Below are 41018 nucleotides of genomic sequence, written 5' to 3'. Positions count from 1 at the left end.
AGATGTGTATAAGAGACAGGATGGGGACGGTGGGGGAGACGAGGGAGAATTAATGCAGGATGGTATGGTAGGCGGTTTCCAGGCGATCGGCGATTTTCTGCCAGGTCAATTGGGCGGCGACTTTTTGCTGTCCAGCGATTCCCATTGTGGTGGCCTGGGTAGGGTTGAGTAAAAGTTGCAGGATACGATCGGCGATCGCGGTGGGTTCCTGGGCGACCAGAAAGCCGTTGACTCCATCTTGGATCACTTCGGCGACGGCGGGAATCGGGCACCCAATCACAGGTTTGGCAAAACTCCAGGCTTCGGTGTAGACACCACCAAAACTTTCTTGAGTTGAGGGTACACAAAGGAGGGTGCAAGCGGCGATCGCGTCGGTTTTTGTCTGTAGATCGACATGCCCCAGACGATGAATCCGGCGATCGGTGAATTCGGCAAAAGCGGTTTCTGAGTCGGCTACGGGAGGACCAATGAAAACGAACTGAGTTTCTGGAATCTGCTGCCACACCAAGGCAGTGGCTTGGAGTAATTGGCGATAGCCTTTGTAGGGATAATGTTGTCCTAAAAATAAGACGATCGGGGCTGATAGCGCATATCGTCGCAAAAATCCGGTTGGCTCGGCGCGATCAGCTAATACAGGCCCAATCCCCGTAACAAAGATGTGATCCGCTTTTACTCCCAATGAGATCAAAGTGTGTTTTTCTGCCTGGGTCAGGGCGATCACTCCCTCGGCTCGACGATAAAGTTCCAGGTAAGCGCGATACCGCCAACCGACCCAACGGGGATGATGCACCGGAGTAAACACAAAGGGGATGTCGTGCTGTTGTGCTGCTTGCCAGGAGGCATGACTGAGGATTTCTCGCCCAATCCGAATGTTGTGGATCAGGTCAGCCTTGGCGGCATAAGGTATCAGATGTTGGGCAGTAATCGGCGCGATCGCGGACAACGCCACAGGCATAAAGGGATAGTAGAGGAGGAGCCAGGGAGCAATGCGTAGTTTTTCGGGGATGGACAAGCCCAGGCGGTGAACGGGAATCTCGTCGATCGTGTAATCCCGACTGGTTGCAGGCGCTTTCAATGTTGTTCCGAGTAACCAATCCGTCCGGTTACGATCCCAATGGCTAACCACTTGAATGCGATGGCGAGACTTTAAGTGTTGCGCGAGTTGATGTTGATGAATTTGAGCGCCACCCACACTGGGAGGATAGGTGGTTAATGTATACAGTAGGCGCATAAATAATCAGAAGTGCGACTAATTTTCAGCCAATGGCTGCGATCGGGGTTGAGTCAAGTGGCATTTTATTAATTGAATGAACCACCAGCCGCATTTCATTCCAAACATGGGAATTCCCTGCCATAAACCATACTTTTCCAGATAGTAGAAAAACTGCGTGGGTAAAAAATAGAAAGATTTTTTATGCAGAAATAAGGTCTGGAAATCACCTATCAACGATCGCGGTTCCGGGCTGAGAAAATCCTGAATTTGAGATTTAATCACACCCGCATGACTGATTTTGGCATCCCCTAAAATACAGGCGGTAAACCCCGATCGTGTGGCTCGTAAAAGATACATACTATCGCCATGATAGTGGGGAAATCGGTGCCAATTCGGTAGACCAATTTGCTGAATTACAGTCGTGGGCAGACAAACACAGTGACCGCTCATTTCATCCACTGTCACCCCTTCCCCCGGTTTTGCCGCAACCCGTTGACGACCTTTTGCCCCCGAAACATGGAGGGTATTGGTATCGGTTAAATAGCAGGCAGCCCCGGTAATTGTCTGGGGATATTGCCGACAATAGTTCACCATTGTAGACAGCGTATTAGCCGTAGGAACACAATCATCATTTAACCAAATAATATAGTCTGCTCCCTGTTCAACGGCATAGTTCATCCCTTTGACCATCGCGCCTGTCCACCACAAATTACCGTCTCCAGTGAGGATAATCACGTCAGGGAAACGATCGCGAATAGCGGTGGCACTGCCATCCGTGGAGCCATCATCTACCACAATCACCCTATAGCGATCGAGATCACCTGTTTGCTGAAGAGTTGCCAAACAATCTAAGGTAATTTGTCGGCGATTGTAGACTGGAATAATGATAAAAACAGATTCTTTTTGTACCATTATGAATTAACCTGATTGTAGAAAATTAAAGCAGTGATTGATAGATTAATTCGGTTGCTTCAGCACATTTTTCCCACGAGAATTGTGCCGCTCGGAGTTTACCCGCCCTACTTAATTCCTGCGATCGGTCTGAGTTGTATAGGACATTAGCGATCGCCGCCGCGATGCTTTCTGGCTCAGTTGGATCGAAAAACTCAGCCGCATCACCTACCACTTCTGGAATGGAAGCCATTTGGCTACAGGCAACCGGACAACCACAGGTCATCGCTTCTAAGGGAGGGATACCAAATCCTTCATATAAGGAGGGATAAACCAGAATAGAAGCATTCGTATACCAACTAGCCAAAGTTATTTCGTTGCCTGGAATATGGTGGATTTGTTCCTGGGCAAGCTGAAGCTTAGCCATTGTGTTTAATTCAAATTGAGTAAAGGGTGAAGCTCCAAAACAAACTAAATCAAATTCTCGATTTAACTTATCCGAGTGAGCATAAGCCAGTAAAAATTGAGCGAAATTTTTATAGCCATCGCGTTTCCCGACATAGAGAAGATAAGGGCGCGATCGTTGCTCCGGTTGAATATTTGATGGCTGATTTGTTACTAATGAACAGCCTAAATAAGTGACAGAGACTTTACTTGGATCAATTGGGAATCGATTCAAGAGATCAGTACGAGTGTTGTTAGATACACAGATAATCTGATCGGCACGAGCGATCGCGGCGGCTTTCATGGCGGCAGTTTGGTCGGAAGCCGCGAAGTATTGGGGGAATTTTTCATGAATTAGATCATGAATGGTTAGAACAATTTTGCTCCGTTTGGGGGCAGTGCGGTCATAGGCGTAATAGGTTTCATGGACAATATCAGGAGAATACTGCTTCAAGTAAAGTTGAGTGATGGGGTGATTAATTAAAGATCTGACCCGTTGGGTTTTAGGGATAAATGGAATAGCCATTCCCCGCAAGCCCGCGATCGGCTGTTGTTTGAGATACTGATTAATATAAATTGGAGCAAAAATAGTGGTCTGGAATTCTGGCTTGTTCGCAAACCGAGTCGCTAATTCATAGACATACCGTGATACTCCTCCATATTCCTGGAAAGAAGCACTCTGGTAATCATAAACTAGCTTGATTGGCGACATTTACGGTTTTCCAGCAACGAGTTGTTTGAGCTTCAGACGATAGGAGTACGGTAGCAACATCACTAAGATAGAGATAAGGGAAAACTTAATGATCAGTTGATAAATATACAGCCAGATGCCGATCAAACCCATGAATTCCCAATAACAAATCAGGTGAGCTTTCCAGTAGTGGGGAGATTTAATCTGTAACCGCTCTTGCCAAATCGAGATCGGTGATGTTTGCATCATCATCCATGAGATCGGCGGATGATCATCCTGACAGGTTGCGATCGCGGTATGAATAATGCGGAGTTGATAACCATAAGTTTTCGCCCGGTGGGTATAGACCACATCCTCATAATAATGGGGACAACGTTGGGGATTCGGATAGCCAATGCTGTCAACCACCGATTTAGGAATGCAGACAAAATTACCCGCTAAACCATCACACACTAAATCACGATCGTGACCAGCATGAACATGGACAAATTGATAGTTGGGACAAATGACACCCCCATAACTCGGCTGCCCGGTATCTGGATCGAACGACTGTCCCCCAGCAATTAAATTCGGCTGCGATCGACAGGCTGCAACTAATTGTTCAACAGCATTCGGTTGCGGTAAACAGTCATCATTCAGCCAAATGACATACTCGGCTTCCTGACTGACGGCATATTGCATGCCCAGCGCGATCGCCCCTGTCCACCACAAGTTACCATCTCCAGTTAACACGGTTACAGACGGATATAACGCTTGAATGGCTGTCTTTGTGCCATCCGTTGACCCATCATCCACAACAATCACCTGATAACGGTGTAAATCTCCTTGTTGCTGCAAATGCTGCAAACAAGCCAGCGTCGTTGCCTTCCGATTATGTACCGGAATCACTACAGAGGTTTTGGCTGGAGCCTTCGTCATACTGGATTTACAGCGGTTTTACCGTGGTCGATCGTTCACATAACTCTGCAAATAACGTCAGGTATCGCTGGGCTTGTAAGGTTAAAGGGAAGTTGGTTTCTGCCCGGTGTCGGGCGGCGATCGCTAATCTCTGCTGCCGTTCTGGATGTGCCAATATCCAATGAATACCTCGGGCTAAATCTACTGGATCAAACGGTTGTGCCAGATAGCCAGTCTGTTCATGCTCGATTAAATCTGGCATACCACCAATCTTGAAAGCAACGCTGGGAACGCCACACGCCAAGGCTTCCAGAACGGTATTGGGCAGATTGTCTTGCAAGGAAGGAGCCACAAACACATTGGCAGCGGAATACGCCAGCACGAGCGACAGGTCATCCTTTAGCGTACCCAGATAATGAATCGGCATCCCCAGATCCGGGATACTGCGATCGTCCTGGGGGCGAGATGCACCATACACAAGGAGTTCTGCCGACTCATACCCTGGGAACTCTTGGAGATGATGTAGTGCTGGTTGCAACAGGTGGAAACCCTTGCGGCGATCGCCACTGAAATTAACGGCTCCAGCTAGAATCAGGGGTTTATCCTGGGGTAGGTTCAGCAAGTGGCGGGCAGTCCGGCGATCGCGGGGACAATACAAATCCGTATCGATGCCATAGGGAATGATTTCCAGGCGCTTTTCCCCTAACAAACTGCTGGCTCTTACACAACTCGCTAACCAGTGGCTAGGAGTCACTACAGTCAGATTTAAATGTTGCCAACTTTGCGCTTTACGCCGCCAGATCCAGCGCGATAAATCCCAGTTTTTGGTACTGCCTAATTGCGGGCAAGAGCCGCAGGATTGAGTATAGCGATCGCACTCCTGGCTGTAGTGACACCCCCCCGTAAATGCCCACATATCATGGAGCGTCAGAACGATCGGGGATGGCAATTTCGCCAGCGTTTCAATCTGGAGATAACCGCTACCAATCCAGTGCAGATTGATCACATCGGGGGAGAGGGCTTTGATTCGAGGGACAAGTCTATCCGGCAACCATTGGCACGAAAAGGGGCTTCCTTGTCGCTGGGGATAAAACTTTAAGGGTAAGAAATCAAATGACGGGCGAGACTTGGCAAAATCCCGCCGAAAATTAGGGGGTGGATCGAGTACCGTTGGGTCATCACTGGATTTCACCTGCACCAACATCTGGGTCGTAATCCCACACCGTTGTAGTCCCTGATGCAAGCGATATGCCGATCGGGCAGCACCTCCTTCAATATCCGATGTACTTAACAGGAGAGGCTTCACAATTTCACTCCTTCCATAAATAAGGAGTCTGGTTTATAAATTGTGCCATCTGGTTCTGTATCAAGGTTCCACTTTGACCAATCAGGCGTGAGGCTGGCAGTAGCCGTTTGCAAAGTAATATCGGTAAACCCACACTGGTTCAGTAATCGCTTTAACGAATAGCGATCGTACATCCAGTAATGAACTTCACCACTTAAGCGAAACCGACCAATTTCCAACGCCTGATATTCCTGCCCTAACACCAACTTCAGGAAAAGATTGCGCCGATCGCTAGAGTTACGCAATAGTTTGTAAAAGCGACGAAACCTAGTAACCAGGCGGGCATAGAGTCTTGGTAATGGTTGAGAGTTTACTTGTTGATGCAACAATTGAATCATTGTTTCCGCTTCAATCCCCCATCGTTGCAAGATAAACTCCTGATTAGGAAGGTCATGCCTCGATAGATAGTTCACCATTTCTCCACCAGATTGATTTCTAGCAACCTGATCATACATTTCCAGTAAGATCCAGTTGTAGTTAGCGTCCCACTCTGGCTGACCTGAACTTGCCATTTCCAAGGCCGTTAAATAGGTGCGAGCAATTTGTTCTAAATCAGGAACAACGATGCGCAAAATACCTGGCGATCGCAGCACCCGATAGCATTCCTTGATAAAATGTGGGGCTATTGCTCCGGGTAGATGTTCTAAAAGGTGAGAATGATACACTAAATCAAAGCTATTATCGGGAAAAGGAATTCCTGTGCTTAGATCATAAGTAATCACTCCTTGATCTACAGAACTAAAATCTACGTTTGTCCAATCACGATGGAAACGTCTACCACATCCAAGATTTAAGCATTTCATTGTATTTTGCGGAATTTAACATACAAACTCTGACCCCTGAAATATTGTCTAAACCCCAGGTCTAAGATTGCCTGAGATAGGGAAAGGGTATATCGATTCAGTAGTAGTCTCAGCAAAGGTCTTTCAGCCCGAAAATGATTGAAATAAGTGCTTAGATAACCTGTCGTGTGATATTTGGCTAGAGGTTCAAAAATTATCTTCTCTAGTTGGACTGGAAAGATTTCTTCTAACGATCGAAATGATAGATCAGACCATTGAGTCAGATGATGCGGTGGCATATCCAGCAAATTATACTGATACTTCAAAAAGCTTTCGGCATTAGGAACACAAAAGATTAATATTCCTCCTGGCTTCAACATGTTTACTGCCCACTGAATAAACTGCTTGGGATCAGGAACATGTTCCAATACTTGAAAACTGCAAACGCCATCTAGCGATCGCTCATACAATGTTGCAGCCTCCTTGAGATCAAGATAGGTTACGGGTAATCCTGCTGTTTGTGCAGTTGCCACAGCAGCCTGGTTCAATTCAATTCCGCGCATATCTAGGCCCGCCGCGATCGCAGTACGCACAAAATAACCTGATGCTGCCCCAATTTCCAATGCAGCTTTACACCCGAATAAATCCTGTAAGGCTAATTGATGTTCCCAGCGATCGGGGAGGTAATACTGGTCAATATTTTGTAGTTGTGCATATAGCTTTCCCGAACCTGTAATTGGAGGATCAAAGAATCTTAATTTTGTTTGATTACACTGATAAAGCTTGATCTCTTCACATGTATCAAATTCTTTAGAAATATCGATCTGGAATGCTTGCTGCCAATCTGCAATGAGTTGAGCTGTTCTAATAGCTTTTACAAACGTGACATCCGGCGAGTTTGTCAGTGGGCTAACAGGTTGCATGGGATGAAAACTTGTATAAAAACAAAAATTAGGGCGTAGTCGAAAGTGTTTCTGTCCAGGGCAGGTTAATCATCACGACTCCGCTTTGGCGGTGATGACCATATTTTGCTAGTTTTGTCCCTGTCTCATTAACTCGAAAGTGCAGCACATTCGCATGAAGATCATAAACCTGCACCATCGGTTCATGGGCACCTACCGTTAGCATATAATTCCCTGGCATTAAAAACATTGCCGGAATTTGGATAGAAATGCTATAGCAGCCTGGTTGACGACTGATCACTGAATCCGGTGTGCAATCCGATTGATGGGACGTAAACACCGCTCTACCATCATCAGTTTCAATCCGCATAGAAAGCTCAACATTCCTCAGCGGCTTGATACTTTCATACTTCAAATAAACGCTAAACGGAAAACGAATATCAATTTCTGAAGCAAGTTCATCTGCTTGAAAAATCCCAATTTCTCGAAAAAATAAAGTTGCGTCTGGAGGTGTAACGTGAGCGGGATAGAGAATTTTCAGTACTTCACTATTTGCGCCTGAAGCAAGATAGGTAGAAACAACAGAATTAATATCGCCAACCGCTGAAATTTTTCCTTGATTTAAATAGATGCCCCGAGAGCAAAGTTGGGTGATGGTTCCCATATTGTGGCTCACAAAAAGCAGCGTCCTGCCTGATTTACTCACATCTTCCATTTTGCCTAAACATTTCTTCTGGAATTGAGCATCGCCCACGGCTAAAACTTCATCAACAATCAGAATCTCGGGTTCTAAGTGAGCCGCGACCGCAAAGGCTAATCGCACATACATGCCGGAGGAATAATGTTTAACCGGAGTATCAAGGAATTTTTCTACCTCAGCAAAAGCCACGATTTCATCAAACTTACGCTTGATTTCGACTTTGCTCATGCCCAGAATTGCCCCGTTCAAATAAATATTTTCCCGCCCAGTTAATTCGGGATGAAACCCTGTGCCAACTTCTAATAAGCTGGCAACTCGACCATTTAAAGTAATCTGACCAGTCGTGGGTTCAGTAATGCGGCTGAGGAGTTTGAGTAAGGTCGATTTTCCGGCACCATTCCGTCCAATAATTCCCACCCGATCGCCCTGATTTACTTCAAAAGAAACATCCTGAAGTGCCCAAAATTCTTCCCGATCAGGGGCGGGATGCGATCGTCCGGGTTGTAAGATGCGTCGAGCGATCGACTTAGCACCATTGCTAATCACATCGCGTAACGCCACATAGTGCTGCGGTTGTTGATGGCGCAACAGATATTTTTTACCAAGATGCTGCACTTGAATCACCGGATCAGACATCTGCCTGCACTCCGTTAAATCACATCGGCAAAGGTACGTTCCATGCGGCGGAAGTACCAAATGCCACTGGCGAGAATCATCATAACTAGCGCGATCGATAACAGCAAACCTGTCCAATAAATCGAGGTATTACCGCCTAAAATTGCCCAACGAAACCCATCAATTACTCCTACCATGGGGTTAAGGGAATAGAGGAATCGCCATTGCTCGGGCACAATATTACTGCTAAAACCAACTGGAGAAATATACAACCCAAATTGGACAATGAACGGCACGATGTAGCGAAAGTCCCGATATTGTACGTTTAAAGCGGCTAGCCACAGCCCTACTCCCATTGCCGCCGCAAACGCCAGGAGGATAAACATAGGTAAGGTTAAAATCCGCCAACTGGGAATAAAGTTATAAACTGCCATTAATCCCAATAGGATCATGCCGGAAATTAAAAAGTCTACAAAGCTAACAATAACGGCACTGATTGGAATAATCAGACGGGGAAAATAAATTTTAGCAATCAAATTTGAGTTAACAATCAGACTATTGCTACATTCAGATAGGGCATTAGCAAAAAATTGCCAGGGTAGCATGGCGGCAAACACCAGGATCGGATAAGGTACGCCCTCTGAGGGTAGTTTTGCCAAATTACTAAAGACGATCGTAAACACAATCATCGTCAGCAGCGGTCGAATTAATGCCCAGATAATGCCGATCGCGGTTTGCTTATAGCGCACCAAAATGTCCCGCCAGGACAGGAAATAAAATAATTCTCGATACCGCCACAGATCTTGCCAATACTGACGTTCAGTGCGACCTGCTTGAATAACTAATTTAGTCCGAGCCGAGGGGTGCATGGGCAAGCGAGATCAGAGGGAGCTATGTTGAGAGTGCCCCGGATGTTGACCGGAGCGATCACCGGGATGAGCCGCTCTGATGGAAAATCCCCCCAATCAAGGGCAGAATAGAAGCCATGTTCGCGATCGGCCTCTGACGTTGTTGGTCAGGAACTTTCTGAGGCATTCTTGTATTCCCTAAATGAAGGAGTCCTGTCAGCCCACATCGACAGGTGCATCTGGCTCGAAATTATGTTTACCTCACCCCTTTTTTTCCGCACCTGTGAGCGCTCGACTTCTGGTTGACTACCTTTGTAAGACTTATTCCAGGGTGACAACGGCATCGGCGGCTGTCACAACTACCCTCTGTATTGGCATTACCAGCGTGGCGGTGACTGGATTGCTGGTAGGTGTCCGCCAGTTGGGATGGATACAACCACCAGAACTATTGGCGTATGACCAAATGATGCGGCTGCGCCCCGATCAACCACCTGACCCCCGTTTGTTAATTGTCACGATTACCGAGGCAGACATTCATGCCCAACAACGCTGGCCCTTTGCCGATCGCACGATCGCCCAGGCACTAGCACAACTCCAAAAACATCAGCCCCGCGTGATTGGCTTAGACCTATACCGCGATCTGCCGCACGAACCCGGTCATCAGGAACTGCTTCAGCAACTCCAACAGCCCAATGTCATTGCCATCATGCAAATGCCCGATGACGAGGATATTGGTGTTGCCCCACCGCCCAGTATGCCCGCGCACCGGATTGGCTTTAACGACGTATTTACTGACCCGGATGCCGTGATCCGTCGGGGGCTGCTGTTTGCTAATCCCGATGAGCAGACCACCCTATTTTCCTTCTCTCTGCGCCTTGCCCTTGCCTATCTGCGTCCTGCCAAGATCTTGCCCCGCCCCGGCTTGAGCAATCCTGACTACTTGCGATTAGGAGCCGCCGAATTTGTTCCTCTGGAGGCGACCTCTGGGGCATATCAAACCGTGGATGACGATGGCTATCAAATTCTGATTAATTATCGTAGCCGCCGCAATGTGGCACGCCAGGTAACGTTATCGCAGGTACTAAAGGGGGAGGTCAGATCTGAGTGGATTAAAGACAAGATTGTCTTGATTGGGGCAACGGCACGCAGTTTGAGAGATGTCCACCTGACTCCCTATAGTGCGGCTGAAACCGAGACTCCTAAAATGGCAGGCGTGACCATCCATGCTCAAATCACCAGCCAGATCCTGAGTAGTGTTCTGGATCACCAGCCGCTGTTCTGGTTTTGGGCAGATGGGCTGGAAGTGGTATGGATCGCCACCTGGACTCTCCTGGGGGGATGTCTTGCCTGGTTCGTTCGGAATCCTCTCCTGGTCGGGTTGTATGTCGTTGTGGCGATCGGGGGGCTGCTTATCACCAGCTATGCCCTGTTTCTTCAGCAAGGCTGGATTCCGGTGGCGACTCCCGCGATCGGGCTGTTACTGAGTGCCGGAGTTCTGGTGGCATACCGGGCACAGCAAGCCCAGCGCCAGCAACAAATGATGATGAAACTGTTGGGGCAAAATACCTCACCGGAAATTGCCAATGCATTGTGGAAAAGCCGCGATCGCCTGTTGAAATCTGGGAAATTGCCGGGACAGCGATTAACTGCCACGATGCTATTTACCGATATTAAAAACTTCAGCACTATCTCAGAATCCATGCCACCAGAGAACTTGCTGGAATGGCTGAATGAATATCTCAGTGCGATTACCCACGAAGTACGAGCCAATCAAGGCATTATCAATAAGTTCACAGGCGATGGCATGTTAGCGGTATTTGGTGTACCAATGAACCGCAGCACTCCGATCGAAGTTTCCCAGGATGCCCAACTAGCCGTGACCTGTGCCTTGGCGATGGGCGAGTGCTTAGAGAAACTCAACCAAGATTGGCAACAGCGAGGCTTACCCACGATTCAAATGCGGGTTGGCATCTTTACCGGACCGATCGTGGCAGGGAGTTTAGGTGGCAAAGATCGCTTGGAATATGGGGTGATTGGGGATAGCGTCAATATCGCTTCTCGTTTAGAAAGCTATGACAAGGAACGCCAGTCGGATCTGTGTCGCGTCCTGATCGCCAAAGATACCTTAGTTCACCTTCAGGATCGATTTGAGGTAGAGCATTGGGGCTTAATGGCGCTGAAAGGCAAGCACCACTTAGTCGATGTTTATCGAGTTGTTGGTTACGCTACGAACAAAGAAAAAATGATCAACCCATGCTAACCGGGAACATTTTACCGATCGATTCGATCAACCAATCTACCGGGAATGATCACAGCCCAAGTAGTTAGCTACCCGTAAGCCGCGTGAGTGGCAGTTAATAATGATACTGATGTGTCGCTCTGGTCTATGAACGATCGATTCTGGAGGAACGTGACTAACTCACCGTAGCGCCATTGTTGGAGTCATTATTTTTTCTCTGCCAATAATTGACTCAATTCCCTTGCATCAGCCTTCAAAGTTGGATCTATGAGATCTTGTAAAAGGGCTACTCTAGCGGACTTAATTCATCTCTGTAGCAACACACTGACATTCCTATAAAAATTATTGAGGCTTCGTCACTATGCTTGGTTCTAATACCGTTGTAAAATCAGTCACTCTTTGCCTGAGTACGTTGTTCAGTGTGACGATCTCCAGTGCTCCGATTGCAGCGATGGCACAGGAGTATGTTCCACCCAACCGTGGCATCCCTGGTCGTCGGGAAGGTGCTGGAACCCGTGGTAATTGTCTAAAAGGCAGCAAGCCGTTAATGCCTTTGGTTCCTGGTGATGCCTTTAGTGCCGGTATTTCCGATCAGCCAACGTTTTTCTGGTATGTGCCTTCAGTGGTTTCTAGCCAGACAACGCCCCCAAGAGCGGAATTCAAACTGTTTGATGGCACAACCTCAATTCATAGCGGGGCAGTTGACCTGATGGGGGGTGGCAAGGTGATTAGCTACCGCTTACCCGCCACGGTCGCGAATACCGCTCTTCAGCCCGGAAAAGATTATCGCTGGCAGTTTTCGGTCATTTGTAACGTGAACGGTACGCGATCGATTTCGTTTGTTGAGGGTACCTTCCAACGCCTGCAACCCTCAGACGATCTGATGAATCAGTTAAACAGCAGTGCTCCGGACGAGCGACCAAAGGTGTTAGCGGCGGCAGGAGTTTGGCAAGATGCGATCGCGACGTTGGCAGCACAACGCTGCACTCGGATGCAAGACTCGAAGCTATTGGCCAGTTGGACACGGCTGTTGCAATCGGTACAACTCGGTAACTATGCCAATGAGCCGTTAGCGGCGACCTGTGCCAATGATAGTTCTCCTGCGAGTCCTTAACTTCTCATTTCTTAGCAGCAAGTGGCAGTCTAAATCTGCCAGAATATCAACACCTGGATCAGAGGTTTGATGGGGATCGCACCCCTCTGAGAGGATAGATCTACCACAATTTGCAATTCCGTTCTGAGCATGATTCTGTGTGACTGAATTTGCCCGGATTTGCCAGAGGACGCTTGCATTAATTGTCTATTCCACCGGAATCAGGGGCAACCGTTGCAGAGAGAGCAATGTTTGATTGCTGAATCTCTAAATTCTCAGCCGAATGTAGGAATCCAAAGTATGTTGGAATTTGGCTGAAGCATGGCAGCTATTAAGAGCGCTGGAGAGGGCTATGGCACCGCTGATCTCTTTAATCATTACTAATTACAACGATGATCGCAACTATTTAGAAGCCGCGATCGCCAGCGTTCTACAACAGACTTACCCGAACTTTGAACTGTTAATTTGGGATGACGGTTCAACGATGGGTACCTCAGTCACCATTGCCCGTGACTATGCCCGCCGCGATCGCCGAGTCCGAGTGATTGCGGCGGAACATCGAGGACGAGTGGCTGCCCTAACCGAGGCGATCGCCCAAACCACCGGCAAATATCTCGGTTGGGTGGATCACGATGACCTACTGCATCCTCTGGCACTGGCACAAACGGTACAGATGCTAGAAACCCACCCCACTACCGGGATGGTCTATACCGATTACCTGAACATAGACGAACAGGGGCAAGTTCTGGGGTATGGAGAGGCGTGCCAGATTCCCTATAGTCCAGATCGGCTGCTGGTCGATTTTATGACGTTCCACTTTCGTCTGATCCGGCGATCGGTGTTTGAGCAAGCCGGGGGACTGGATGCCAGAACGGAGTTTGCCGAAGATTATGATCTCTGCCTGCGGCTCTCAGAAATTACCGAAATTCGGCAACTTAAACAACCTCTGTACTATTACCGGCTGCATGGTAGTAATACCTCGGTTCGCTATCGGATTGAACAGGTGCTGCGATCGCGGTTAGCGGTGAGACGGGCACTAGAGCGACGTGGACTCAGTGAGCACCTGACGATCGATGTGGAACTGCCCAGTGGACGGTTTATCCTGCGGCAACGAGCGTCTGCACCCGCCTCGGTTGCCCCTACCCGTTCCGATCGTCCGCAGGGATCCAGTGGTAGCGTCCAGCCAGAGGTCGGTTTAGTGGTGCCCTTATTTTCGGGCAGGGCGATCGAGCCACCTGTCCCTATTCCCCTCCCGCTAACCTGGCAACGCCATGCCAACCCGCGATCGCCTCTGGCTGATTGGAAGGTGGGAGCGTTATTGATCGCCCTACCGTTGTTGGGATGGCTGGGAACGACGATCGCCTACGCCCAACCTGTGCCCAGTTCGGATGGGACAGGGACGATCGTCACCCCCAATGGCAACCAATTTAATATCAATGGCGGCACACAGTCAGGCAATAACCTGTTCCATAGCTTTGAGCAATTTGGGCTGAATCAGGGGCAGATCGCCAATTTCCTCGCGAATAGCCAGATTCAGAATATTCTGGCGCGAGTCACAGGCAGCAATCCCTCGGTGATCAATGGTCTGATCCAGGTAACGGGGAGTAATGCCAACCTGTTTCTGCTCAATCCCGCCGGAATTGTGTTTGGCAACAACGCCAGTTTAAATGTGCCCGGTTCGTTTACGGCGACAACCGCTAGTAGCATCGGGATCGGTAATAGTTGGTTTAATGCCACTGGCACGAATGACTATGCCAATCTGACGGGTACGCCTAATAGTTTCGCCTTTCCCATGAGTCAGCCGGGGGCGATCGTCAATGCTGGGAATCTCGCTGTTCCGGCGGGACAACGCCTGACTTTAATTGGGGGCACAGTTGTTAATACAGGGACGCTATCGGCTCCGGGTGGTGAGGTGACTGTCACGGCGGTTCCCGGACAGAATTTGGTGCGGGTGAATCAGTCCGGTAATGTTCTCAGTCTGGAATTTCAACCGCTAGCTGCTGCAACTGCTGTTACCCCGCTTGCCTTACCCGAACTTCTGACGGGTGGCAATTTAGCCAGTGCGACGGGGTTAACCGTGAATCCCAATGGTACGGTGCAGTTGACCAGTTCGGGGACGGTGATTCCTGCCACTCCCGGTACGGCGATCGTGGCTGGCAGTGTTGATGTCAGTAGTCCGGCGATCGGGGGTAGGGTCAATGTCGTTGGCAATCAAGTCGGCCTGGTTGGAGCGACGATTAATGCCTCGGGTGCGACGGGCGGCGGCACTGTGCGGATTGGCGGTGATTATCAAGGGCAGGGAACCTTACCTAACGCTACTCAAACCGTTGTCACTCCGGATGCCACCATTCATGCCGATGCTATGCAAACGGGCGATGGCGGTCGAGTCATCATCTGGTCTGATCAATCGACGCAATTCTTTGGCAATATTTCTGCCCGAGGTGGAGCCACTGCCGGAAATGGTGGCTTCGTCGAAGTGTCAGGGAAAGAAAATCTGCTCTATCGCGGCAATGTCGATACTACAGCACCCAATGGTACGGCTGGAACTCTGCTGCTGGATCCCTCGACGTTAACGATTATTGATGGTGGTGCAGGGACATTTGATCCAACGTTCACTGGATCTATTTTCTCTGCTGATCCAGATAACGGAGCCAATACGATTTCCTGGCAAGCCATTAATGCAGCTCTTGGTACTACCAGCAGTATCACCCTCGAAGCAACCGGCAACATCACGATCAACTCGATTACCGGAGCGACACCTGGAGTCACGACACCGGGGGTTGCCTCGCTGAACTTAGCCCTTGGTGGTTTAACGATTACCTCTACCGGAGGTGCAGTCACATTTCAGACCTTAACTGACACGATCCAGACCAATGGCGGCTTTATTGATATTTCTGGCACCAGTCTGGCGTTAGGGAATCTGACTACTTCTGTAACTTCTGGTGCAGGGACGGCAACCGCAGGAGCGATTACCTTGACCAGTACCGCCGGGTCAACTACGGCTGGCATTCTCGATAGTCGGGCGAATGCTCTGGCTACCTTTGGCCCAGTTACGGCAACGGGGGGCAATGTCACGGTCAATTCCGCCGGAGACATTACCTTGAATCGCATCCTGACCGATGCCATCGCGACAGGCTTTGGTTACGGCGCTACCGCGAGAGCTGGAGATGTTACCCTAACGACCACTGGAGCCGGAACAGTGCGGGTCACGGATACGTTTACGAGTGTGGCGGGGCGAACGGCGAGTATTTCGGCGATCGGGCAGGCAACGGGCGGCGGCACGACTACAGTCCTCGACAATCAAATTACGATTACGCATGGGGGTGGTTCCACTATTGATCCCACCAATCAGAACTTTACGGTGGGGGATGCCTCGGTGAATGGGACGGCAGGCGTGATCGATCGTGGGGCAACCTTTATTCCGGTTGGCAGCAGTTTTGCCGTTGCTCCGAATGGGGATAGTGTGACCCCTGTAGCTGGCATTACGATTAATTCCGTCAATACGCCTCCTGCACCCCCCACAGTCACGTCACCCCTGACCGGGGCAGAGCAAGATCAACCCTTTACGTTTAGCTTTAGTGATTTGGCATTAAGTGCGGTAGATGTCGATAACGATAATCGCACCTTCATTATTGCCTCGGTTGCCGTTGGGGTCACGTTAACCGTGAATGGTAATCCGGTTGTGCCGGGTAGCACGACGATTTCCCCGGGCGATACCCTTACCTTTCAAGGACCCGCCGGGGCAGTGGGATTGCAGGATGCGTTTACTGTGATTGCCAGCGATCGCGTGTCTAATTCCAGCCCTACGCCAGTCCAAATTCAGGTTCAGCCGCCCGATATTCCACCCGACATTCCACCTGATAACGATGATAATCCGGAGCAACCCAATCCCTGTGCGCTGATCAGTTGCCAGACGCGCATCGACCCACCCCGAATTCCATCGACCTTACCGGACACTGTCCTGGAGCCACCTTCCCCAGAAGGGAACTTTACCAATGCTTTTGTTGCCTATCTGGGAGTGCCGCAACCCCAACTGACGACGATCGATCAGCAGCGAGAAATTGCCCTGGAGATTGAGCGGGCAACAGGAATCCGTCCGGCGTTTGTTTATGTCAGTTTTATTCCCGAGTTTTTAGGGGCAAGCGGGACGTTGGGACAGGTGAAGGAAGCACCCGGATCAACTACCCTGGCGCGGGGGACGGATCAACTAGAAGTGTTGGTGGTGACGGCACGAGGGCCAGCCATTCGCCGCCGGATTGCTACCGCGACCCGATCGCAAGTGATGGCACTGGCACAACAATTTCGGGAGCAGGTGGCGGATCCTCGCCAAACTCGCAGCACCGACTACCGGGAGAGTGGCTACCAGCTATATCAATGGCTGATTGCTCCGGTAGCAGATGAGTTACAGACACGGGGGATTGGCAATCTGGTCTTCATGATGGATGAAGGCTTGCGATCGCTGCCGGTCGCGGCACTTTATAACGGCAAGCGCTTTTTAATTGAAGACTATAGTGTGGGATTAATGCCCAGCCTCAGCTTAACGAACACGCTTTATACCGATATTCGGGATACCGGAGTGCTGAGTTTAGGCATTTCTGAGAGCACCCAGGATCAGCCACCCTTACCTGCCGTCCCGATTGAATTGTCGGAACTCCGAGAACGCTGGACAGGGCAGTCTTACCTGAATACCAGTGCTACCCTGCAAACCCTGAGGCTGGCGCGACAACAGCGTCCCTTTGGCGTGATTCACCTGGCAACCCACGCCGACTTCCAACCGGGATCGATCGGTAATTCATACGTGCAGTTGTGGAATGAGAAACTGTATCTCAATCAAGTTCGAGAACTGGGTTGGAATAATCCTCAAATTGAACTGTTGGTCTTAAGTGCCTGTGCCACGGCATTGGGCGATCGCGATGCTGAACTGGGCTTTGCCGGATTAGCGGTGCAGACAGGGGTGAAGTCGGCTCTCGCCAGTTTGTGGTATGTCAGTGATGTGGGCACTACCGCGTTGATGGGTCGGTTCTATCAGGATCTCCGTCAAGCACCGATTAAAGCTGAAGCCCTGCGCCAAGCTCAACTGGCGATGCTGCGAGGCAAAGTCTTTGTGGATGAGAATGGGCTGTTACAGGGAATTGATCCCACCAAAGGCGTTGCCTTACCGGAAGAACTGGCAGGGTTCCGAGGTGACTTGGTGCATCCCTACTTCTGGTCAGCGTTTACGATTATTGGTAATCCCTGGTAGCGACCTACTGTTGTTGGCGTTTCAACCGCTTCAGGGTTTGATACATCTCTGGCAAGCGGCTATAGATCGCGGAGGACTTCAGATAAATCGCGTGATCCACTGCCGGATACCCTGATACGACCTGTCCGGGGTTAACGTTGCCATGCACTCCAGCTTTTGAGGACGCGATCGCGCCGTCCCCAATTTTGGCATTGTTGGCAACACCCACCTGGCCCGCTAGAATCACCCGGTTGCCGACTTCTACCCCTCCGGCTAGACCGACCTGGGAGGCAAGCGCACACCCCTGTCCAATTTGGCAACCATGTCCCACCTGAACCAGATTATCAATCTTAGTATCTCGCCCAATCCGAGTCTCACCGACTGCCGGCCGATCGACCGTCGAGTTACAGCCAATTTCCACCCGATCCTCCAGTACCACATAGCCGGACTGTTGCATCTTGTACCAGCCTTGCGGAGTCGGCACAAATCCAAACCCTTCGGCACCAATCACCGCCCCGGAGTGGATCACACAATCCGCGCCAATTTGCGTCCGTTCATGAATACTGCAATTGGCATGTAAGGTACTGCGATCGCCAATTTGCACTCCCGGATAAATCACGACATTGGGATGAATGCAGACCTGATTGCCGATCGTCACTCCGGCTTGAATCACCACATGCGCCCCGATCGCCACCTGCTCACCAATGGTTGCGGAAGGATCAATCACGGCGGTCGGGTGAATTTCTGGTACTGGACGAAACGGCTGATAAAACAACGCGATCGCTTGAGCAAACATCAACCGGGGTTCTGGCGCTGCCACCCAGGCAATGCCGCGATCGGTGGCAGCGGCTTGTAAGGTGGCATTCTGGGGCAGAATTAAAGCGCTGGCGGCTGTGGTTTGAATTTGCGCCGCAAACTTACTGCCTTCGATGTAACTGAGGGTGCCGGGAGTGGCTTGATCAACCGCAGCAATTCCCGTTAGCTCTAATTCCTGGCTGGCTTGGGACTGGAGCAGCTTGCCAGTCATGGCACTCAGTTGTTCAACAATTTGGCTAAATTTCATGCGGCAATTTGGCAGTGGATGATGAGTCTGACTGGGTACGCAGTAATCGAACCGATCCTCCCTAACCCTCCTTATGAAGAAGGGAACCGTTCGCGAAGCGTGTGCGAAGCACATACCAGCGTTTGAAGTCCCACTTGTTAAGGCTACGGTGTACACACATCTTCTCTGCAACCTCAAGAGCCTGCATTTCGCCCCCCTAGCCCCCCAATTCTGGGGGGAATTAGAACGTTTAAAGTCCCCCAGAATTGGGGGATTTAGGGGGCGAGACAGGCTTAACCATCAAACAGATAACTTGTGTGTACACGGTAGCTTTTTAAGGGATTTAGGGAGATCTCACAAGGTTGCGGCGCGTTAGGCAAGATGCAGTGTACACCGTAGATTGTGAGGCAGGAACAGTTTTATAGGGTTAAACCGCACCAGAGCCTCGATCGTCTACTTTACTCAAGAATGCGGCAGATTCAACATGAGCGGTCTGTGGAAAGAAGTCGGCAGGTTGCACCCGGTTGAGTTGATAGACTCCCGTGGCACAAAGTTGTTTCAGGTCGCGAGCCAGAGTTGCCGGATTACAACTGACGTAGACAATGCGAGGCGGTTGGATCTGGAGTAAGGCATCGATCGCGGTGGATTCACAGCCTTTCCGGGGTGGATCAAGTAAGACAATATCCGGTTCGACCTCTAAATCGAGTAATACCTGTTCTACGGCTCCCGTCAGAAAGCTAACGTTGGTTAAGCCATTTAATTCCGCATTAAATTGTGCCTGAACGATCGCCTCTGGCTGAATTTCCACCCCGATCGCTTGTTTCACCTGTTTGGCTAGTGGCAGAGTCAGCGTACCAATGCCACAGTAAGCATCCAGAATCACTTCCGAACCTTGCAGCTTTAACTGATCCAGAATTACCTGTAATAAGGCTTCACTTTGTTCGGTGTTGACCTGAAAGAAAGTGTCTGCCCGGATTTGTAATGTCAGTCCGGCAAATTCTTCCTGTAAATCCGACTGCCCAGCCACACAGTAGGTTTCCTGTCCAAAAATGGCATTGGTGCGATCGGGATTGAGATTCAGCAATACACCCACTAACCCCGGAAAGCGAGCTAACCAATCTTCTGCCTGTTCCTCAATCCCAGCTAGATTTGCGTCGGTCGCCACTAGCGTCAGCAGAATCTCCCCAGTACGGCGACCAATTCGTAAGCCGAGGTGCCGGATTTTGCCGCGATGTTTGGTTTCGTCATAAATGCCCCAATGGCGGGTCTGAATATCCTGCTTGACCTCGGCTAGTAACGGATTCAAGCGTTGATCTTGAATTGGACATTGGTTGAGATTAATCAGATCATGGCTCCCTTTCTGGTAATAGCCTGCCTGAACTTGCCCAGTCTGCGATCGCCGGACTGGATAGGTGACTTTATTGCGGTAGCCTAACGGTTCGGTCACAGGTAACAGTGGCTCAACCGGAGGCGACTGAAATCCCCCAATCCGTTCTAATGCCTGGATGACTTGATTCTGCTTAGCAAGTTGCTGGTACTGATCGCTGACATGCTGCCACTGACACCCACCGCATTTATCCGCCACAATGCAGCGCGGACGAATCCGATGGGGGGATGCTTCCAGCAGTTCGTGCAGCTTACCATAGGCATATTGAGGCTTCACCCGCACCAACCGCACCAGTGCCCGATCGCCCGTTACAGTATCCGGCACAAACACGACTCGTTGCCCATAGCGCCCCACGCCATCGCCGCGATCGCTGAGGTCTGTAATCATCACTTCCACCAGTTCTCCCTGCTGCCAGGACTCTGCGACTGGGGGTGCTGTACTGCTGTCCATATTCTTTCCTGATACCAATTCTCGATCGCTGACTGCCGATTGCCTGTACCCTATTCCCTGTACCCTACTCCCTGCCACTCCTATGGCAATTCAACCGACCGCCAAAAAGAAACGCCGCCCCAAAAATCCCTGTAATCGGTTGTTTGAACGCGCGATGGCGATCGTGGCGTTAGCCAACCTGGGATTCGTGATGTTTGACCTCACCTATGTGTCCTGGCGGAACTTCTGGTTGCAGGGGAATGTGGTGATTCCATTCATTGGCAAACAGATCCCCATTTTACCGGGAACCTATTATTCTTGCCCGGATCCCTCCCAACGTCCGAATGAACCAGCGCGGTTCGTGCAGAAATCGTTTGTCACCTGCTTATACGATCCGATTAAAGGGATTGAACCCCATCGCGATACGGAGTCTTACCTCCGCCTGGTGCGACGACTGCAACAACGGATCGGTGAAACTGGAACGCAGACCGGGCTAAGGTCGCCAGAGGTGGCGGCAACCCTGCAAGAATTGCGCCAGTTAAGTGTAGATATGGTTGCCAGCAATCCCTTTGAAGCGGTGGGCAAAAGTGGCACATTGGAGCGGATCAAAAACCAGGTGCGCGATCGCGTCTATGCCAAGACTAAGCAGGAACTCTCGGCTACCAAAGCCTTTGAACTATTTTGGTCAGAGGGCTATCTGGCAAAACATGGGTTTCAGTCCGAGGTCGGGTCGTTTAACCTGCAAGAAAATCGCTTTAGCCGGGATGGGTGGTTTAACCAAACGATCGCGCCGTTGATTGCCACCAACTATTACCGGACGATCGGGGAAAATGGCGAGTTTACCGATAACTTCTGGCTATTGGATGCTCCATTTGTGATTCTGTTCTTCCTGGAGTTTCTGGCTCGGACCTATTACCTCAGTAGCCGCTATACCAGCTTGAATTGGCTCGATGCCATGCTCTGGCGCTGGTACGATATCCCGTTATTTATCCCCTTTAGCTTATTTTTTCCACCATTGGCATTGTCACGGGTGCTGCCGACTGTATTGCGATTGAACGCGGCGGGAATGATTGATCTTGACCAAATTAATGCTCAAATGCGCCAGGGATTTGTGGCTTCGATCGCTGAAGAAATGACCGAATTAGTCATCGTACAAGTGATTAATCAGGTGCAGGGTTCGATTCGGCGCGGAGAAGTGATGCAATGGCTCCAAAGTACCAGCAATCGTCGTTACATTGACATTAATAATGTGAACGAAATCGAAGTGATTTCTAAGCAATTAATGGAATTAGTTTTATATCGTGTGTTTCCGAAAATTCAGCCTGATTTGGAAGCCCTACTGAGTCATAGTGTTATCAGTACCTTGAAGCAATTGCCTGCCTATCAAGGGCTGCAAGCCTTACCTGGGATGGCAAATTTACCGCAGCAAATCACCGATCGGGTCGTTGCTGGCTTCACCCAAACTGTGTATCAATCGGTCAAAACCTCTTTAGAAGATCCTGAACTAGCTAAACTAACGACTCGGTTAGTTCAGAACTTTAGTACCACTATGATGTCGGAAGCTCAGAGCCAAAATAACCTGCAAGAGATCCAAACGCTACTGACCGATTTATTAGAAGAAATTAAGATTAACTACGTCCAGCGATTAGCGGAAGAAGATGTGGCGTTGTTATTAGATCAAACCCGGCATTTACAACACCTATCTAAACCTGATTAATCGATCGATAATGAAAAATCGTGGCGTTGATTTACAAAAATTTTGGGATTCTGTGACCCTTTTGCCGTAAAATCCAACATTCTTTTTGAGCCCGGTCGATCGCGGCAAAGCCCTGTAAACAGGCAGCTATCAGGACGGACAGAGCGGGATTATGGCTGAAGGGTAATTCGGTTGTTTACGCAAGAACATTTTAAAACTTATTTTATAATTATTGTTTATTTAACTAAACAGAAGAACTAAAGTCGAGCTTATCTGAATGGGGATGAATACTGATATTATTTTTGAGAGCACTCCTAAAACACATTAAAGGTGAGCCAAGATTAAGCCTGCGGATTCTGGTTTTTCGGCATCTTTGAAGTTGCTTTCCCCAACCGAAGATAGGGCGAGAACTAGAGGATTCAGACGCTCTCGGAAGTCGTATCCGGGCGCTTCTGAGGCGGCTTCGATCGGGAAATTTGACGATTTTACAGGAAGGGAGATTTATGTCTTACGCGCAAACTCGCACCCAGACCAAAGCTGGGTATAAGGCTGGGGTACAGGACTACCGGCTAACCTATTACACCCCCGACTACACTCCGAAGGATACGGATATCCTGGCAGCGTTTCGGGTAACTCCTCAGCCTGGCGTTCCTTACGAAGAAGCAGCGGCGGCGGTGGCGGCTGAATCTTCCACCGGAACGTGGACTACTGTGTGGACTGACCTGCTGACCGACCTCGATCGCTACAAAGGTCGTTGCTATGACATCGAGCCAGTTCCCGGTGAAGACAACCAGTTCATTGCCTACATCGCTTATCCGCTCGACCTGTTTGAAGAAGGCTCTGTCACCAACCTGCTGACCTCCTTGGTGGGTAACGTGTTTGGTTTCAAAGCGCTGAAAGCTCTGCGTTTGGAAGACTTGCGGATTCCCGTCGCTTACCTGAAGACCTTCCAAGGTCCTCCCCACGGGATTCAAGTTGAGCGCGACAAGATCAACAAGTATGGTCGTCCTTTGCTCGGTTGTACGATCAAACCCAAGCTCGGTCTGTCCGCGAAGAACTACGGTCGTGCCGTGTATGAGTGTCTGCGGGGCGGTCTAGACTTCACCAAAGACGACGAAAACATCAACTCCCAGCCGTTCCAACGCTGGCGCGATCGCTTCCTGTTCGTCGCCGACGCGATCCACAAATCCCAGGCAGAAACGGGTGAAATCAAGGGTCACTACCTGAACGTGACGGCTCCTACTTGCGAAGAAATGCTAGAGCGGGCAAATTTCGCGAAAGAGCTGGAAATGCCCATCATCATGCATGACTTCTTGACCGCTGGTTTCACTGCCAACACTACCCTGGCGAAGTGGTGCCGCGCGAACGGAGTCCTGCTCCACATTCACCGCGCGATGCACGCTGTAATCGATCGTCAGAAAAACCACGGGATTCACTTCCGCGTTCTGGCGAAGTGCTTGCGGATGTCTGGTGGTGACCACATCCACACGGGAACCGTTGTCGGTAAGCTGGAAGGCGACAAGGCAATCACCCTCGGTTTCATCGATCTGCTACGCGAAAACTACGTCGAGCAAGACCGCTCGCGTGGGGTTTACTTCACCCAAGACTGGGCTTCTATGCCGGGTGTGATGGCGGTAGCTTCCGGTGGTATCCACGTATGGCACATGCCCGCTCTCGTGGAAATCTTCGGTGACGACTCCGTCCTTCAGTTTGGTGGTGGTACGCTGGGTCACCCCTGGGGTAATGCGCCAGGTGCAACCGCTAACCGCGTGGCTCTGGAAGCTTGCGTCCAAGCTCGGAACGAAGGTCGTGACCTGATGCGTGAAGGCGGCGACATCATCCGGGATGCGGCTCGTTGGAGTCCTGAACTGGCGGCGGCTTGCGAACTGTGGAAGGAAATCAAGTTCGAATTTGAAGCTGTTGACACCGTTTGATGACGGTTTGACGATTGCGGATTTTGGATTTTGGATTTACAACTATCCTCAATCCAGAATCCAACATCGACCCTCCCAAATTCCCAATGGATCTCAAGCAGATTGCGAAAGATACGACCAAGACGTTAGTCAGTTACATGACGTATCAAGCGTTGCGGGTTGTGATTGCTCAGTTGGATGAAACTGAACCGAAACGAGCCTATTGGCTACGCCAGTTTACTCATCGGGTCAGCATTCAAGATAGCGAAGCTTACCTGGATGCCTTATTCAAAGAGGAGCAACGGTTAGCCTTTCGGCTCTTAACGGTACGAGAACATATCGCGGAAGAGGTGGCGGATTACCTCCCAGAAATGTTGCGTACCGGAATTCAGCAAGCCAATTTGCAGCAACGCACTCAGCAATTGGAGCGCATGACGCAGGTAGATCCACAGGCTGAGTCAGCAGAAGTGGACGCGGCAGTAGAACCGCTCGATGAAGCTGAGCTTCCGTCTGAGTCGGAACCACCACCTAAAAGCGATCGCTTACCGCCCGAATCTCTTTGGTAGTCCTGGTTTCGCACTTCCCTTTTTAGTCACACCACTTCAGTTAATTACGTAGAGGACATTCATGAAGACCCTACCCAAAGAGCGTCGTTACGAAACTTTTTCTTACCTGCCTCCCCTCAGCGATGCTCAAATCGCTCGGCAAATCCAGTACACGATCGACCAGGGCTACCACCCTTGCGTTGAGTTCAACGAGTCTTCTGACGCGGAAATCTACTACTGGACGATGTGGAAGCTGCCTCTGTTCAACTGCTCTTCTCCTCAAGAAGTGCTGAACGAAGTGCAACAGTGCCGCTCTGAGTATGGCAACTGCTACATTCGCGTGGTGGCATTCGACAACGTCAAGCAGTGCCAGGTGATGAGCTTCATCGTCCACAAGCCGAACCAAGGCGGCGGCGGCTACCGCTACTAAATGGCTATCGCGACTAACTAATTCTTAGTTATCGGTGGCGTAGGGTGGGCAGCAATGCTCACCCTGATTTTTTATGATCTTGATCTTAAGCTCTGGCATTTTGCCCCCCTAGCCCCCCAATTCTGGGGGGAATTAGAACTTTCAAAGTCCCCCAGAATTGGGGGATTTAGGGGGCGAGATAGGCTTCACCATCAAACAGATAACTTGTATGTACACCGTACCAATTCTGGAGGGAACTAGCATTCAAAGTCCCTCAGAATTATGGGCTTAAAGCCCTGCGGGCATATCAGAAAAGGGGGCTGCAAAAGCTTCAAGCTTGAAAGCAATTTCTCCATGATCGCTGAAGTGAATCGGGATATCCGAATTGGTTTCTTAGGGGACTCGTTTGTGAATGGTACGGGCGATCGCACTCATCTAGGCTGGACAGGGCGAGTTTGCCAAACCTTGTCGCAACAGGGTTATCAAGTTACCCATTACAATTTGGGGATTCGGCGGGAAACGAGTACCGAGTTATTACAACGGTGGCAAGCGGAATGCGATCGCCGATTTCCAGTGGGTTGTGATAATCGATTAGTCTTTTGTTTTGGCGTGAATGATACGACTTTAGACGGTGGTAAACCGCGAGTCGAACTGCCACAGTCAATGGACAATACTCGCCAAATTCTGTGTCGCGCCAAAGAAAAATATTCTGTGTTTATGATTAGTCCAGCGGCGATTCCGGAGCCTGAGCAAAACGATCGGATTCGCCAATTGACCGAACAGCTATTGCCACTGTGTAATGAGTTAGAAATTCCGTTTTTAGATGTATTTACACCGCTGTCGCGATCGCCGGTTTGGCTACAGGAAGCCGCCGCGAATGATGGCTACCATCCGGATGCGGCAGGCTATACAGAATTTGCTCGACTGGTGCAAACATCAGCAGTTTGGCAGCGCTGGTTCCACTAAATTAACCGTTTTTTTCTACTGCAACTGAGAGTTACCGAGTGCCATGAGTTACTATATCGCGCCCCGATTTCTAGAAAAACTGGCAGTTCACATTACCAAAAACTACCTCAACCTCCCAAATGTCAAAGTGCCGTTGATTTTGGGGATTCACGGACGCAAAGGCGAAGGCAAATCCTTCCAGTGCGAACTGGTGTTTGAACGTATGGGCATTAATGTGGTGCACATGTCGGCAGGGGAGTTAGAAAGTCCGGATGCGGGTGATCCAGCCCGATTGATCCGCCTGCGTTACCGCGAAGCGGCTGAACTGGTAAAAGTGCGCGGCAAGATGGCAGTGTTGATGATCAATGACATTGATGCCGGAGCCGGACGGGTGGATCAGTACACGCAGTACACGGTCAATACGCAGTTAGTTAATGGCACGTTAATGAACATTGCCGACAATCCGACTAACGTGCAGCTTCCCGGAGCCTATGACTCTGAACCGATTCAACGGATTCCGATCATCGTCACGGGCAACGATTTCTCGACGCTATACCAACCCTTAATTCGGGATGGTCGGATGGAGAAGTTTTACTGGGAGCCAAACCGCGACGATCGCATTGGCATTGTGGCGGGCATTTTCCAGGTCGATCGCATTGCTCACGGAGATATTGAACAATTAGTTGATGCCTTTCCCCAGCAATCGATCGACTTTTTTGGCGCGGTGCGATCGCGGTTATATGACGAACAGGTGCAGCAATTGATCCAAAAGGTGGGAATAGAACGGATTTCCTCCCGAGTTGTGAATAGTGCCGAAGCCCCGCCAGAATTCCAAAGACCAAACTTTAGCCTGCCCCATTTGATCGAAGTCGGTCAGCAGATGGTACAGGAACAAAAACGAGTGCAGGAAATGCGGTTGGCAGAGGAATATAACAAGTCGCTGTACTTTAATCGCAAATTAGGCGACACCAGCGATCGGTCTGCCCCATCCTCCAGTCCCTCAAACGATCCGCAATTCTTCCGCAGCTACTCCGGCAATGGACAATCCGGGAACGGACAACCATCCCATCCCGCTTCGCCGCCATCCACCAGCTACGCCGGACAACCTTCTAGTAATCGACTTACACCCGAGGTCATGACTGAAGTTAACCGGATTTTAAGTCAGGGACATCGGTTAGGCATTGAGTATGTAGACGATCGCCGCTTCCGCACAAATTCTTGGAACTGCTACGGCAGCTATCACGGTGATGGGGCAGCCGCGATCGCGGCTCTAGAAGCTTGCTTGACGGAACATCCCAAAGACTACATCCGAATTGTGGGAATTCAGTCGGGCGATCGCCGCCGGATCAGCGAAACCATCATTCAACGACCACTAGCAGCTAAAGCTTGAGTAAAAGCAGAGAGGACGGGAGCTTGCAGGAAGAAGATCAGCTTTCGCCTCCTATCTGCGATCGTAATTTGGGCTACGATCGCGATTTCAACCTGTGAATTGCGAATACGGTTGCTAGGCAGAAGGCGTGGAACTTTGCCCCGAGCGACCTGGAAAATCTGATTGAGGAACTTGATTTCTTAGGACAGCAATAAACGGCAGGTCTGCTTCTGCTGCTCAGGTAATCTCGTTAGACGAGTTGAGAAATACGATAATGGAAAAACCCTCTCGGCTATAAAGACAAACCGCTATGCAGTATCAAGTCTTTGTCCAAAGTCAATCAGACCAGCAGTTTATTGCTTCTATAGTAGGGATTCCCAACTGTATTGTGGAAGGAAATTCCCGAGAAGAGGCGATCGTCAAAGCCAAAACCATCTTGGAAGAGAAGTTAGCTCACGGTGAAATCGTCACAATCGAGATTGGTTCCCAAACTATTAACCCAGCAATTGACCCTTGGCTCAAGCATCTTGGCGTTTTTGAGCATGACCCAACCTTTAACAATTTTCTGGAAGAAGTAGCCGCATACCGTCAACAGGTTGATGGAGATCATGCACCATTTAGAGAGTATCCAAAATAAGTAAAATCAGCAAAAACCAGATCTTTTCAACACATCGTTAGTAGTGATTAACTCACCTTCAGCACCTCTACTCATTTTGAAGTTTGATATGTCTTGAAGCCCTGAAAACATAATCGGTCTAGCCCTTAACTTTTCAGTATAAAAGTTAAATGTATTCGAGTTTATGCAGAATGGAGTACCAGATATTTGCAAGTTCCCTGAGGATAATAAACAGCTAGATAAAAGATGTAGCATAAAGGCTTCAAGCTCCCTACCATTCTCCTCTGAGGAATGATATATACACTGTGCTGACTCCTCATTCGGCCAAGAATCAAGAAGCTGACCATCATCTTTAACTAAGCAAATTCCTGGATCAATAACACAAATAACAGAGGGTAAGTTCCAGAAGCCGTAACCTTCTTGGAAAAGGTTAGCAATGTAACGAAGTAAAGTATCAAGGTGAACACCTCGATAAGCAAATAAATAGCTTCTTCCTCTTACCTGATGAAATGTAAAAGCTTCTTCCTCGGCAATCTTTTTGCATTGAATTATTCTATCTTCAGGTAAATTTTCAGGAGGTGTAAAATGGATTACTTTTGTATGGCAAGCAGAATTTAAAGTCTTAATTGCCCGACGAAATTCATTTTCATTAAGAAACGATTTAATTTCTATAGATGCAACAACACCTTCTGAAAAAAAACGACGTGAACCAAACAACCCACTCATTACAGGGAAATCAGAGCGGTAAAGGATGATATCTTGTGGATTACTTTCTACTGACCTACTATTTTCATCAGTACTGACAATTACCCCACGATCCACAAAGATGTTTCTAGGGAGGCTTCGGTTTAGAACAGTTTGAATAAAGTACTCTCGATCCTCGCCGAGGGTTAAAGAATCAGCAGTCTGCCCACTAAGACCTTCTGAATACTGTTTCAAGAGACTTGATAACTGAGAATAATATTTTTTTAGGTATGACATATTTCAAATTTTAAAAAATTAAATTTTATGGTCGCTTTTTTCAAGATTATCCTTGTAGATTGTATAAAAATACTGTCGTAGAAAAAAACTTAATAGAAGCTTTTTAAGAACTAGAATTTTAAGTGGTTATCTATTACATTGGATAGTTATGGAAATGTCAAGTGTTTATAGTTGTTTCTACTGCTTAAGGTACATGGTAACTCTTAATTTGTGAGTCTTTCAGCCTTTAATACTTGTATCTCATTAAGCAAGAAATGCTATATTTGTTAGCTTTATTCATGTAGTCTATCGATGTTTCTAGAAACGGAGATGAGCAGGGGGTGTAGTAATGTTTATGATTGTAATAGGAGAAACTAGTATTTCATGAATGATTTAGACCATCTTTGCGTTGAGCAATAGAAGTTGATTCAGCTTGTTTCTCCTTTGGTCTAGGGACTAATGCCATAATCAATAGCCCGATGTAGAGTGACCAACCACAGATGCGGCTCAGGATTTCAGTTAGTGCTACGGAGTTAATCGCGTTAGCAAGTAATCCTAGTAGGACAGGGGCAAACATCATCCAAAATAAGAGCCAGTAGGCTTTTCCCCTAAACCCAAGCTTGCTAATTACCCGTGACCAGGGCAATCCCCAAAGTAGATACAGAATGCCGAAGAAAAGAAAGATAGCAGCTACCTGTCCAAGTGTTTGACCTAATGCTCCTCCCAACGCCCGTGCCAGCATTTCTACAAAGTAATCGAAATTCATTTGTTAATCTCTATGTGCATAACAATAAAGCCCACCAGTTTTAATGCTTATAGGCTTTTTCTAAAGTTCCCCGTTTAAGGAGAAAAGATCGATATAGGATGCAACCACAGGGTTAGCTAGAGTCTCCGATCGCGCTCCAAATCAAGGATGACCTTCTCTAACACCCATTTGTCTGATTTTCCGGGGTAATTCGATCTGGTACGTTCAATCAGCCGGGTTGCTGTTTGTTTGTCGTGATACACCATGCCCAAGATGCGATCGTGCAACAACTGACACATTGCCTGCTGGGGATCTGCCTGGGGGACTTGAGCTTTTCTAATGGGGGTTGGTTGGCTACCGGGATAGGTAACAATTTTGTCGGCTGGAATCTTCAGTCTCTTGGGTGGTCGCCGATCGTGAATCGCTTGCACAATCCACACAATCACTAAAACGATCGCACACAGAAACAACACCCATAGCCAGGTAATAACAATGCCAAACATGGAAATACTCAAGTGATAGAAGCTGAAAGCTCACCAGTTTCTAGATTCTGGTAGGCTTTGCTTAGAGTGCCCGTTTTAGTCAATCGATCACTTTCTGAGGACGGAAGTGATGATAACCGAGTGACTGAAGAATGAGCAGGGAGAGAAGTCGCGATCGCCTACCTAAACCAAATTGGTGAAGCCATAGCAGAGCGATCGCATCACCAATTTCAAATAAATAACTACTGGCAGTATGAGCGATAGCCAGTAGTTATCTACCAAAGGCGAGTAAATGGACTTTTTGGACGATTAAGATACTCGCTCAATTGGTTAGACTCCTGGTTAGATTTATCTGGAAAGAACGTTAGTAACTCAAGATATTGATCTGTTTGCCTCAAGGTAGCACTACCATCAGATTTTGTTGTCTTTAGCATGACAGGATACATCCGATGCCATATTCGCCCAATTCGTGTTGGATTCTGTCTATTGCCCGTAAATCCCGCTACGATAGTACCCTTTAAACGTTTGGTCGGTACAAATTGCCGCCCTCGTTGGACTTCGTCGTAGCCTCTGTGAAACCAATGAATTGCGAGGCTATCACCCTCATCGTCTGCAACTCGCCCCCAAACCTGGGCGCGATCGCGGCACCACGTCTCACGCCACTCAGCCGGATGATTAGTATTTGGCTCAAAATTCCACTTTTGCATCCAGGACCTGGCAACCTCCAACACTCGATCAATGAATTGACCGACCTGTTGTAACTGCCTGGCAGGATCATTGCTTGAAAAAATGGCTCTTTGCCACGTCCAATGACAGCCAATCAATTTTTCATAATTATCATCAGAATAGAACTTTCGATGGTCTACTCGTCTCCAACTTTTACCAAAACCACCCAACAACATGGCAAATTGCATTAAATGACTAACTAATTTTTTTAGAGCCTGTTCCCTTTCCGTTTCGAGTGGTTGCGTCAAAAGCCAGGAGAGTTCTCCTTTAATGGTGTAGTAAGGCATTTCATAACGACCGTATCTTTCCGAGCTAAAGGGTTGAGTCTCCCGAAAACCCAGATTGAGCAATCCCCAGGTTGCCCCATCCTGGATTCCTCCAAACAATTGATTGACAAGGAGTTCAGCAGTATCGGCATCACTTAACCCACCGAAAATTCTCAAGGCATGACCTCGCAAAGCCGCACGAAAAATATTAGGACGGAATTCCGGTGTTCTGTCTATCAGCGTAGATGCTACACCCTGCCCTTTAAGGTTTACTCGATAAAGAGATGATCCGGACTGGATGTCCGGTTTGCCGTATCCCGCAGAGACACGACAGCCAATTCCACTCGAAAGGGCTGTTTGCCAAATTTGCCAAATCTCTTTCCATTCCGCCTCGTCTAAATCAATTGCACTAGAGACACCAAATCTTAACTCTGGTTGATGTAAGGAAATTTGAACAAAGGCACCTCCATCTTTCTGGCTAGTGTCTAGATTTTTAACTTGCCATCCTTGTTGAGGATGGGCTAAGTCAATTAAATTGTTCATCCAGTCAGCACTCGTAGGATAGCCTCCATGAAATCGCAAAATACCGGGGGACAGAGAAACTCGGTCGCCACAGTAATAGGCAACACGATCGGGAAAAAGTTGTTGACAAGCCTGCCTGAACGCTCCTTTCATACTGCTACCAGGGTAGAAAGGAATCCCTCTAGCCCCAATTACCGGACGAATAATGCTCTCGTCTTGCCCTGCATTAGTGACAAACCGCCAGGATATGGAGTAGGTTTTGGTTTGAACGTCTTCGCCAAAATCAGGCGAGTCTGGATCAGCTTTGTCGATCCACTCATCAATCCATAACTCTGCATCCGATTTCTGCTCCTTCGTAACTCGCTGAAGTTGGCAACGCCCCTCAATCTGCGCCCGAAACATCATTGGGACTTTATTAACAGCATCAAGAAGAGTCATTTTTAGCTAAAGCCCGCTTACAACATTAACCAACCAAATACTTGTTCTACTGTCAAAGCAAGTTCAATACCATTTAGAACTGGCAATACGGTATCGCCTCTCAGCAATCGCACTCGTTGTTCTGGCAACACGATCAAGATGCTTGCTTCAGCGGGATCGAGCAGCCAGCCTAATTCCGTTCCCTGCTCAGAGCAGTGCAAGAGGTGATCTAACACTTTGGTTTGGCTCTGGTCTGGTGATAGGATTTCGATCGCCCAGTCAGGATGGATAAAAAAGCGGTTTTCGATACGACCGGAGGCATTCACAGGAATCCGCGCCCAGCGAAAGACTGCAACATCGGGAACGATCGACTGTCCGCCAAAGGTACAACGCAGTTCAGGAAAGGCTCTAGCAATTTTTTGAGGGCGAGCCGCTTGGTTAATCCGCTCACAAAGATCTCCTTGAAGTGCACTATGTTCTCCTTGGGGCATGGGCTTTTGGATGATTTTCTGGCGGATGAATTCTGACGCTGGTTTGGTTTCTGGCAGGTCTAAGAACTTCTCTAGTGTTAGTGGCTCTGTTGCAGTACTCATGGTGAGGAATCGAAGTTTCTCTTTAGGGTAATTCAGAATTATTTATAGCGATGGGTTCACCAGACAAAGCGATCACTTAATCCTCGTCATCGATCGCCACTCCCCCTTTGTAACGTTGAGTCCACCAGACAATACAATCGCAGAGTTGAGTGAGAACAGCTAAAGATACTCGCTGATCTTCGATGGGAATTTGCCAAAGTTGCTCAGACATTGCCTGAATTGCATCGGTATTTTCAACTCTCACTGAATCGTTGGGAATTGAAACATGAGCTTGTTGCAGGACTGCAACGAGAGCATCCCAGGTTTCCTTCCAATACTGAGATTTGTTGGGTTCCTTTTGTAACCGCAAATGTTCTCCCCAAAAACGCTCCAATCCGTAAGCGACTGCCATCCGCATTTTGTAACCCTGATTCAGAGATTTTGGATCACGTTTTCTAGCTGCCAGAACCAGTCGTTGTGCTTCTTGATCTAACCCGTATGAATTCCAGCCCATTACTGATACTCTCCGCCTAAGGTGACACGACAACGACCAAACCCAATCGATTCCAGCCCACCGAAATACAATTCTTGAGCTACTTCTTCATCACCAAATGGCTGCCAACCAGGCTGCTTTAGTGCAATGGGAAACACCAAAACACTTCCTTCTGGCAAAGCCTCAACATTAAAGAAAGCTCCCCCCTTTGCTTTTTTCATATTGGGATCTTCTTTTGTCCCCAAAGCAACTCGACTCTGACGATAGAGTGCCATATCGTGAATCATGCCAATATCTTTGTTGTCTACAATCAGAAGATTTTTAGGTTCCAGCATAGTGCCAGGTGGAATCCACGGCTTCAACTCTTCTTCCTCTTTTGGATGTTCAATTTCAAGAAAACCTAAGTTAAAAAATAGAACTTTAGGCGCATTATCAATTTGTCTGCCTTGAATTGTTTTGGCGGCTGTATAGGCTAGAGGAATTTCAGGCAACTTTGTTTCTGTACCGTCCGCCTGCTTGTAAGTATGAATAACTTGTTTGTAACGTTTCAGCAGCCAGGGACAAGTAACCCAAATGATGGGTTGACCGGGGCAAAAAACGGGTAGCCAAACGAGAGACGCATACTCAAACTTCACTAATGCTTCCGTTGTGCCTCCATCTTCCTGACCTGCGACAGCTTCATGCCCATACCAGGTGTTTTCTGCACCAGCTTTACCAAGGCGCATATCGGCACGAAAGCGACCGCGAATGGAGCTACCGGGAATAATGCCGGTTTGGGTAAATTGGTCGCGGAAAATTAGATTCAGATTTCCGGTTTCTTCTCCGGCACTGGCTCCCACATGCAGTGGTGCCAGGGTTTCAATGATGCCGTAAGCTTTGTGATACATAAGCTTTGTGATGGGTAGTCGTTGAAGAATTGAGAAAATTAGTGGACGATCGCCATTTCCTGATCAGCTTCAGAAAATACACCTGGGAGTGGCAGTGCTAATCCACAGCCCCAGCGCTTAAGCGTCACTCCCTCTTTGGGAAACCAGTTAGCATCCCAGTCCTGCCAAGCAGGGAGAGGTTGTTTAAGCACATACACACTTCCAGCAGGCACAGCATAGCGTCCACGGGAGAGGAGCTTAGGCTGGTTGGGTTGATGAATGTTATGCCCTGCCTCATCTTTGCGATCGCCCAAGCGATAACGGAAAGGAATGGGACGATCGGTGAGCAAGGCTTCCACTTCCCACTCGGTTGATTGCTTCAGGTCGCTGTCAACCGTTTCCAGTTGGTGACGGGTGGCATCTCCTTTCTGGAGCAACTGCGGTTCCCGATAGGACAGCCGATTAGAACCCCAAATTGCTGGAGTAATCAAAGCAAATTGTTGACCCACAGGGCGTTCCAGTAGCTCCTGGATAGCGGAATCCAGGGAATGCGAGGTGACATCCACCATGTGCCCTTCTCCTCCAAACCGATACCAACCGTCTGGTAACTCATGGCTGGCAAGATAAACCAGGCAGACTTCAGGATGTAACTGAATCGCATTTTCTAAGAACAAGCTGCCCCGATCGCTGTCTATATACACCCGGCGCTGATCCTCTTGCAGGCGGGGATGGAGATGGGGTAGAAATTTCCAGGGAGACTTCTCGACTGTTTTGGGCTGGTTCCATTCTCGGATGGAGAGCCATGTGCCCCCTTCAAATTTGTCCGATGGAGCTTCACCCTGATCATCCAACCAGCAAAATTCCTGGGTTTTCTGATGACACTGCCAGCTTAATCTGTGTTGAATCTTATCTTCCTTAATCAGGTAGTTCCGGGGAGTGGGCACATAGAAGTTCTGTTGGTCTGATTTAATCTCACTGATTTTTGCCCAGAATGGTCCGGCAATATAGAAGTCATCCCGCTTCATCCAGGTTTCGCCATAATGGGCAGCAAACAAACCAGAAACCGTAGCAGCACTGGGCGGGAAATGCGTGCCCGATCGCCCGACTAAATTCTCAGGTGACAGAAACCGCCCGGCACTGCCGTAAAGTAACCCCAATGCTTCGATCGTGATCAAATACTCAAACTTCGCTGGTTTTTGCTCAGTGCTATTCATGCTTCAGTTTAGTAATCACGGTGTAGATAAAAGCCAACCTTTGCCAGATTGATGATCCACTCATTGAGTGCAGTTTGAATAGTTTTCCCATTCACAGAAATATTTGCCAAAACTCCTGCCTGTTTTTCTTGGCTAACGAAATCGCTACTATCCCATAAATGTTGTTCAATAACTGACCGTTGACCAGGGAAGTAAACATCAAAAAGAGCCAAAGCTACTTCTGCTTCGCCTTTCTGAAACGCATGGCGAGATTCCAGAACAGCAACATCGTTGTAGAAATGAGTCCAGTTTTGTCCATGACTACGATCGCGGTATGCTTCCATTAATCTTTCTTCTAGCAGCCACCAAGGACAAATCCATTCCAGATGGTTGCCGCTGTTAAACAAAATCCGAAATGCAATTCGGTCTTTACCATGACTCTTCGCTGCTTTTTCGGCTTCCCGGCAATGTTGCAGGACTTCTCGCTGGGGCACACTCGGACCTGCCCAGACAAACCCAACACTCGGTGTAATGGGTTTCGCTGTCCCACCAATCCCATTCCAGATTTTCGACTTAAATGTGCTGAACCAGTTGAGACACTCGATCGCAGGAATTTGCTGATCCGGGTTGTAGAGAACACCTAAAAAATCATCGCCACCGGCATAGACTACCCGCCCCTGCCCATCTGGAAGGTAGGTACGCTGGTTATCTTTGAATTCTCTTCCCCATTGGCGCATTAGTTCGCTGAATTGAGTTGTGCCTGTGTCTTCTATTTGGATGCCCTGTTGACCCAGTTGTTTCAGATAATCACTTGCACCGTCTCCATCGCCCATGAACCAGCCTGTCCAGTACACAGGTTCCGGTTGACCATTCCGTTCGGGTAGGCGATTCAGTTCTCTAAAACTTTCAACGCTTAAGTCCTGATCAATTTCCCTTGCCAGTTCTTCGATCGCGACACTTAGTTGTTGATTGACAAGACAAGGTTGTTTCGCTTTAACGGCATCACTTAATGTATCCACAACAGTACGATGGGTAATCAGCCGTTTTGTTAATTCTGGAATACTGAGTTCTTCACGCGGATCAATAAAGGGTTCACCATATCTGTCTTTGTTTTTTACGGGTAAGTTGAACCGTTTAGCAAAGGTTTCTCCTAACCTGAGGCTCAGATGTTTGTAAAAAGTACGAATTTCGTCCTGTTCGGTTTGAATACGATCTCCCTTTAACAGGTTATTCTGGTTCAGTGCGTTAATGATTCCCTGCCGTTCTAATTCTTGAGTCAATTGCTCAAAATAGGACTGGATATCCTTTTGTTGTGAATAGCCTCGTTTTGGATTGACTTCACGCCCCATCCCCGGAAAGGCAACCGCGTCTGATCCCGATAGGGTGGAGCTTTCACCCTGCCAATTCACCCCAGTCCATGCCCGCGATCGCTTGCGTTCGTTCAGTCGTTGCCGCACTTCTGTAATGCTTTCCCCAGGCTGACCCTGTGCCAGAAAAAACTCCCAGGTATGGTTTCCCCACAGTTGCCAGTTTCGATTCCAGAAGAACCGCCATCCCGCTGTGGACGGTCTCTGATTGCCGAGCTGTTCTTCAATCCAGGTCTGACAAGTCGTGACAACTAACTGCCAGGCTTCATCCAGGAATTGTTTGGCGATCGCTTCCGACTCTTTTTGCGTGGCTGCAACTTGACCTCTGACAATGATCTGATTCGGCATTCCCTGGGTCACATTTGCCAGAGCTGGAGACACAACCTGACATCCTGGAAATTGCTCAACTCCCAGGCAGATTGACCGCGCCATATAGGAAAGCAGATAAGAACTCCCATAGAGGTCACGCAGCTTACGAGATTTTTCGATAAAACCCTGAACCGGAGCAAAGGTAATTGCGGTATAGACAGACGGACTGGAATTGCTCATCCATCTCACTCCAATCGGATGACAGTTAATGACAAGAGGTTAGCAGAGGGTAAGAAGTTGAGTCTTCAAAGATGAAACTGGAGCGCATTCAGCTTCATTAGATCGCGGTAAGTATGATTGCTACTGTCATACTGGGTCAGCATAATATTCCAATAATTCTGGAGTGCAATGCCTAAAATAATTGCCAGAGCAACTGGCATAGAGTAAACCAAACGGATCTCCTCATAACTCTGTTGGGCTAAATTGAGTACCTTAAAAATTTCTCGGGAATATTGCATCCAGTCTTCATGCAATTCAATGGTGCCGATCGATTGACTTTTCATATAGATTAAGTCGCCGTATGCCTCAATGCTGGAATCTCCACTAGAGATTTTGTGCGAAGACACATCGATCGCGACCGTTACGTTTGGCTGACGTTTGGGCGGAAACTTCACCTCAAACTTCTCAAAGGCTGCCACATCTTCTTTCAGGGTTCGGTCTCGAATTTCTACAACCGGATAGTAGCTATCAGAGGTCTTACTATATTGAAAAATTCGGGCGCTATCCAGACTGAAAACCGTGCCGATCAAAATCCCGACGCTAGCTGGACCAATGTACGCCAGATTAATCACAGTATTTCGAGGCGTTTTTGTTTTCAGCTTTTCCAGGTCATAGCGAGTGATTTTCAAGAAATCTTTCAACCTCTCTGTTTCATAAATATCACCCCGGTAATTGAAGATCAAATCGGAGGGAGAAATTTGCAGGTATTGCGCTAAGTTCCGTCGATAATTTCTGAACCGTCTGTCTTGCTCAATTAAATTGAACAGAGCGTTCAGCGCGTTGTCACTATTGGCTGGATTGGAAACATTAATCACGATCGGTAGCGGAATAGCAGCATGTTTGTAGATAGACGACTTCCGCGCTTCGCTCCAGATGCCCAACCCAATAAAAAGCAACACCACCGCCAATACCACCCCATACCCTGCACCCAACTGATCTGCCACTAAGCCACCGATCGCCCCAATGATGCCAGCGGTGCCCGTAAAGGGATTACTTAGAATTGCTACCGGGTCATGTACCAGTTCCGCGATCGCCGTTTTGACCTGTCGCACAATTTGTCGTCCACCGCTCCGCTTTAGCATCGATCGTTCTCTTTTTTCTATAGGTGCTGTTCTAACATACCAATGCAAATTTTCAGCCAATTTCTCGATTTCGCTAACTTTTTGCTTGCCTGGAGTCAGGTCGAAGCCAATCAAGGTGGCGCGGGAGTCGATGGCGAGACGATCGCCCAGTTTGCCCAGAATGATCGCAATCTGAAAGCATTACACCATGCAGTCCTGCGGGGAACCTACCGTCCATTACCGTTGCGCCAGTTGTTTATTCCCAAAAAGCTGGATGGCTGGCGTGAATTGCGAGTTCCGACTGTCCGCGATCGCATTGTCCAGCAAGCTTTGCTCAATATTCTGCATCCGGTATTAGAGCCTCACTTTGAAGACTGTAGTTTTGCCTATCGTCCTGGTCGTTCCCATCTGATGGCAGTCGAGCAAGTGGCAAAATGGCGCGATCGGGGTTACGAATGGATCCTAGATGCCGATATTGTGCAGTTTTTCAACGAAATTAAGCATCCCCGTCTGTTTGCCGAAATCCAGGAACGGCTACCGGAACCGCCTTTTCTGAAACTGCTTCAAGCATGGGTTACGGTGGGAGTTCTGACTCCAGAAGGAATTATTTTTCCCGATCGGGGTGTTCCCCAGGGGGCAGTGATTTCTCCCATCCTTGCCAATGTTTACCTGGATGATCTGGATAAAACCCTGACGAAGCTGGGACATAAAGTAGTCCGGTTTGCTGATGATTTTGTCATCCTGGCACGGGCAGAGCCGCGAATTCTCCAGGCAAAGCAGGATGCCACCCAACTGCTGACCAGTATGGGCTTGCAGCTACACCCCGACAAAACCCAGATCACCACGTTTGATAAAGGGTTTCGCTTCCTGGGGCATGTTTTTGCCGGAGAGGTGGTAGTACGGGAAACCAGAAGAGAGAAGAGATCGGCAGAAAGGGGCATTCTACCTTCAGAGGATTTGCGCCTGGTTCATGCTGACCCGGTTCTGCATTCTACCCAGATGCAACGGGCAATGGTGGCAGCACTGAAGGCAAGCCATCACCCCATCCCGCCACCCTTGTTTGTGGCTTTGGGGTACAAAGTTCGGGAGCACCAGCCTGTCCCCATCCAATCTGATGAAACTGAGTGGAAACCTGATATGGCAACGCTTTACCTGATCCAGCAAGGCACTACCCTGAAACGAGAGCAGGAACGGTTCGTCATTCAGCCTCCCAAGGAGGCAGAGGTTGAGGTGCCAATTCGGGAAGTTCAACACATCCTGATCTTTGGCAATGTTCAACTCACCACAACGGTCATTTCTACCTGCCTGGAACAGCAGATCCCGGTGATTTTCCTGACCCAATTGGGTGAATACAAGGGACACCTGTGGAGTTCGGAAGCTGCCGATCTGGGGGTAGAAATGGCTCAATTTGAGCGGCAAAAGCAGATGGACTTCAAGCTGGCAGTGGCGCGGGAGATTGTTCAAGGAAAACTGTGGAATTCTAAACAGTTGCTCCTGCGGCTGAACCGCAAGCGGCAATTGCCGGAGGTGTCGGCAGGGGTGGAAGGGCTGGATCAGGATCGGGAGGCAGTCAGCCGGGCGGAGAATACCCAAACTCTGGATCAAATCCGGGGTTATGAGGGGGCGGGGGCGGCGCGATACTTTTCAGCCTTGAATCAACTGATCGCCAATCCCGGTTTTGTGTTGTCGGAACGCGTCTTTCATCCGCCCACTGACCCAATGAACTCCCTGCTTAGCTTTGCCTATACCCAGTTGTTTAACAATGTGTTTAGCCTGTTGCTGGTAGAAGGGTTGAACCCGTACCTGGGCAACTTGCATGGGGCAGAACGACCCAAGGCGGATCTGGCGTTTGATCTGATGGAGGAGTTCCGATCTCCCATTGCCGATACGCTGGTGATGAAATTGGTCAATCAGAAAATTCTCAGCCCCACGGATTTTACCTTTCCCGGTCGGGAAGGGGGAGTTTATCTGGAAGCTCCCGCCAGACGAGTTTTCCTGAAACACTTTGAACAACGGATGAGTGAAAAGATTTCTCACCCCGATGTCAAGGAACAGGTGTCCTACCGTCGAGCGATTCAATTGCAAGTTCAGCGGTATAAAAAAGCGGTGTTAGGCAATCAACCCTATGGAACTTTCCGACGGGTTATTTAAGGGAGTAGGGGAGTAGGGAAACATCCCCATCCCACTACCCTATCACCCTATCACCCCACCACCCCACCACCCCATCCTCATGCTAGTAGTCATCGTCTACGACATCCCGGATGATAAACGACGGCTGAAGCTTTCTAACTTTCTGGAAGGCTACGGACGACGGGTACAATATTCTGTCTTCGAGTGTTTTCTCAGCCTGGATGAAATGCGACAACTGTTCCAACAAATCCAGCGACGGGTTAAGCCAGAAGAGGACAGCATTCGGTTTTACTGGCTATCTCAAGAAGCGGTTTCCAGAGTTCTGGTGATTGGTAGCCCTCCCCCTGAACCACCCCCCGATGCCTACTTTATTTAACCCCTGTCTCTTATACACATCT

33 protein-coding genes are annotated in these 41018 nt (G+C 48.9%); 12 read left to right on the top strand and 21 right to left on the bottom strand.

All coding sequences use genetic code 11. The features are described from left to right. Window positions 1–49 precede the first annotated feature (49 nt). Genes ACN4EK_RS26390 through ACN4EK_RS26350 form a run of 9 tightly spaced genes read right to left on the bottom strand, consistent with a single transcriptional unit; the run spans window position 50 to window position 9349 of the window. A complete protein-coding gene (locus ACN4EK_RS26390) occupies window positions 50–1231 on the bottom strand; it encodes a glycosyltransferase family 4 protein (RefSeq protein ID WP_431661278.1) in 1182 nt (393 codons plus the stop codon). Between the two features lie 18 nt (window positions 1232–1249). Continuing rightward, window positions 1250–2125: a glycosyltransferase family 2 protein gene (locus ACN4EK_RS26385; protein ID WP_431661277.1), complete on the bottom strand. Its 876-nt coding sequence runs from the start codon at window positions 2123–2125 to the stop codon at window positions 1250–1252. Between the two features lie 25 nt (window positions 2126–2150). Further along, on the bottom strand, window positions 2151–3260 hold the full coding sequence (locus ACN4EK_RS26380) for a glycosyltransferase family 4 protein (RefSeq protein ID WP_431661276.1): 1110 nt from the start codon (window positions 3258–3260) through the stop codon (window positions 2151–2153). Further along, on the bottom strand, window positions 3261–4157 hold the full coding sequence (locus tag ACN4EK_RS26375; RefSeq protein WP_431661275.1) for a glycosyltransferase family 2 protein: 897 nt from the start codon (window positions 4155–4157) through the stop codon (window positions 3261–3263). A gap of 7 nt (window positions 4158–4164) precedes the next feature. Beyond that, window positions 4165–5442, bottom strand: a complete 1278-nt coding sequence (locus ACN4EK_RS26370; protein ID WP_431661274.1) for a glycosyltransferase family 4 protein — start codon at window positions 5440–5442, stop codon at window positions 4165–4167. Further along, entirely contained in the window at window positions 5439–6284 is an 846-nt protein-coding gene (locus ACN4EK_RS26365) for a class I SAM-dependent methyltransferase (RefSeq protein WP_431661273.1), read from the bottom strand. Before ACN4EK_RS26365 ends, ACN4EK_RS26370 begins: the two co-directional genes overlap by 4 nt. Next, entirely contained in the window at window positions 6281–7186 is a 906-nt protein-coding gene (locus tag ACN4EK_RS26360) for a class I SAM-dependent methyltransferase (RefSeq protein WP_431661272.1), read from the bottom strand. Before ACN4EK_RS26360 ends, ACN4EK_RS26365 begins: the two co-directional genes overlap by 4 nt. A 28-nt stretch (window positions 7187–7214) precedes the next feature. Continuing rightward, window positions 7215–8501, bottom strand: a complete 1287-nt coding sequence (locus tag ACN4EK_RS26355) for an ABC transporter ATP-binding protein (protein ID WP_431661271.1) — start codon at window positions 8499–8501, stop codon at window positions 7215–7217. Window positions 8502–8515: 14 nt separating this feature from the next. Next, window positions 8516–9349, bottom strand: coding sequence for an ABC transporter permease (locus tag ACN4EK_RS26350; protein ID WP_431661269.1), 834 nt, complete (start codon window positions 9347–9349; stop codon window positions 8516–8518). 262 nt (window positions 9350–9611) lie between these two features. Here ACN4EK_RS26350 and ACN4EK_RS26345 point away from each other — a divergent pair, with 262 nt between their 5' ends. The 3 genes from ACN4EK_RS26345 to ACN4EK_RS26335 all read left to right on the top strand — a co-directional run bounded on the left by ACN4EK_RS26345 (window position 9612) and on the right by ACN4EK_RS26335 (window position 17902). Then, window positions 9612–11588, top strand: coding sequence for a CHASE2 domain-containing protein (locus tag ACN4EK_RS26345; protein ID WP_431661268.1), 1977 nt, complete (start codon window positions 9612–9614; stop codon window positions 11586–11588). A gap of 340 nt (window positions 11589–11928) precedes the next feature. After that, a complete protein-coding gene (locus ACN4EK_RS26340) occupies window positions 11929–12681 on the top strand; it encodes a DUF928 domain-containing protein (RefSeq protein WP_431661267.1) in 753 nt (250 codons plus the stop codon). A gap of 331 nt (window positions 12682–13012) precedes the next feature. Next, complete coding sequence (locus ACN4EK_RS26335; protein ID WP_431661265.1) at window positions 13013–17902, top strand: CHAT domain-containing protein; 4890 nt, start codon at window positions 13013–13015, stop codon at window positions 17900–17902. Between the two features lie 4 nt (window positions 17903–17906). Here ACN4EK_RS26335 and lpxD read toward each other — a convergent pair whose 3' ends face one another. Together lpxD and rlmD are read right to left on the bottom strand one after the other, a co-directional pair. Continuing rightward, complete coding sequence (gene lpxD, locus ACN4EK_RS26330) at window positions 17907–18944, bottom strand: UDP-3-O-(3-hydroxymyristoyl)glucosamine N-acyltransferase (protein ID WP_431661264.1); 1038 nt, start codon at window positions 18942–18944, stop codon at window positions 17907–17909. Window positions 18945–19350: 406 nt separating this feature from the next. Continuing rightward, complete coding sequence (rlmD, locus tag ACN4EK_RS26325) at window positions 19351–20760, bottom strand: 23S rRNA (uracil(1939)-C(5))-methyltransferase RlmD (RefSeq protein WP_431661263.1); 1410 nt, start codon at window positions 20758–20760, stop codon at window positions 19351–19353. A gap of 82 nt (window positions 20761–20842) precedes the next feature. On the opposite strand from rlmD, the gene ACN4EK_RS26320 reads away from it, so the two are divergent. From ACN4EK_RS26320 to ACN4EK_RS26290, 7 genes are all read left to right on the top strand, one after another. Continuing rightward, a complete protein-coding gene (locus ACN4EK_RS26320; RefSeq protein ID WP_431661262.1) occupies window positions 20843–22456 on the top strand; it encodes a hypothetical protein in 1614 nt (537 codons plus the stop codon). A gap of 482 nt (window positions 22457–22938) precedes the next feature. Beyond that, on the top strand, window positions 22939–24369 hold the full coding sequence (locus ACN4EK_RS26315) for a form I ribulose bisphosphate carboxylase large subunit (RefSeq protein ID WP_431661261.1): 1431 nt from the start codon (window positions 22939–22941) through the stop codon (window positions 24367–24369). An 86-nt stretch (window positions 24370–24455) separates the two neighbouring features. Then, on the top strand, window positions 24456–24914 hold the full coding sequence (gene rcbX / locus ACN4EK_RS26310; RefSeq protein WP_431661260.1) for a RuBisCO chaperone RbcX: 459 nt from the start codon (window positions 24456–24458) through the stop codon (window positions 24912–24914). A 61-nt stretch (window positions 24915–24975) separates the two neighbouring features. After that, window positions 24976–25323 carry a ribulose bisphosphate carboxylase small subunit gene (locus ACN4EK_RS26305; protein ID WP_431661259.1) on the top strand — a complete coding sequence of 116 codons (348 nt, stop codon included), beginning with the start codon at window positions 24976–24978 and terminating at the stop codon, window positions 25321–25323. A gap of 333 nt (window positions 25324–25656) precedes the next feature. Then, window positions 25657–26268, top strand: coding sequence for a GDSL-type esterase/lipase family protein (locus tag ACN4EK_RS26300; RefSeq protein ID WP_431661258.1), 612 nt, complete (start codon window positions 25657–25659; stop codon window positions 26266–26268). Between the two features lie 43 nt (window positions 26269–26311). Further along, entirely contained in the window at window positions 26312–27637 is a 1326-nt protein-coding gene (locus tag ACN4EK_RS26295) for a ribulose bisphosphate carboxylase small subunit (RefSeq protein ID WP_431661257.1), read from the top strand. Window positions 27638–27926: 289 nt separating this feature from the next. Continuing rightward, window positions 27927–28253, top strand: coding sequence for a type II toxin-antitoxin system HicB family antitoxin (locus ACN4EK_RS26290; RefSeq protein WP_431661256.1), 327 nt, complete (start codon window positions 27927–27929; stop codon window positions 28251–28253). A gap of 6 nt (window positions 28254–28259) precedes the next feature. On the opposite strand, the gene ACN4EK_RS26285 is transcribed toward ACN4EK_RS26290, so the two are convergent. The 10 genes from ACN4EK_RS26285 to ACN4EK_RS26240 form a co-directional block, all read right to left on the bottom strand. Continuing rightward, window positions 28260–29171 (bottom strand): DUF6602 domain-containing protein, encoded by a 912-nt coding sequence (locus ACN4EK_RS26285; protein WP_431661255.1) that lies wholly within the window; start codon window positions 29169–29171, stop codon window positions 28260–28262. A 403-nt stretch (window positions 29172–29574) separates the two neighbouring features. Further along, on the bottom strand, window positions 29575–29958 hold the full coding sequence (locus ACN4EK_RS26280; protein WP_431661254.1) for a hypothetical protein: 384 nt from the start codon (window positions 29956–29958) through the stop codon (window positions 29575–29577). 116 nt (window positions 29959–30074) lie between these two features. Next, a complete protein-coding gene (locus ACN4EK_RS26275; RefSeq protein WP_431661253.1) occupies window positions 30075–30440 on the bottom strand; it encodes a hypothetical protein in 366 nt (121 codons plus the stop codon). A 254-nt stretch (window positions 30441–30694) separates the two neighbouring features. Beyond that, window positions 30695–31954: a hypothetical protein gene (locus tag ACN4EK_RS26270; protein ID WP_431661252.1), complete on the bottom strand. Its 1260-nt coding sequence runs from the start codon at window positions 31952–31954 to the stop codon at window positions 30695–30697. 434 nt (window positions 31955–32388) lie between these two features. After that, window positions 32389–32943 carry a Uma2 family endonuclease gene (locus tag ACN4EK_RS26265; protein ID WP_431661251.1) on the bottom strand — a complete coding sequence of 185 codons (555 nt, stop codon included), beginning with the start codon at window positions 32941–32943 and terminating at the stop codon, window positions 32389–32391. 76 nt (window positions 32944–33019) lie between these two features. Next, window positions 33020–33436 carry a hypothetical protein gene (locus tag ACN4EK_RS26260; protein WP_431661250.1) on the bottom strand — a complete coding sequence of 139 codons (417 nt, stop codon included), beginning with the start codon at window positions 33434–33436 and terminating at the stop codon, window positions 33020–33022. Further along, on the bottom strand, window positions 33436–34302 hold the full coding sequence (locus ACN4EK_RS26255; protein ID WP_431661249.1) for an RAMP superfamily CRISPR-associated protein: 867 nt from the start codon (window positions 34300–34302) through the stop codon (window positions 33436–33438). Before ACN4EK_RS26255 ends, ACN4EK_RS26260 begins: the two co-directional genes overlap by 1 nt. A gap of 38 nt (window positions 34303–34340) precedes the next feature. Then, window positions 34341–35495 (bottom strand): type III-B CRISPR module-associated Cmr3 family protein, encoded by a 1155-nt coding sequence (locus ACN4EK_RS26250; RefSeq protein ID WP_431661248.1) that lies wholly within the window; start codon window positions 35493–35495, stop codon window positions 34341–34343. Between the two features lie 8 nt (window positions 35496–35503). After that, window positions 35504–37390: a Cas10/Cmr2 second palm domain-containing protein gene (locus tag ACN4EK_RS26245; protein ID WP_431661247.1), complete on the bottom strand. Its 1887-nt coding sequence runs from the start codon at window positions 37388–37390 to the stop codon at window positions 35504–35506. Window positions 37391–37455: 65 nt separating this feature from the next. Further along, window positions 37456–38511 carry an SAVED domain-containing protein gene (locus ACN4EK_RS26240; RefSeq protein WP_431661246.1) on the bottom strand — a complete coding sequence of 352 codons (1056 nt, stop codon included), beginning with the start codon at window positions 38509–38511 and terminating at the stop codon, window positions 37456–37458. A 42-nt stretch (window positions 38512–38553) separates the two neighbouring features. On the opposite strand from ACN4EK_RS26240, the gene cas1 reads away from it, so the two are divergent. Together cas1 and cas2 are read left to right on the top strand one after the other, a co-directional pair. Beyond that, on the top strand, window positions 38554–40641 hold the full coding sequence (gene cas1, locus ACN4EK_RS26235) for a CRISPR-associated endonuclease Cas1 (protein ID WP_431661245.1): 2088 nt from the start codon (window positions 38554–38556) through the stop codon (window positions 40639–40641). Between the two features lie 79 nt (window positions 40642–40720). Next, entirely contained in the window at window positions 40721–40996 is a 276-nt protein-coding gene (gene cas2 / locus ACN4EK_RS26230; RefSeq protein WP_431661244.1) for a CRISPR-associated endonuclease Cas2, read from the top strand. The last annotated feature ends 22 nt before the right edge of the window (window positions 40997–41018 follow it).

The sequence above is a fragment of the Pantanalinema rosaneae CENA516 genome, from assembly GCF_050753385.1.
GTDB lineage: Bacteria > Cyanobacteriota > Cyanobacteriia > Leptolyngbyales > Leptolyngbyaceae > Pantanalinema > Pantanalinema rosaneae.
The sequence above is the reverse complement of the archived record's forward strand: the minus strand, read 5'-3'. Positions and strand labels throughout refer to the sequence as shown.

Bases quoted from the DNA above. Each gene is read 5' to 3' on its own strand.
- cas1 (WP_431661245.1), top strand. From the start codon at position 38,554: ATGCAAATTTTCAGCCAATTTCTCGATTTCGCTAACTTTTTGCTTGCC.
- ACN4EK_RS26280 (WP_431661254.1), bottom strand. From the start codon at position 29,958: ATGAATTTCGATTACTTTGTAGAAATGCTGGCACGGGCGTTGGGAGGA.
- ACN4EK_RS26380 (WP_431661276.1), bottom strand. From the start codon at position 3,260: ATGTCGCCAATCAAGCTAGTTTATGATTACCAGAGTGCTTCTTTCCAG.
- ACN4EK_RS26320 (WP_431661262.1), top strand. From the start codon at position 20,843: ATGGCAATTCAACCGACCGCCAAAAAGAAACGCCGCCCCAAAAATCCC.
- ACN4EK_RS26260 (WP_431661250.1), bottom strand. From the start codon at position 33,436: ATGGGCTGGAATTCATACGGGTTAGATCAAGAAGCACAACGACTGGTT.
- ACN4EK_RS26245 (WP_431661247.1), bottom strand. From the start codon at position 37,390: ATGAGCAATTCCAGTCCGTCTGTCTATACCGCAATTACCTTTGCTCCG.
- ACN4EK_RS26385 (WP_431661277.1), bottom strand. From the start codon at position 2,125: ATGGTACAAAAAGAATCTGTTTTTATCATTATTCCAGTCTACAATCGC.
- cas2 (WP_431661244.1), top strand. From the start codon at position 40,721: ATGCTAGTAGTCATCGTCTACGACATCCCGGATGATAAACGACGGCTG.
- ACN4EK_RS26355 (WP_431661271.1), bottom strand. From the start codon at position 8,501: ATGTCTGATCCGGTGATTCAAGTGCAGCATCTTGGTAAAAAATATCTG.
- ACN4EK_RS26390 (WP_431661278.1), bottom strand. From the start codon at position 1,231: ATGCGCCTACTGTATACATTAACCACCTATCCTCCCAGTGTGGGTGGC.
- lpxD (WP_431661264.1), bottom strand. From the start codon at position 18,944: ATGAAATTTAGCCAAATTGTTGAACAACTGAGTGCCATGACTGGCAAG.
- ACN4EK_RS26335 (WP_431661265.1), top strand. From the start codon at position 13,013: ATGGCACCGCTGATCTCTTTAATCATTACTAATTACAACGATGATCGC.
- ACN4EK_RS26340 (WP_431661267.1), top strand. From the start codon at position 11,929: ATGCTTGGTTCTAATACCGTTGTAAAATCAGTCACTCTTTGCCTGAGT.
- ACN4EK_RS26360 (WP_431661272.1), bottom strand. From the start codon at position 7,186: ATGCAACCTGTTAGCCCACTGACAAACTCGCCGGATGTCACGTTTGTA.
- rcbX (WP_431661260.1), top strand. From the start codon at position 24,456: ATGGATCTCAAGCAGATTGCGAAAGATACGACCAAGACGTTAGTCAGT.
- ACN4EK_RS26350 (WP_431661269.1), bottom strand. From the start codon at position 9,349: ATGCACCCCTCGGCTCGGACTAAATTAGTTATTCAAGCAGGTCGCACT.
- ACN4EK_RS26290 (WP_431661256.1), top strand. From the start codon at position 27,927: ATGCAGTATCAAGTCTTTGTCCAAAGTCAATCAGACCAGCAGTTTATT.
- ACN4EK_RS26255 (WP_431661249.1), bottom strand. From the start codon at position 34,302: ATGTATCACAAAGCTTACGGCATCATTGAAACCCTGGCACCACTGCAT.
- ACN4EK_RS26295 (WP_431661257.1), top strand. From the start codon at position 26,312: ATGAGTTACTATATCGCGCCCCGATTTCTAGAAAAACTGGCAGTTCAC.
- ACN4EK_RS26305 (WP_431661259.1), top strand. From the start codon at position 24,976: ATGAAGACCCTACCCAAAGAGCGTCGTTACGAAACTTTTTCTTACCTG.
- ACN4EK_RS26315 (WP_431661261.1), top strand. From the start codon at position 22,939: ATGTCTTACGCGCAAACTCGCACCCAGACCAAAGCTGGGTATAAGGCT.
- ACN4EK_RS26375 (WP_431661275.1), bottom strand. From the start codon at position 4,157: ATGACGAAGGCTCCAGCCAAAACCTCTGTAGTGATTCCGGTACATAAT.
- ACN4EK_RS26240 (WP_431661246.1), bottom strand. From the start codon at position 38,511: ATGCTAAAGCGGAGCGGTGGACGACAAATTGTGCGACAGGTCAAAACG.
- rlmD (WP_431661263.1), bottom strand. From the start codon at position 20,760: ATGGACAGCAGTACAGCACCCCCAGTCGCAGAGTCCTGGCAGCAGGGA.
- ACN4EK_RS26300 (WP_431661258.1), top strand. From the start codon at position 25,657: ATGATCGCTGAAGTGAATCGGGATATCCGAATTGGTTTCTTAGGGGAC.
- ACN4EK_RS26275 (WP_431661253.1), bottom strand. From the start codon at position 30,440: ATGTTTGGCATTGTTATTACCTGGCTATGGGTGTTGTTTCTGTGTGCG.
- ACN4EK_RS26265 (WP_431661251.1), bottom strand. From the start codon at position 32,943: ATGAGTACTGCAACAGAGCCACTAACACTAGAGAAGTTCTTAGACCTG.
- ACN4EK_RS26250 (WP_431661248.1), bottom strand. From the start codon at position 35,495: ATGAATAGCACTGAGCAAAAACCAGCGAAGTTTGAGTATTTGATCACG.
- ACN4EK_RS26270 (WP_431661252.1), bottom strand. From the start codon at position 31,954: ATGAACAATTTAATTGACTTAGCCCATCCTCAACAAGGATGGCAAGTT.
- ACN4EK_RS26365 (WP_431661273.1), bottom strand. From the start codon at position 6,284: ATGAAATGCTTAAATCTTGGATGTGGTAGACGTTTCCATCGTGATTGG.